The sequence below is a fragment of the Paraglaciecola hydrolytica genome (genome assembly GCF_001565895.1).
Taxonomy (GTDB): domain Bacteria; phylum Pseudomonadota; class Gammaproteobacteria; order Enterobacterales; family Alteromonadaceae; genus Paraglaciecola; species Paraglaciecola hydrolytica.
Genome location: NZ_LSNE01000005.1, coordinates 1 through 41,625 on the forward strand (window position 1 = coordinate 1; position 41,625 = coordinate 41,625).

Annotated in this window: 35 protein-coding genes and 2 pseudogenes; 24 read left to right on the top strand and 13 right to left on the bottom strand. The window is 42.5% G+C overall.

The genetic code is table 11. The features are described from left to right. The 5 genes and pseudogenes from AX660_RS23740 to AX660_RS08080 all read right to left on the bottom strand — a co-directional run. A pseudogene (locus AX660_RS23740) lies at positions 1 to 104 on the bottom strand (DUF3718 domain-containing protein); the annotation flags it as partial. A 261-nt stretch (positions 105 to 365) separates the two neighbouring features. After that, the gene (locus AX660_RS08065; protein ID WP_068375375.1) at positions 366 to 2,939 is read right to left on the bottom strand and encodes a M1 family metallopeptidase; all 2,574 of its coding nucleotides are present in this window, start codon (positions 2,937 to 2,939) and stop codon (positions 366 to 368) included. 156 nt (positions 2,940 to 3,095) lie between these two features. Beyond that, positions 3,096 to 4,742 (bottom strand): long-chain-fatty-acid--CoA ligase, encoded by a 1,647-nt coding sequence (locus AX660_RS08070; protein WP_068375378.1) that lies wholly within the window; start codon positions 4,740 to 4,742, stop codon positions 3,096 to 3,098. Positions 4,743 to 4,846: 104 nt separating this feature from the next. Next, the gene (locus AX660_RS08075) at positions 4,847 to 5,608 is read right to left on the bottom strand and encodes an SDR family NAD(P)-dependent oxidoreductase (protein ID WP_068375381.1); all 762 of its coding nucleotides are present in this window, start codon (positions 5,606 to 5,608) and stop codon (positions 4,847 to 4,849) included. Between the two features lie 29 nt (positions 5,609 to 5,637). Beyond that, positions 5,638 to 6,558, bottom strand: coding sequence for a haloalkane dehalogenase (locus tag AX660_RS08080; RefSeq protein ID WP_068375384.1), 921 nt, complete (start codon positions 6,556 to 6,558; stop codon positions 5,638 to 5,640). A gap of 243 nt (positions 6,559 to 6,801) precedes the next feature. Here AX660_RS08080 and AX660_RS08085 point away from each other — a divergent pair, with 243 nt between their 5' ends. The 3 genes from AX660_RS08085 to AX660_RS08095 all read left to right on the top strand — a co-directional run bounded on the left by AX660_RS08085 (position 6,802) and on the right by AX660_RS08095 (position 12,143). Beyond that, positions 6,802 to 8,931 carry a 3-hydroxyacyl-CoA dehydrogenase NAD-binding domain-containing protein gene (locus AX660_RS08085; protein ID WP_068375387.1) on the top strand — a complete coding sequence of 710 codons (2,130 nt, stop codon included), beginning with the start codon at positions 6,802 to 6,804 and terminating at the stop codon, positions 8,929 to 8,931. Between the two features lie 89 nt (positions 8,932 to 9,020). Next, positions 9,021 to 10,202 carry an acetyl-CoA C-acyltransferase gene (locus tag AX660_RS08090; RefSeq protein WP_068375390.1) on the top strand — a complete coding sequence of 394 codons (1,182 nt, stop codon included), beginning with the start codon at positions 9,021 to 9,023 and terminating at the stop codon, positions 10,200 to 10,202. 123 nt (positions 10,203 to 10,325) lie between these two features. Beyond that, complete coding sequence (locus tag AX660_RS08095; RefSeq protein WP_068375394.1) at positions 10,326 to 12,143, top strand: acyl-CoA dehydrogenase C-terminal domain-containing protein; 1,818 nt, start codon at positions 10,326 to 10,328, stop codon at positions 12,141 to 12,143. A gap of 355 nt (positions 12,144 to 12,498) precedes the next feature. Here AX660_RS08095 and AX660_RS23690 read toward each other — a convergent pair whose 3' ends face one another. Next, positions 12,499 to 13,140 carry a methyl-accepting chemotaxis protein gene (locus AX660_RS23690; RefSeq protein WP_407669384.1) on the bottom strand — a complete coding sequence of 214 codons (642 nt, stop codon included), beginning with the start codon at positions 13,138 to 13,140 and terminating at the stop codon, positions 12,499 to 12,501. A gap of 12 nt (positions 13,141 to 13,152) precedes the next feature. Continuing rightward, positions 13,153 to 14,253, bottom strand: a pseudogene (locus tag AX660_RS23695) (PAS domain-containing protein); the annotation flags it as partial. A gap of 184 nt (positions 14,254 to 14,437) precedes the next feature. Between AX660_RS23695 and AX660_RS08105 the strand changes: the two are divergent. Next, positions 14,438 to 14,866 (top strand): FKBP-type peptidyl-prolyl cis-trans isomerase, encoded by a 429-nt coding sequence (locus AX660_RS08105; protein WP_068375400.1) that lies wholly within the window; start codon positions 14,438 to 14,440, stop codon positions 14,864 to 14,866. Positions 14,867 to 14,920: 54 nt separating this feature from the next. Here AX660_RS08105 and AX660_RS08110 read toward each other — a convergent pair whose 3' ends face one another. Beyond that, positions 14,921 to 15,481, bottom strand: coding sequence for a hypothetical protein (locus tag AX660_RS08110; RefSeq protein WP_201027428.1), 561 nt, complete (start codon positions 15,479 to 15,481; stop codon positions 14,921 to 14,923). 238 nt (positions 15,482 to 15,719) lie between these two features. Next, positions 15,720 to 16,409 (bottom strand): tRNA-uridine aminocarboxypropyltransferase, encoded by a 690-nt coding sequence (locus AX660_RS08115; protein ID WP_068375403.1) that lies wholly within the window; start codon positions 16,407 to 16,409, stop codon positions 15,720 to 15,722. Between the two features lie 197 nt (positions 16,410 to 16,606). On the opposite strand from AX660_RS08115, the gene AX660_RS08120 reads away from it, so the two are divergent. The 5 genes from AX660_RS08120 (at position 16,607) to AX660_RS08140 (ending at position 21,893) form a co-directional block, all read left to right on the top strand. Continuing rightward, a complete protein-coding gene (locus tag AX660_RS08120; RefSeq protein ID WP_068375406.1) occupies positions 16,607 to 17,740 on the top strand; it encodes a patatin-like phospholipase family protein in 1,134 nt (377 codons plus the stop codon). A gap of 341 nt (positions 17,741 to 18,081) precedes the next feature. Then, positions 18,082 to 18,483 (top strand): DUF2750 domain-containing protein, encoded by a 402-nt coding sequence (locus AX660_RS08125; protein WP_068375409.1) that lies wholly within the window; start codon positions 18,082 to 18,084, stop codon positions 18,481 to 18,483. A 7-nt stretch (positions 18,484 to 18,490) separates the two neighbouring features. Continuing rightward, positions 18,491 to 19,039 carry a DUF6942 family protein gene (locus tag AX660_RS08130; RefSeq protein ID WP_068375412.1) on the top strand — a complete coding sequence of 183 codons (549 nt, stop codon included), beginning with the start codon at positions 18,491 to 18,493 and terminating at the stop codon, positions 19,037 to 19,039. A gap of 82 nt (positions 19,040 to 19,121) precedes the next feature. Then, the gene (locus AX660_RS08135; protein WP_068375413.1) at positions 19,122 to 20,783 is read left to right on the top strand and encodes a SufS family cysteine desulfurase; all 1,662 of its coding nucleotides are present in this window, start codon (positions 19,122 to 19,124) and stop codon (positions 20,781 to 20,783) included. 96 nt (positions 20,784 to 20,879) lie between these two features. Continuing rightward, entirely contained in the window at positions 20,880 to 21,893 is a 1,014-nt protein-coding gene (locus AX660_RS08140; protein WP_068375416.1) for a purine-nucleoside phosphorylase, read from the top strand. Between the two features lie 33 nt (positions 21,894 to 21,926). On the opposite strand, the gene AX660_RS08145 is transcribed toward AX660_RS08140, so the two are convergent. Together AX660_RS08145 and rne are read right to left on the bottom strand one after the other, a co-directional pair. Then, positions 21,927 to 23,228, bottom strand: coding sequence for a DEAD/DEAH box helicase (locus AX660_RS08145; protein WP_068375420.1), 1,302 nt, complete (start codon positions 23,226 to 23,228; stop codon positions 21,927 to 21,929). Positions 23,229 to 23,400: 172 nt separating this feature from the next. Next, positions 23,401 to 26,394, bottom strand: coding sequence for a ribonuclease E (gene rne, locus AX660_RS08150; protein ID WP_068376928.1), 2,994 nt, complete (start codon positions 26,392 to 26,394; stop codon positions 23,401 to 23,403). Between the two features lie 587 nt (positions 26,395 to 26,981). On the opposite strand from rne, the gene rluC reads away from it, so the two are divergent. Further along, entirely contained in the window at positions 26,982 to 27,938 is a 957-nt protein-coding gene (gene rluC, locus AX660_RS08155; protein ID WP_068375423.1) for a 23S rRNA pseudouridine(955/2504/2580) synthase RluC, read from the top strand. Between the two features lie 49 nt (positions 27,939 to 27,987). On the opposite strand, the gene AX660_RS08160 is transcribed toward rluC, so the two are convergent. Further along, positions 27,988 to 28,584 carry a Maf family protein gene (locus AX660_RS08160; protein ID WP_068375426.1) on the bottom strand — a complete coding sequence of 199 codons (597 nt, stop codon included), beginning with the start codon at positions 28,582 to 28,584 and terminating at the stop codon, positions 27,988 to 27,990. Positions 28,585 to 28,757: 173 nt separating this feature from the next. Here AX660_RS08160 and yceD point away from each other — a divergent pair, with 173 nt between their 5' ends. From yceD to AX660_RS08230, 14 genes are all read left to right on the top strand, one after another. Then, complete coding sequence (gene yceD / locus AX660_RS08165; RefSeq protein ID WP_068375429.1) at positions 28,758 to 29,285, top strand: 23S rRNA accumulation protein YceD; 528 nt, start codon at positions 28,758 to 28,760, stop codon at positions 29,283 to 29,285. 9 nt (positions 29,286 to 29,294) lie between these two features. Further along, positions 29,295 to 29,465, top strand: a complete 171-nt coding sequence (gene rpmF, locus AX660_RS08170; RefSeq protein WP_068375432.1) for a 50S ribosomal protein L32 — start codon at positions 29,295 to 29,297, stop codon at positions 29,463 to 29,465. A gap of 18 nt (positions 29,466 to 29,483) precedes the next feature. Then, positions 29,484 to 30,509, top strand: coding sequence for a phosphate acyltransferase PlsX (plsX, locus tag AX660_RS08175; RefSeq protein WP_068375435.1), 1,026 nt, complete (start codon positions 29,484 to 29,486; stop codon positions 30,507 to 30,509). Between the two features lie 3 nt (positions 30,510 to 30,512). Beyond that, positions 30,513 to 31,472 (top strand): beta-ketoacyl-ACP synthase III, encoded by a 960-nt coding sequence (locus AX660_RS08180; RefSeq protein ID WP_068375438.1) that lies wholly within the window; start codon positions 30,513 to 30,515, stop codon positions 31,470 to 31,472. Between the two features lie 25 nt (positions 31,473 to 31,497). After that, positions 31,498 to 32,424: an ACP S-malonyltransferase gene (fabD, locus tag AX660_RS08185; RefSeq protein ID WP_068375441.1), complete on the top strand. Its 927-nt coding sequence runs from the start codon at positions 31,498 to 31,500 to the stop codon at positions 32,422 to 32,424. Positions 32,425 to 32,456: 32 nt separating this feature from the next. Continuing rightward, positions 32,457 to 33,194: a 3-oxoacyl-ACP reductase FabG gene (fabG, locus tag AX660_RS08190; RefSeq protein ID WP_068376931.1), complete on the top strand. Its 738-nt coding sequence runs from the start codon at positions 32,457 to 32,459 to the stop codon at positions 33,192 to 33,194. 185 nt (positions 33,195 to 33,379) lie between these two features. Further along, complete coding sequence (gene acpP / locus AX660_RS08195; RefSeq protein ID WP_068375444.1) at positions 33,380 to 33,619, top strand: acyl carrier protein; 240 nt, start codon at positions 33,380 to 33,382, stop codon at positions 33,617 to 33,619. 74 nt (positions 33,620 to 33,693) lie between these two features. After that, a complete protein-coding gene (gene fabF / locus AX660_RS08200; protein ID WP_068375447.1) occupies positions 33,694 to 34,932 on the top strand; it encodes a beta-ketoacyl-ACP synthase II in 1,239 nt (412 codons plus the stop codon). A gap of 94 nt (positions 34,933 to 35,026) precedes the next feature. Continuing rightward, complete coding sequence (pabC, locus tag AX660_RS08205) at positions 35,027 to 35,872, top strand: aminodeoxychorismate lyase (protein WP_082768807.1); 846 nt, start codon at positions 35,027 to 35,029, stop codon at positions 35,870 to 35,872. Continuing rightward, positions 35,869 to 36,873 carry an endolytic transglycosylase MltG gene (gene mltG, locus AX660_RS08210; protein ID WP_068375450.1) on the top strand — a complete coding sequence of 335 codons (1,005 nt, stop codon included), beginning with the start codon at positions 35,869 to 35,871 and terminating at the stop codon, positions 36,871 to 36,873. Before pabC ends, mltG begins: the two co-directional genes overlap by 4 nt. 11 nt (positions 36,874 to 36,884) lie before the next feature. Next, positions 36,885 to 37,514 (top strand): dTMP kinase, encoded by a 630-nt coding sequence (gene tmk / locus AX660_RS08215; RefSeq protein ID WP_068375453.1) that lies wholly within the window; start codon positions 36,885 to 36,887, stop codon positions 37,512 to 37,514. Then, positions 37,515 to 38,411, top strand: coding sequence for a DNA polymerase III subunit delta' (holB, locus tag AX660_RS08220; protein WP_068375457.1), 897 nt, complete (start codon positions 37,515 to 37,517; stop codon positions 38,409 to 38,411). Positions 38,412 to 38,443: 32 nt separating this feature from the next. Then, on the top strand, positions 38,444 to 39,223 hold the full coding sequence (locus tag AX660_RS08225) for a TatD family hydrolase (protein ID WP_068375461.1): 780 nt from the start codon (positions 38,444 to 38,446) through the stop codon (positions 39,221 to 39,223). 28 nt (positions 39,224 to 39,251) lie between these two features. Next, positions 39,252 to 39,860, top strand: coding sequence for a DJ-1/PfpI family protein (locus tag AX660_RS08230; RefSeq protein WP_407669352.1), 609 nt, complete (start codon positions 39,252 to 39,254; stop codon positions 39,858 to 39,860). A gap of 119 nt (positions 39,861 to 39,979) precedes the next feature. On the opposite strand, the gene AX660_RS08235 is transcribed toward AX660_RS08230, so the two are convergent. Then, positions 39,980 to 41,308, bottom strand: coding sequence for an NCS2 family permease (locus tag AX660_RS08235; RefSeq protein WP_082768808.1), 1,329 nt, complete (start codon positions 41,306 to 41,308; stop codon positions 39,980 to 39,982). Between the last annotated feature and the right edge of the window lie 317 nt (positions 41,309 to 41,625).

Below are 41,625 nucleotides of genomic sequence, written 5' to 3' on the forward strand. Positions count from 1 at the left end.
GTACAGATATTTTGCAAAGCTTCGTTGACATCAGCGTGAGCATTGCCAGCAACGATGAAAGAAGCGGCGGCTAAAGCGATAGAAGTTTTAACGATTTTCAACATGGTCAAATTCCTCAGGGATTAAAATTAAGTAGGTTTAGTTTGGAAGCGAAGCTGGTTTAGGTTTGCCGCGTTTCGATGGGATTATTAAACAACAGAGGAAGTGATTTGAAAATCTACCAACTAATACTTAGGTATGGTTTGTAATAATTAATCATGAGATTAGTGTGGCTGAGTCCCCTAATATTAAAGGGTTGTGATTGTTTTTAAGACTAAAAAAAAGAGGCTCAAATGAGCCTCTTTCCACTTAAAAAATTTAATTTATTACTTAAGTGCTTGGCTTAAATAGGCATTAAAGGCTTTTTGATTTGCTTGTTTAAGGGCTAAACATTGCTCTGATTTTTGTAGTGAAATATCAAAACTGCGGGCCATGCCTTCAACCTTATCTTTACGCTGTGCATAAAAATCACGACTTAGGGCGATATCATGCACACTACAGGAGTTAGATGCATACTCTGGTAAGCGGGTAGCATGGTAAGCCGGTATTTTAGCGATTAAAGCCTCAAAATTGAGTTTTAACCATACATATAAGTCGTCATCGTTATCCTGCATGTTGGCCGCTCTGGCAATAAAACTAATGACGTGGGCGGGACCGACTGCGTCAGACATGGCAAAATCCAGAGTGTTATGCACGTTTTCACTTTGTGGAAACATCATCGCTGCACCTAAAGTGCCTTGCACGTTGGCATCGGTATTGTTGATATACGTCTTTTTGAGGGTTTCAAACCACAGTTTATCACCGTTACGTACTGCGTTTCGCAAAGCCACTACTGCAATACCCTTGGGTACACTAGTAGGATCAGCTAAATATTGTTTGGCTAATACTAAACTTGCTTCTTTGACTTTAGGGTCATTTGAGTAACGACCTAACACGCCATAAACTGCATTTCGTAGGCGACTGATATCAGCACTGTCTGATTCTTGTTCTTGTAAACCTAAACGGGTGAACCAACTTAATAACTTACTGTTGGCAAACTGACCAAAGATGGCCTCATTACTTTTGTCTACTAGATAGTTTAGTTCAGTCAATGAAGCAACCACTGAACTGCCAACGATAGGATCTTGGTCGGCAGACAAAACATCTAATACTTGCATATATTCTATTAGTTCTATTTCACCTGCGGCAAATAGCGCATCGGTGTTGTACAGCAGGTTTTTACGCTCACGCACGTTTAACGCAGTAATGTCCTCAAGTAGGGCTGTCAATTGTGCTGCCGGTATCTTCCAACGCAGATATCCCATAGCGTTATCATTAGGGTAAATCCAATCCGCTTCAGCTAACTCAGCTACTGAGGTGGTGGCATCTTTAAGAAATAATTGTGTACGTTTTATCTGGCCATTTTTTTTGTAGCTAATGGCTAAGGGGATGGTCCACGTTTGCGCTGTTACTTCTGCACCTAACAAATGATAACGGCGTTGTTTGATCTCGCCACTTTGAGCAAACTCAACTAAGGGATAAGCCGGTTGCTCTAAATAAGTCTTCATCATCCCTGGCACATCAAAATCAGCCACACTTGAGAGTACTTGCCATAAATCATCGGCTTGTGCATTGCCCCAAGCATTATTTTTCATATAGTTTTGAATGGCTTGTTGAAAGGCTTTTTCACCCACTAAAGACTCAATCAGTTTTAACACCGACTCACCTTTACTGTAGTTTAGGCCCAAACCATCCATTACATCGCTTGAGTTTCTTACCACTTTTTTGACGGGTTTAACGGTTGGGCTGGCATCAGCGCTAAACGCTGATTCTTGCACTAATCTGGCTTGATAGTTTTGTTCAGGATATAAGTCCATCATGACTTTTGAAGCCATCCATGAAGCAAAAGCTTCATTCAACCATAAGTCATCCCACCAGGCCATCGTCACTAGGTTGCCGTACCACATATGGGCAAGCTCATGGGCAATAACGTTTAAGGTGCTGGATTGTTCATTTAAACGCGGTTCATCATCTAACAACAATAAACTGCTACGGTAGGTCACTAAACCGGCATTTTCCATGGCGCCATGGGTAAAGTTAGGCACTGCAATAAAATCGAGCTTTTCAAAAGGGTAGGCGCTACCAAAATAGCTTTCTAGTTTGGCTAGAATGCCGGCGGTGTTTTTAGCGGCAAATTTAGTGCGGCTTGCTTGACCTTTAGGTGTATAGATTTTTGCTGGCATCTTAAGATTAGGAATATCAGCGAAATCAAATTCACCTACTGCGTAAGCCACAATATAAGTGGGCATAGCTGGAGTGCGGTTAAATGCGACAGTCTGCCAACCATCTTTAACACTGCGTGTTTTAACTAAGGTATTAGACAGTACAGTGTGTTTTTCTGGCGCTTTGATAGTTAACTGAAAAGGGATTTTAAACGAAGGCTCATCAAAACTTGGAAATGCCCGTCTGGCGTGCATATCTTCAAACTGGGTAAAGATATAGTTGTTATCTTCAAATTTAGATAAATACATACCATCTGAAGTGGTATTTACCTTGCCCTTAAATTTGATATGTAATTGATATTGCTTAGCTTTGATCGATGTTGGCGCATTAGCACGTTGAATATCATAAGCATGAGAGCTGACAGTTAAGGGAATAGACTTATCCCCATCAATTAATGTTACTTTTTCGATATCTAGCTCTAATTGATAGAACTCAATATGGTCGGTGGTTTCCGTCACCGTGATATCAATAGTGGTATCACCACTAAACTCATCTTTATCAGGATCGATAGTTAAATTTATTTGTTGAAAACTCGGCTTTATTTTGTCTGAAAGTCGGTAGTTTATATCTTGTGCTATAGCGGTAGCTGAATAGAGTAGAAACAGCGTTAGCCAAATGCAGGCACGTTTAAACAGCATAGGGTGTCCTTTAGTGGATTTACAAAAGAGCCGAACAGTAATTTAATCGAATTTAAATGCAAGTTTAAAAGCGTTAATAAGTATGTCGACTTTGGCAAGAAAGGCTGACATACCAGTGATATGGAAAAAGCAAAACTGGTATGTCAAAAGTAGAGATTAAGAAACGTTAGGGAATTGATAATCTTCAAAAGTCTTGCGTAGGGCAAGTTTGTTTAGTTTACCGGTAGCGGTATGGGGTAACTCAGTAACAAATACTACATCATCAGGTAAAGACCATTTGTGTAAAGTGGGCGTGAGATAAGCAATGACTTCTTGGCTGCTTAGGCTTGCTCCTGGTTTGAGTACCACCACTAATAAAGGTCGTTCTGTCCATTTAGGATGATAACGGCCAATGGCTGCTGCTTCGGCAATCATGGGATGACTGACAGCGGCATTTTCGATTTCAATGGAACTGACCCATTCACCACCGGATTTAATTACATCTTTGGTTCGATCGGTAATCTGCATAAAACCATTTGCATCAATGGTGGCCACATCACCTGTATCAAACCAACCATGTTCGTCTACTGGGCAACCTTCAGATCCCGGCTCTTGTGACAGACCATAATAGCCACTGGCTACCCATGGGCCTCGCACTTTTAGGGCACCAAAAGCCACTCCATCCCAAGGTAATTCTTGATTATTGTCATCGACAATGCGCATTTGAATGCCAAACACACCACGGCCTTGTTTGCATTGCAAATCAACCATCTCAGTATCTGATAAGTCAGTCATATCCCGTTTTAAACAAAATACTGTACCTAGTGGGCTAGTTTCTGTCATGCCCCAGCCTTGAACCACTTTAGTACCATAAGTAAGAAAACGTTCAATGATAGTACGAGGACATGCGGCACCCCCTACGGTTACGCGAGTCAGTTTACTCAGAGTGGTTTTAGATTGGTCGAGATAATTTAACAATGCTAACCAAATGGTAGGAACACCAGAACTATACGTCACACCTTCACTTTCAATAAGGGTTTGTAACGTTGCCCCGTCAGCCATCTTGGGTCCGGGCATCACCATTTTAGAGCCCGCCATGATAGAGCCATAGGGAATGCCCCAAGCATTAACATGAAACATAGGTACGACTGGCATACAGGTTTCTTTGGTTGATGCATTGGTTACATCGGGTAATGAGCCAGCCAGTGCGTGTAATAAGGTAGATCGGTGGCTATAAACTACGCCTTTGGGATTACCCGTGGTACCCGAGGTATAACACATGCCACTGGCGGTGTTTTCATCAAATTGTGGCCAGTCAAATTGATCACTTTGGGTGGCTAATAATTCTTCGTAACACTTAACATTAGTGAGTGTGGTTTGCGGCATATGGGCTTTGTCGGTTAATACGACGATATGCTCGACTTCACTCAGGTGAGCCTTTAACGCTTCAATGAGTGGCATGACTAACAAATCCACAAACAATACTTTGTCTTGGGCATGTTTAATAATGTATACAATCTGCTCAGGGAACAGTTTTGGATTGATGGTATGGCATACCATGCCACTGCCAGACACCCCATAATACAGCTCTAAATGACGATAATCATTCCAGGCTAAAGTACCGATACGATCACCAAATTTTGCACCAAGCAGAGGTAATACATTGGCAAGTTGCCGTGAACGGCTAGCAAAATCTTTATAGGTGTAGCGATGTAAAGGATTGTCTGCGGTGACAGATACAATTTCACTTTCAGGAAAGTTGCGTTCAGCGTGAACGAGTATGGAAGAAATCATTAATTGCGAATTCATCATCAAGGCTTGCATGGTAATAGTCCTTTGTTATTAGTTATGTACTGTTTTCTAGTTGTTTAAGATATTTGGCTCAGCATTTACTGAGCCTAAAGATAGTCGACTTAAAAATTTATGCCTTACCACGCAGACACACCTCCATCTACGGCAATAGTTTGACCATTCATATAAGAATTACCGGGGGATAACATCAGTAGCATGGTATTAACGATTTCTTGTGGTTGAGCCAAACGTTTCATCGGCGTTCCGCGCGCCAACTGGGCCTGACTTTCAGGTGTATCAAAATCCTTTAAAATGGCAGTAGGACTAAAAAAAGGACAGATAGCGTTACAGCGAATGCCTTTTTTGGCATATTCCACCGCAGCGGTTTTGGTTAAACCAGCGACTGCATGTTTGGCCGCGGCATAGGCGCCAACTTTGGGAGCTCCACCAATACCCGCCATAGAACTGACATTTAAGATATGCCCTGAACCCTGACTCAACATGGCGGCTATTTGATATTTCATACCAAACAGCACACCTTTAACATTAATGTCCCACTGTTTGTCCAAGATTTCTTCGCTTAACAAATGCAACGGGGTCATATCATGTGCCACCCCTGCATTATTAACCGCTATATCGACCCGACCAAAATGTTGTATGGCACTATCTACCATGGCTTTACAGTCGTTTTCATTCGCCACATCACAGCGTTGACTGATAATTTGCGCTGCTTTGTCGCCAGCCATCTCAAGGGTGTGAGCCAAATTATTTTCATCTATATCGCTGATAACCAAACGACATCCACGTTTCACTAAACCCAGTGTCAATAAACGGCCAAAACCACTGCCTGCACCGGTTATCAGGGCTACTTGGCCGCTAAAATCGAGTAATTCATCCATTTTTTCGTCCTGTTATTAAGATCTGTTATTTATTGTGTGCAGATGGGATTGGCTTGCATAAAATCCAGCAGCACTTTAGTTAAAGCTTGTGGCTGATCTTCTTGTAAAAAATGCCCACCATTAATAATGGTTGTATGGTGCTGTCCCTGACAGCCCGGGATTAACTTTTGCATAATGTCATCACCTCCGGCGGTAACGGGGTCGCTATCACTAAAAGCGGTAATAAAGGGTTTATTAAAACGTTGCAGTACTTGCCATGCCTTTCTATTGGCCGCAGTGGCGGGATCGTTTGGAGTTGCAGGCACTAATAAAGGGAACTGCCGAACACCGGCTTTATAACTTTCATCAGGAAAAGGAGCGTTATAGGCGGCTAAGGTACTTTCACTCAAGCTCGTCGTGGTCGCACCTTTAATGATGCCTGCAACTGGAAATATCTCTACCTGTTGAGAAAAATCCTTCCATTTATGAAACGCCTCAGGGAGAGCATGATCACCAGTAGGTAACATAGTATTGGCGGCCAATACTCTGGCAAACAAATCAGGATGCTCTGCGACTAAACGTAAACCAATTAATCCGCCCCAATCCTGACAAACTAAGGTTATTTCACTTAATTTAAGCGTTAACAACAAGGCTCTGATCCAATCAACATGAGTTTGATAAGTGTAGGCACCTTGCTCGGTCGGTTTGTCAGATTTACCAAAACCGATCAAATCTGGCGCAATTACTCTATAGCCTGCATCTACTACCGGCGTAATCATATGGCGATAAAGATAACTCCAGCTCGGTTCGCCATGCAGCATTAAGACTACTTCACCGTCTTTTGGGCCTTCATCTACATAATGTAAGTTAAGTTCGCCACCGGCATTATCGCTGACCTGTATAAAGTGCTCAGCAAAAGGATAATCAACAAGATTGGCGAAACAGTTTTGAGGTGTGCTTAAAAATTCCAAAATAGCCCTTAATGTGAATTACTTGTAAATAATATGTTGATTGCCTAGAACATCAAAAGCTCTAACTAAAGTCAACTTGTGTAGATTGATAAAACAATATGAATTTAATGAATAGATTGGCCAGATTGGAAGACTGAGCCTTATAACTCAGCATTATAGGTCAACATAAAACCAATAAATTTGGATGATTGGGTTCACTGACCTAGTATCTAATCACTAAAATTGTTTGGTATAGAGAGCGTGATGAAACAAAATTCAATGGAAGCAGTGGATTACGAGTTGCAAAAACAAAGTGATGGTAGTCAATTAGCATTAGTTTTTATGCAAAATCCGCCGGTAAATGCCTTATCTAAAGCGGTACGTATCGGTTTAATTGCCAACATCAAGCAAGCGCTGGCTGATGAATCTGTTAAAGCTATCGTGATCTCGTCTAAACAATCTTTGTTTTCAGGTGGCGCTGATATAAGCGAATTTGCCAGCGGTGACTTTGAACCACCATTGCCAGCAGTGTTAGATCTAATCGAAAATGCAGCTAAACCTATTATCGCTGTACTTAACGGCCCCGCCTTTGGTGGCGGTTTAGAAGTCGCATTGGCTTGCCACTATCGAGTGACCTTTGCAGCTAACAAAGTAGGTTTGCCTGAAGTGAATCTTGGCATATTACCTGGTGCCGGTGGCACCCAACGTTTACCTCGTTTAGCTGGTGTGGCTCAGGCCTTGGATATGATAGTCAGTGGGCGGCCAGTTGCTGCCAGTAAACTAAGCGGTGTTTTTGATTTAGTGGTCGCTGATCCCGCGCAATTGTTCAGTGAATCATTGACCTTTTGTCAAAAAGTAGTAGCTGAAGGAGCTGTCGTTCGTCGCACTTGTGATATCACCATCGATGCGTCTACGGCACACGCTGAATTATTTGCTCAATTCCGCCTAAGCATTGCCAAACAAGCGCGAGGTTTTTTTGCCCCTGAGCGCTGTATTCAAGCGGTAGAAGCGTCGGTTGCCTTACCTTTTGTACAAGGTTTACAACGTGAAGGTGAATTGTTTCTAGAATGTATGCAATCTAAAGAGGCTCGCGCTCAGCAGCATTTCTTTTTTGCCGAGCGCGCGGCATCCCACGTCAAAGATTACGATAAAACTACCCCCGTCAGAGACATTCAAAAAGTCGGCATTATCGGTGCCGGCACCATGGGCGGTGGCATTGCCATGAACTTTGCCAACGCAGGTCTTCCTGTCACCGTGCTGGAATTAAAACAAGAAGCACTGGACAAAGGTTTGGCGCTGATCAGGCGCAATTATGAAAGCTCAGCTAAAAAAGGCAAATTAACAGCCGCGCAAGTTGAACAGCGCATGGCCTTATTACAAGGTACTACCGATTACGCCAATTTGGCTGATGTGGATTTGGTCATCGAAGCTGTATTTGAAAAAATGGAAGTTAAACACGAGGTGTTTAAAACACTGGATAAGGTGTGTAAGCCTGGTGCTATTCTCGCGTCTAATACCTCTACTTTGGATCTTAATGAAATCGCCTCAGCCACTAAACGGCCGCAAGATGTAATAGGCATGCACTTTTTCAGTCCTGCCAATGTGATGAAATTGCTCGAAGTTGTAAAAGGCGAACACTCATCACCTGAAGTGATCAAAACCGTGATGCAGTTGGCTAAAAAAATCAATAAAGTTGCGGTATTGGTAGGGGTATGTTTTGGTTTTGTCGGTAACCGTATGATTGAGTCTTATGGCCGCGAAGCCAACCGTTTGATGCTCGAAGGCGTTAAACCCGAACAACTTGATCAGGTGATTTACGATTTTGGACTACCCATGGGGCCTTTTACTATGGGTGATATGGCTGGGCAAGACATTGGTTATTTTGTGCGTCAGTCACGCCAAGAATTTATTCAGCATGATCCAAGTTACTGCATCTTGGCCGACAAGTTGGTTGAACAAGGTCGGGTTGGACTTAAAGCCGGCAAGGGGGTTTATCTGTATGCACAAGGCAGTCGCACTCCAATTCCTGACCCAGAGGTGCTGGAACTCGCCAAACAAGAGGCACAACGCCTTGGCATCAAACAACGTGAAATCAGCGATCAAGAGATGTTAGAACGCATTATATTCCCTTTGATCAATGAAGGAGCTTTGATCCTAGAAGAGGGTATTGCTGCCAAATCCAGCGATATCGATGTGATCTACGTTTATGGTTATGGCTTTCCGGTTTATCGCGGTGGCCCCATGCAGTACGCCGATGAAATTGGTTTAAAAACCATATACGACGCTATGTGTAAATATCGTGATGAATTGGGCGAATATGGCCAGCATTGGTTCCAGCCAGCGCCTTTACTGAAAAAACTCGCCGCACAAGGTAAACGTTTTGCAGACTTGTAAAAACTGCTAGCAAAGCCAGTTTACTAAATTAGATTAGATTAATTTTTGCCCCCTAAGCTAGTGGGCGTGAAGCATAGAGAGTAAATAGTATGAAAAAAGCCGTTATTGTATCTACCGCCAGAACACCCGTAGGCCGCGCTTATAAAGGCGCCTTTAATAATTTAGAAATGCCTAGTTTAGGCGGTCACGCTATTCGTGAAGCGGTAAGACGTTCTGGTGTTGATCCTGCCAGTATTGATGATGTCATCATGGGCAGCGCCTTAACGCAGGGCAGTGGAAGTATGAATATTGCCCGTTTAGCCGCCTTAGCAGCTGACTTGCCAGTAACTGTTGGCGGTATGACTTTGGATAGGCAATGTAGCTCAGGCATGTATGCTATTGCGACAGCAGCAAAACATATCATTACCGATAACGTGCCGATTATGGTGGCGGGTGGGTTGGACTCTATCAGCCTAGTGCAAAACAAAAATATGAATATGCATAAAGTGGTTGATCCAGCCTTAGTCAAAAAACACAAAGACATCTATATGCCCATGTTACAAACCGCTGAAATTGTGGCTAAGCGCTACGGTATTAGCCGCGATGCGCAAGATGAATATGCACTGCAAAGTCAAATGCGTACCGCCGCAGGCCAAGCTACAGGTAAATTTGACGACGAAATTATTCCAGTTACTGCCACTCAGGTGGTATTTAACAAAGAAACCAAAGAAGAAAGTTTTCAGCAAATTACTTTAAGCAAAGACGAAGGTAACCGTGCCGATACAACGCTAGCAGGCTTACAGGGACTTAAACCGGTAATCGAAGGTGGTTGTATTACCGCTGGTAATGCCAGTCAGTTATCTGATGGTGCTTCAGCCAGCGTTTTGATGGATAGCAAACTAGCAGAAAAAATGAATTTATCACCTTTAGGTGCCTACCGTGGTATCGCAGTTGCCGGTTGTGAGCCCGATGAGATGGGCATAGGTCCCGTGTTTGCCATTCCTAAACTACTCAAACAGCACGGCCTGAAAATGAGCGATATCGGTTTGTGGGAGCTCAACGAAGCCTTTGCCGTGCAAGTATTGTATTGCCGCGACAAACTGGGTATCCCAGATGAATTGCTTAACGTCAACGGTGGTGCTATTTCTATCGGTCATCCTTATGGCATGAGTGGCGCGCGTATGGTTGGTCATGCATTAATTGAAGGCAAACGTCGCGGAGCCAAATATGTTGTCTGTACCATGTGTATTGGCGGAGGCATGGGCGCTGCGGGTTTATTTGAAGTTTTCTAAAAACAGCGATGGACATCGTTTGTAGGAGCTGCTTTAGCTGCGAACCTTTTCTCGTAGCTCGTAGCTCGAAACTCGCCGCTAAGACTGCGAGTAAATATAAAAAATTTAAGAGGTAGGTAAAGTATGCAAGGTTATAAAGCGCCACAAAAAGACGCATTGTTTGTCATGAACGAATTGCTTGGATTTGACAAGCATTATGCTGACCTGGGATTTGAAGATGCTTCACCTGATATGGTCGAGGCCATTTTTTCAGAAGCCGCCAAATTTACTGAAAATGTGCTAGCACCAATAAATGCTAGCGGAGATGAGGAAGGCTGCGTATGGAAGGATGGTGTGGTCACTACTCCAACTGGGTTTAAAGAAGCTTATCAACAATACGTCGATGGTGGTTGGCCGTCAATGACTCATCCAGAAGAGTTTGGTGGTCAGGCTCTACCTTATTCACTCGGTACTATTATGGCTGAATGGTTTTCTGGCGCCAACCACAGCTGGGCCATGTATCCTGGTTTGAGCCATGGTTGTATGGAAACTATCAAAGCTCATGGTACAGCAGAGCTTAAAACTCAGTTTTTACCTAATCTAGTCTCGGGACTATGGACAGGTACTATGTGTTTAACTGAGGCTCACTGCGGTTCTGACTTAGGTATGCTTAAAACTAAAGCCGTGCCTAATGCCGATGGCTCTTACAACTTAACCGGCACCAAGATTTTTATCTCAGCGGGTGAACACGACTTATCAGACAACATTGTACATATAGTGATAGCTCGTTTACCTGATGCACCGGCTGGTACTAAAGGTATTTCGCTGTTTGTAGTACCTAAGTTTCATGCAGGTCCCAACGGGGAAAAACTCGAGCGCAATGCAGTAAGCTGTGGCTCCATTGAACATAAGATGGGTATTAAGGCCAGTGCTACCTGCGTGATCAATTTTGATGGTGCCAAAGGCTATTTAATTGGCACTGAAAACCGCGGTTTGAACTGCATGTTCACCTTTATGAATATGGCACGAGTAGGCACTTCACTTGAAGGTTTAGCCGCAACCGAAGCAGCTTTTCAAGGTGCCTTGGTCTATGCCAAAGATCGCCTGCAATTCCGCTCAGTATCTGGGGTTAAAAACCCCAGTGGTCCAGCCGATCCGATTATTAATCACCCTGATGTACGTCGCATGTTACTTACGCAAAAAGCCTTTCGCGAAGGTAAACGTGCCATGGCCATGTACTGTATGCAGTTGGTTGACTATGGTTTGTATGCCCAAAATGAGCAAAATAAAAAAATAACGGAAGGTAAACTGGCCTTATTAACCCCCATTTTAAAAGCCTTTTTGACTGAAACTGCCCAAGAAACCACTAGTTACGGTATGCAAGTATTTGGTGGTCATGGTTACATTAAAGAGTGGGGCATGGAGCAACTCGCCCGTGATACCCGTATCTGTACTATGTACGAAGGCACCACAGGTATTCAGGCTATCGATTTATTAGCCCGTAAAGTAGCGGGCTCTAACGGCGAGTTACTCAAGTTGTTTATCCAAGAAATCAAAGAGTACTGTCTGAGCATTCGTGATAAAAGTCAGTTTAACGCTTGGTCAAATACCATCAATAAACATTGTGACGAATGGGCGCAAATTACGGGTGACATCCTGCAACGTGCCGCCACTAATCCCGAAGAGCTAGGCGCCGCCTCCGTGGATTATTTGATGTACTCAGGTTATGTCACAGTGGGTTATTTCTGGCTGAAAATGGCGGTTGTCGCCCAAGAAAAACTGGATGCCGGTGACTTTTCTCAAACCGTAGGCGGTGACAAAGACTTCTACCAAGCTAAATTACTTACCGCCAAATTTTATTTTGATCGTTTATTAACTCGTACTCGTTCATTGGTATCCGCCATGGAATCGGGCGCAGAAAACTTAATGGATATGCCAGAAGAGCTGTTTTATTTGGGATAGATTTACCATTGTAAGTTGCGGATTTAGGCTGTCATATCGCGCGTTTGACGGCTTATTTCCCAATCTACCTAATGTATCTGAATTCAGAATAGACTTAGCAATAAATCGCAGGCATTAAAAAACCGCAAGTACTCAGAAAGCATTGCGGTCCAGGGATAAAAACGACAGTTCACTACGCTGTCATTTTATAGGACGCATTCTATCGCTAAAAAGTTTAATTTTTATGTCAAAAATGTTGATTAGTTGTTTATATCTCATTCCTAAAAGAAATTAAGCCTGAGCAATCGCTAATAAAAATGGCTGCAAATAAGGCCGTTTTTAACTAATGGTAATCAAACTATGCGAGTAAAATCGATTAAGCCTGAGACGCATTCAGTTTGTTAAGTGTGTCTGAAAGGCTTTTTAATAAAGCCTGATTTTTACTCACCACCGTATTGATTTCACTAGCAGAGCTACCAGCTTTAGAGGCCAGATTACGTACTTCATCGGCTACTACTGAAAAGCCTCGACCAGCTTCACCTGCGCGAGCAGCTTCTATGGCGGCATTAAGCGCCAGTAAGTTGGTTTGTTCAGCGATAGCGTTAATACTCGATACCATATTGTTGATATTTTTACCCGATGATTGGAGTTCTTGCATCACTTGTTCACTGGTTTGCACTACGGCTAAGCGTTCCGTTATGTTAGTGCCATACATAATAATTTTTGCGATTTCGCCATAAGGTTTTTTTACTGAGCTAAAAGTTGCCGCGATGGCGATAGTGCGATTGGCACATTTAATGTGTATCGTTGCACTGATACTTTTGCTTTGGAGCAACTCTTCTTTTTGCGAAGGACTTAGATAACTTTCCCAGTTTTTAATGCCCGTGCGAAACTGCTCAACTTTAATGCCAAGGGCGGTATTACAATAATCATTAAGCTCTAATAGTTTGCCACCTTTATCCCATTCCATCATTAAGTTGGATTGGCTAATGGCGTTAAAGCGGGTTTCAAATTCCATTGCAGTAGATTTAACCTTGCTGATATCAGCCAAAATAGCGATAAATCCTTTGATTTGGCCTTTGTCATCCAAAACTGGGTTACTGGTGATGGATATCCACAACGACGAGTTATCGTTACGGTATATTTCTATTTCGTCGTAAAAGGCGCGTGGCGCATCGAGTTCAGCCTCAATACGCTGCTTGGTTTGTTGATCAGTTTTTGGTCCGACTAAAAAATCTTTAGGTCGATTTCCCATAACAATATCGGCACTGAAGCCTGTCATGCGAACAAACCCTTGATTAACGTATTGAATTTCACGTTGGGCATTGGTAATGATTACCGAGTTGTCGGTTTCATTGGCAACCATAGAGAGTAGTTCAAATTGAGCTCGTTGGTTGACATCATCAGTGATGTCATTAGCAAATTTAACGATTTTCATCACTTGGCCATCCGGCGCTTTAATCGGATTGTAAGTGGCATGGATCCATACAATCTTATTACCTTTGGCGATGCGTTTGAACTCTGCGGTCTGATATTCACCATTGCGTAATTTGCGCCAAAAGGCTTGATAGGCATCACTAGCAGCTTCCTGAGGCTCAATAAATATTTTGTGATGCTGACCTACCACCTCATTGCGCTGATAACCCATTAATTTTAGAAAGTTACTATTGGCTTCGAGGATTTTACCTTGCACATCAAATTCAATGACTGCCTGCGAGCGGTTAATGGCTTGTAGCTGGGACTTAAAATTGGCTTTTTCCAATACTTGTTGGGTAACATCAGAAGCAAATTTAATAATGCGATGTACCTTGCCACGACGATATATTGGGGTATATGAAGCTTGGATCCAAACTGGTTTGCCATTTTTAGTTAAACGTTTAAATTCAGCGGTTTGAGGGCGTCCGTCACGCAGTTGCCGCCAGAAAGATTGATAGTCAGCATCAGAAATAGTACTACTATCAACAAACATTCGGTGATGTTTACCCACCACCTCATTGAGCTTATAACCCATTAAATCAAGGAAGTTGTCGTTGGCACTTTCAATGTAGCCATCTAATGTAAATTGGATCACCGCTTGGGTGTCATTGATCGCTTTGACGATATTATCTGCGTTAGAATGTATGCCGAACATACTGATACTTCTCCTTTTTAAGTGTCTATCAACTGTAGTTAGAGCCTTGTAAAATGCAAAGTAATAAGCCTATTAAAGTGCTTTTAGTGGGCTGCTTTTTTGCTATTTATAGTAATGAATACAAGCTGTTATAGTTCTAAGCTAGTGAACGGCAAGTCAGTGTTGGAATTAAAATGAGGAATACATGGCCAAAGGACAAATAAAATTAAATAAGGGGTCAAAGGGGCAAAACCGTAAAGGCAGTGAGGCTTTTATCGATAAATACCGCAATAAAACCGATGTACTGCAATGTGCCAGTGGTTTGTTGTACCGAGTGATTGACTTAGGCGAAGGCGCTTCACCCAATCTTCAAAGTGAAGTATTAGTACATCAACGTATTCTGAATTTTGATGGCAGTGTCATCGCCGATACTTACAAAACGGGCATTGCTGACCGTTTTAGTGTCAAAGAAGCAATAGCCGGTTTGCAAGAGGGCTTATTGTTAATGTCATTAGGCGCACGGTACGAATTTGTCGTACCACCAGAATTAGCGTGGGGGAAACGTGGAGTAGGTAACAAGATAGGGCCTAATGCCGTATTGCAGTTTGATGTGCGTTTAGTCGACATAGTTTAATGTTTGCTGCTAAAAATAGGGTTTGGTTTGGACTTTAACCTAACCCAAACACTTTTATTTAGTCTTTGCTTCTATAGGTACCATGATGTGCACCAGAGGTGTGTTGTCCCACATCACGTATGGTCCTCCTGCATATGGATCGCGAGGTAATCCAACCAGCATGTCTACGGATGGCATTAACATCATCAAATGTGGACCTTCTTGTATCCATACACCACCGTCGTTAGGATCGGTCGCTGCTGGGTTATCGTTATTCACCAAAGCATCGCCCTGCATCATATAAGAAACACCAATAACATCGGTTGAAAATTCACTACCATTCTTGGCTGCATGCATCCATTTCATCCAAACCTTGTCATTGCACATTGGATGTTTATCACCAGGAATAAGCCCTATACCAGGCAAGCATGTCCAGGCATTACTACCTTTACGTAATATAGTTCCATCTACGTCCATAATAGTTGCCGCTGCTGAAATATCCTCAGGGGCAGCGGACATTGCTCGCTTAATTTTACTGTTGGCTGATTCTTTTTCTGCGGCATAAATGTTGGAGCTTAGACAAATGTTGATTACAAAAAGCGTCCACAATAGGGGAGGACTTTGTTTTATTTTCATATAAATTACCTTTTCATTTTTGATTGAGCGTCAATGCCATAGTCCTCCTCATCCTTTAATACTTGTGGGGTTTAACATTTAAACGACGATTTTAAATTAATATGCAAGTGCAGCTGCCTTGATGACGAATTGAAATGTCAATTCGAACCTAAAGCCTAGTCCTTGATAGACAATTGTGCTAATTAAAATGCTTAATTGCTCATTGCATCTAATCGGCATGACAATTAAATAGTGGTATTTATTTTATGAGTTTTAAATGGGGTTTGTGCACAATATAGGCTTGTCGAAAAAGACTGAAATATTCCTCAAGTGCAGTAGCGGCAATATTGTCGTCAACCATTTTTAATATTTCAATCGCGACTTCAGCGGTGCACAGCTGATGTAAGTGCGCAGCTTCCCTTAATTGATAATTTGAACCACTAATTGGCTGAATACCAAGAACTGGAAATTGCGCTAGATAGGCACTTTTAAACATTTTTTTAGCTTCGCGCCAAGTGCCGTCTAACATCACAAATAAAGGTTTTTTACCTTGAGTTAGGGTATTTAACGCAGTTTGTGTCGTAATACAACGTGATTCTTCGGCATATTGCTGAGGAAAAACCACTATAGGTGCGTATTGGGGATCGTTTAGTAAGGCCAGTAATTGAGGATCAAACTCGGTACGTTGCCATAAAAAGGCATGATTATCTTTAACGACATCGGCAATGATTCGCCCAGTATTGCTTGGCTTAAAGCATTCCCCTTGATACATAATAAAACACATCGCACTGTGACTGCTAATGTGGGGGCGGTGTTGGCAGATGCATTCGCTTTTGGGTACTAAACAATGTTCACAACGAACGACTTTCGTTCCTCGAGCATTAAAAGATCGGGTTGATTTAGCGAGCTCTGTTGCCCTTAAAATAAGGACAGAATTAGGATGTGGCAAGTTTAACTACTCTGAATTAAGGGGCGTTAGATTACCTTAAAATGACGCTTTTGGCTTTAAGCTAATTAAGGATATGATGGTAATCAGTCAGCTAATTTTATATTGTTATATAACAAAAGCTTAAAGTGTCATTTCGGTTCGAAGTACATCGATTTTGCTGAAGTCTATTTTGCTGAAGAGCATAAAAAGAGGGAACCATGAAAACAGCTCTAATATTATCTGGTGGTGGCGCACGTGGTGCGTATCAGGTAGGAGTGTTAAAAGCCATTGCTCAACTGTTACCACGTTCTGATGTTAATCCTTTTCAAATTATATGTGGCACTTCATCTGGCGCCATTAATGCGGCAAAAGTGGCGACCGAGGCCGACGATTTTCACTCTGCCATAAAAGGTTTGGAAGATATTTGGTCGAACTTAAGCTCGGACCAAATCCATAAGGTGGGTTATTTTGACATCATAAAAAGTATCTTAAAGATAGTGATGTCGTTTTTTCATAGTGGTATTGCTAAAGGCGAATCACTTTCTCTGTTTAACAACCAGCCTTTATATAATTTGCTCAAACGCAGCATCGATATTGCCAGGCTCGATAAAATGATCCATCAAGAACATCTGCATGCCTTGTCGATCAGTGCTTTAGGATATTCGTCTGGGCAAAACATCAGTTTTTTTCAGGGCCACGAGAGCCTAAAGTTTTGGCGGCGTAGTCGGCGTATTGGCGCTAAAACCATACTAGAACACAAACATTTAATGGCATCTTTAGCCTTGCCCGCTTTATTTCCGGCGGTACCGATCAATCGGGAGTATTTTGGTGACGGTGCGTTACGCCAATCTGCGCCCATGAGTTCTGCCTTGCATTTGGGCGCTGACAAACTATTAGTGATCGGTGTGAGTGGGACATCTGAAACGGTGGATGAACGCACAGTTACCGAACATTCGCCCACTATTGCTCAGGTGTTAGGTAATTTACTCAACAGTGCGTTTATTGATGCCTTAGAAGAAGATGTGCAGATGTTAGAGCGGTTTAATAAGTTGGCTAGTTACCTTAGTGTTGAACAGCAAGTAGAGATGCAAATTCGTCCTGTTGAGTTGCTGGTCATTAAACCTAAAGTTAAATTTGATCAGCTAGCAACAGATTATGCTCGTGATTTGCCCAGATCTATGCGCTTTTTACTGTCAATGATTGGTGCTAATAAAAAGGGTGGTGGTTCCAGTTTGGCCAGTTACATTCTGTTTGAAAAACATTATTGTCAGGCTTTGATTAATAGTGGCTATGAAGATGCCATGGCTCAAGCAGAGGAAATACGCCAGTTTGTAGGAGTATGTGAATTGTAGTTTTGATAGACTTTGACTTTACAATTGCTCTGGCTATGTATGTGATATTGCAGAAGTCCATAAAACAGCCGATAAAAATCTACCGATGACTGTTATCGAACAATAACAATCGGATTTGATACCTTAGCGAATTTGGTGTAATTTGCGCCGCCTTTTGTCAAACATGCTGCATATTGCTGAAATAAACCGCAAAAGTGCGCCGTTTTAATCGAAATGTATGTTTAACCTAGTACCTTGAGTTGACTTATATTAACACGTGACAATGCTACTGCTTCAGTGAGTTCACAGGATGCGAAGTGCCTTAAACAGGCACTATTAGGAAATAGAAATAGGAATTAGCTATGAATGAAGTATCAGCCGAAGAGTTTTTAGCTTTAAATAAAATGCTGCCAGAACAACGTTTTGATTATGCCTTGGCACAAATGATTGAAAAACAATATTTGTGGGGCCTGTATGGCAAAGATGGTTGGGTCATGCTTAAGGCGGATGATGACAGTTGTATCCCCATTTGGCCTCATCATGAATTTGCTACTGCTTGGGTTAAAAATGATTTTCCTGATTGTCAGCCTAAACAAATTGAGTTTAGCGAATGGTTTAATACTTGGTTACCTGGCATGAAAAATAACAATACGCTGATATTAGTCTTTCCTTTGGGAGATGACGAAGAAGGGATCATGTTAGAAGCAGAAGAAATGCTGACGTGTATAGAAGAAGATTTAGCCGAGCATAAACCAGAAGAATAAGCCCTGTATGTCGGGATTTATTGGTTTAGGCGATAAACAAGCTCAAATACGCGTTTATATGGCTAATCGTCCGTCTTTTGTTTTTGTCCAAGCTCAAGATGCTGTTAGTGCCTTGCAGTTAGGGGAGATTGCCGCGGTAGGGCAGGCTTGTGGTAACGGCTGGCGTAAGGTCTTTAACGTTTATGCCAAGCTGCTGTTTGCCCTTAACGACGAACTGCCAACTAGCTTGTATTGTCGTGAATTTGCAAGTTGGCAGGTGTATCGAGATAAGCGTTTGCTGCAAGCTGATTCTAATACTGCCTTGGTTTTTAGTGGCTATCAGCCGACACCAGCCAAGCATAATAATATTCATATTGTGATGGGGCGAACTTACGCTAGTAGTTTAAAACTACCTACCAGTATGCAATGGTTGGATAAGGAGTTTGCTATTGATGTTGATCATCAATTGATTGTCTGCCCCTATTTTGATTATCGGCAGTTGTCTAATATAAAAATTATCCGTTTAGTGGATTTACTTAAACAGATATACCCAAGCAAGCTGAATCCTACATCTTAAGGTTGTTTGGGTATAAACCCTTGCCTATCTGCCGCAGTTTGACAACAATTGCCTTTATTAAAAATAAGATCAATTTGAATTTATGATTGAAAATCCCCTGAGGGCTTTGTTTCCGCAATTCACTCAAGCAAACCCTGTTGTGTATCTCGATAGTGCGGCAACAAGCCACAAACCTCAGTCGGTGATTGATAGAACGACAGAATTCTATACTGCTGAAAATAGCAACGTACATCGCTCCAGCCATCAAATGGCGGCACACACCACTGCGCAGTTTGAAGCGGTTCGTAAACAAGTGCAGCAGTTTATCGGTGCTGCGAACAGCAAAGAAATTATTTGGACCAAAGGTACAACCGAAAGTATCAACTTAGTGGCTGCCTGTTTAACGGCCCAGCAGCTTAAGCCTGGCAGTGAATTATTGGTATCAGGCTTAGAACATCATGCTAATTTGGTGCCTTGGCAGCAGGTGGCTCAACGTTTTTCTCTTAGTTTAAAAATCATGCCTGTCGATAAACAGGGCAGATTAGAACTTAATCAGGCTTTACGTTTGATCAATACAAACACTGCGCTGGTGGCGATTGCCCAGGTATCTAATGCCTTGGGTAATATAAATCCAATAGCAGCCATTATTGCTAAAGCCAAAACCGTTGGAGCCTTAACCTTGGTTGATGGCGCTCAGGCTGTGGCGCATCTAAAAGTTAATGTACAGGACTTAGGCTGTGATTTTTATGTCTTTAGTGGCCATAAAATGTATGGTCCGACTGGCATTGGCGTGTTGTATGGCAAACAAACTTTATTAGAAAGTCTGCCGCCTTATCAGTTTGGCGGTGAAATGATCGAACACGTCAGTTATCAGCACAGTTCATTTCAAACCTTACCCTATAAATATGAGGCTGGCACACCCAATATTGCCGGTGTGATGGGCTTAGGTGCTGCGCTGAATTTTATGCATGAGCATCGAGATGTAATTGATGACATAGAAAATCAACTCTATCGCTACTTAATTAATGGTCTGTCACAGATCTCTGGGCTGCGTTTATGGGGAGAAGTTGACAACAGTGTGGCTGTGCAGTCTTTTACTGTTGAAGGATTAAGCCAGCAGGATCTGGTGATTTTGTTAAACCAGCAAAATATTGCGATTCGCGCTGGGCATCATTGTGCCATGCCACTGATGCAAACACTCGGCATTGAGGGTACTTTAAGAGTGTCGCTGGCCTGTTATAACACCTTTGACGAAATTGATTATTTTCTGCAGGCCTTAAAATCAGCGATTACACAGTTAAGCACTACGCCAATGCAAGTAAAAAGTGGGGCGTTCGAACCAATCAATGTCAGTGAAACTACTACAGTTAAGCCACTGGCTAGCCAGATAAAAGCCGCACGAGGCTGGGATCAAGTGTATCGTCAGATCATGTTGGCTGGCAGAGATTTGGGTCGTTTGCCAGATACGTTAAAAAGCGCTGAGTATCAGGTTTTTGGCTGTGAAAGTCAGGTTTGGCTTAAGTGTGAGTTACACAATAACCAGCTCAGTTTACAAGGTGATTCACCGAGTAAAATAGTGAGGGGGTTGCTGGCGATTATTTTCGAAGTCTTAGTAGAGCAAACACCTGAGCAAATAATGCAGTTTAAGCTTAATGAGTATTTGGCAGACTTGGGATTAGCTCACCATTTAAGTCAATCACGGGGTAATGGTTTAATGGCTGTGGTGGAAAAAATCAATCATTTTTGCGAAACTCATCTTATCTAACAGACTTACCTTGGTACATACCTTGCAGTTTTAACCTTAATGGTCTGGCATAGCGCTTTTGGTGTTTAGCTCAATCACAAATTTTGGAGAATTGAAATGTACCGAATAACCTTGAGTGCTTATCTGGCCTTGCTCTGCTTAAGTTTTCCCTTAGTAAGTCAGGCGCAAGAGTCGCCCATTAAAGTCAAAGTATTTATCGCCGCGATGTTTGAAATTGGTGCAAACGCGGGTGATAAGGCGGGGGAGTTTCAATTTTGGTATGAGCGTTATTTCAGTAATAGCCAGGCGATTGCGGTAAAAGGCGCTTTAAATCCAGTCTATTGCAATAAAAACGGTATTTGTGGCTCCGTGTTAGGCATGGGCAAAGTGGGCTCTGCTGCGTCCATGCAGGCTATTGTGTTAAACGCTCAGTTTGATATGAGCCAAAGCTATTTTATTATCAGTGGGGTAGGAGGCACACCTCCTGCTAAAGGAACTATTGGAGATGTGAACTGGGCAACTTGGGTGCTGGACTATGATCTAGGACATCGCTGGAAACCAGAAGAAGGGCTGCAAGGTAAACCTACTTTTATGCCACGCAAAGGCTATGAAAGCATCCGCCGTTATCAGCTCAATCCCGCTTTAGTCAAATGGGCCATGGCCTTGAGTCAAGGGCAAAGCCTAAAAGATTCTCCTGCAGCACAAACCTATCGGCAGCGTTATCCTCAAGCGGCGGCACGGCGTTTACCTAAAGTAACCAGCGGCACTCATATGACGGGAGATACCTTTTTTCATGGCCCTGGCTTATCACAAGAAGCGCAATATATTGCTCAGTCGTATCAAGCTGATGATTATATGATCACTGAAATGGAAGCTGCCGCAATCGCTCAAGTACTGAACAGGACTGTGGGCGTGCAACGTATGGTAAGTTTACGTGGGGCGGTAAATTTTGATCAGGGTAATCCTAATGAAACAACCTTAGAACATCTTGATCCAGCTCCTGGCCAAACGGCGGGTGGATTTGCTGAAACGGTGGAAAACATAGTGATTGTTGGGGGAGCATTGGTGGATCATATCGTCAAACATTGGGATCTCTGGCAACAGAACATCCCCGCTTTAACTCAAAGATAAGGTCGTCATCCCATTTAGGATGACGATTATTACTTAAGATTGTGATGTTTTATGTGGTTGACGGGCAGGGCGTTGTGGCCGTTTGGCTTGATGACCCGCGCGATTTTCGCCAGAACGTTGGCCATCTCTATGATCGGGTTTTGGTCTTTTCGGTTTATTGGGTTTGATTGGGCGTGTGTCTAAACGTGATTCAGGTAGCGCATTAACTGGCTCAAATCCCGCTAACGTTTGACGTTTTATCACTTGTTTCGTGAATCTTTCAATATCTGCCAATAAACCAAATTCATCACTCGCCACAAAAGAAATGGCTTGGCCACTGGCGCCTGCACGACCTGTGCGACCAATGCGATGCACATAATCTTCCGACACATTAGGTAAATCATAGTTCACAACTTGCGGTAGTTGGTCAATATCCAAACCACGAGCGGCAATATCAGTAGCAACTAAAGCCACAACCTTACCTTGTTTAAAGTCAGCTAATGCTTTAGTACGAGCACCTTGGCTTTTATTACCATGGATTGCCGCAGCAGAGATGTTTTTGCCTTCGAGCTGTTTAACAATGCGGTTAGCGCCATGTTTAGTGCGACTGAAGACTAAGACTTGTTGCCAGTTTTGCTCTTTAATGAGTTTAACTAACATGTTGGTTTTTTGGGTTTTATCTACTGGATAGACCCACTGTTCCACTGATTCAACTGTAGTATTGGCAGGTGATACCGATATTTGGGTTGGGTTTTGCACTAAACCTTGGGCTAACTTACGAATATCGTCAGAAAATGTTGCCGAAAACATCAGGGTTTGACGTTTAGTAGGCAGTAATTTTATGATTTTTTTGATGTCGTGAATAAAACCCATATCCAACATACGATCCGCTTCATCTAATACCAGGATTTCAAGCTGATTAAATTTCACCGCATTTTGATTATACAGATCCAACAAACGGCCGGGGGTCGCAATTAATACATCCACGCCTTTGCGTAGTTTTAACATTTGTGGATTGATACCCACTCCGCCAAAAACTATCGCAGAGCGCAAGGGTAAGTCTTTGCCATAGGCAGCCACACTTTCGCCTACCTGGGCAGCAAGTTCACGAGTGGGCGTTAAAATTAGGGCTCTGGCTTGATTGGGAGACGCTGGTTTACCTTTACTTAATAATTGCAGAATAGGTAAGGTAAATCCGGCCGTTTTGCCGGTTCCTGTTTGTGCCGCCGCCATCACATCTTTACCTTGCAATACGGCAGGTATGGCTTGTAGTTGTATGGGCGAGGGGGTGTCATAGCCTTTGGCTAGTACGGCAGAAAGTATTTCAGGTGAAAGGCCTAATTCGGCAAAACTCATAGAATTATCTCAGTATAAATAGGGTAAATATCAAACAAGCAGCGCTGCTGCGCTAAGTGCTAAAAAGTGAGTTGGATATTGTCGTGTGGCAATACCTGCAACGGTATATAGGACAATAGTCATAAAAAACCGCAAATGCCTGAACATTTGCGGTTTTATTTAAGGTCAATTATTAATTGTCAGAAGTAGGGCGGGTTGCTGGCGCAGCAACAGCTTGAGCTGCACTGCTAAAAGTAGCGGTTTTACCCGATATTTTTATAGCGGCTCTGGCCGTATTGGCAACTGAAGAAATGTTAACTTCAGTAAACTCTTCTTCAATCGCGACAGGTCTTGCCATTGGTGCAGAAGCTACTACACGTTTTGCTGCAGGTGTTGCAGCAACGGGTGCAGGTTTTGCCGCCGCTTTAGCTTTAGGCTCTGGCACTATTTTATTAACAGCTTCAACAATAACGTCAGCTACTACTTCAGCTTGTGGTTGAGTTGCTGCCACTACAGGTGCTTCGACAGCTACATCTGCTACAACGGCAGGCTCTACTGCTTTAGGTGCTGCTTCAGTGACTACTTCTGCGGATTGTTTTGCTGCTACTGGCTCTGCGGCTAGTTCAAGTGAAACTTGCGCTGGTTCAGCAGCTGATGACGATTCTGCGACAACCGCTGGCTGTGCTGATTCGCTTGTAGTTTGTGCCGCTGGTGCATCAAACTGTAACTCGTCTTGTTTCACAACAGGCTCCGCGCTTGTTGCTTCTACCGCATTTTTATCTTCGTTGTCTTTACGACGTTTCTGTCCGGCTGCACGAATATGGCGCGGAGAACGACGACTACGGGCACGGGTATTACCATCTTCTGCATCTGTTGCTGAATTTTCAGTTTCAGTTGTTGCAGCTAAGTTGTCATTGCTGATTTCTGCGCTGGCGTCAGCAACTGTCGCAGTTGTCGATTTTTCACTGTTTTCAACAACTACTGCCTGAGTGGCTACCGCTGCCGTCTCAATAACCGCTGTTTGTTCAACAACACTGTTCGTCGATTCGGCATTAACCCTTACCGCTTTTTCAGTATCTGGCTTTTTATCGGCCTGAGCGACTTTAGTTGCGGTTGTATCCTGCGGTTTATCTGCTTCAACACGCACACTTCGACGATTATCACGACGTTTACGTCTTTCAGCTACATGCTCTTTTTTCACCGGCTGACTTGGCTTGTTGTCAGCTTGCGGCTCTACTACCTTATCAACGGCTGAAACGTTAGAGGTTTCTTCGCGACGTGGCTTATTACGCTTATCATCACGTCTAGGCTTACGTTCATTACGATTAGGCTGAGTATTAGTATCTCTTTCAGGCTTGTCTGCTTGCTCACCGCGTTCGTTACGATCTTTGCGATCAAACTGTTTACCGCGACCACGCTCATTACGGTTGTTGCGGTTATTGCGCTGACCTTGATTGCGACTATGAGTATTTTTAGCAGGAACTTCAGTCTGCTCAGTAGTTTTGAATAAACCACTCAACCACTTAGATACTTTAGCTAATAATGATTCACTGCTGGCTTCGGTTTTATCCGCCGTGACGGCAGGGGTATTGCTCGGTTTGTCAGGCGAAACTAGGCTTTGTAAAGCCGGTTGTTCGCGGGTAATTGGTGCTACAACTGTACGATCAGCTACTGTTTCTTCGACTTCAACCAAGGGTAGGTTATAGCTCATTTCATGTTGTATATCATCTGGACGACGACGGACTAAATTGAAGTGAGGCGTTTCTAACTTAGGATTAGGAATAATGATTAACTGTACACCGTGGCGTTTCTCAATAGCGGCCACAGAGCGACGTTTTTCGTTTAACAAATAAGTAGCAACGTTAACCGGCAACTGGGCTTCAATTTGACCAGTATTATCTTTAATGCTCTCTTCTTCCATGATACGTAACACAGAAAGCGCAAGTGATTCAGTGCCACGTACTGTGCCATGGCCAGAACAACGAGGACATACGTTATGGGCAGAATCACCCAAAGACGGACGTAAACGCTGACGTGACATTTCCATCAAACCAAAACGTGAGATACGTCCAAGTTGAACGCGAGCTCTGTCATGTTTTACGGCATCTTTAAGACGGTTTTCTACTTCACGTTGGTGACGTACTGGAGTCATATCGATAAAGTCGATAACTACTAAACCACCTAAGTCGCGTAAACGTAGTTGTCTGGCAACTTCATCCGCGGCTTCAAGGTTGGTATTAAAAGCGGTTTCTTCGATGTCACTACCTTTAGTTGCACGGGCAGAGTTGATATCGATAGAGGTTAATGCTTCAGTCGGATCAATAACAATTGAGCCACCTGATGGCAAACGCACTTCGCGTTGGAAGGCTGATTCTATCTGGCTTTCAATCTGGTAATGGCTGAACAATGGCACTTCACCACGATACAGTTTTACACGATTAGCGAAGTCAGGACGCATCTGTTGTACGTGTTTAAGCGCGCGCTCATGTACGTCTGCTTGGTCAATTAAAATTTCACCAATATCACGACGTAAGTAGTCACGCAAAGCACGTACTACTACATCACTTTCTTGATGGATAAGAAAAGGAGCAGGACGTGAGTCAGCGATTTCTTTAATACGTGCCCAACCAGAAACTAAATAGTCAAGGTCGTAAGACAGTTCTTCAGGAGACTTACCTACTCCTGCAGTACGGACGATTAAGCCCATACCATCAGGTAATTCTAAACCATTTAAAGCGTCTTTTAGATCAGTACGTTCATCGCCTTCGATCCGACGAGAAATGCCGCCAGCACGCGGATTGTTTGGCATCAGTACTAAATAACTACCCGCTAAACTGATAAAAGTAGTCAGGGCTGCGCCTTTTTGACCACGTTCTTCTTTATCAATTTGGATGATGACCTGATGGCCTTCTTTGATGACGTCTTTGATATTAGGACGGCCATCAAATTTATAACCTTGAGGGAAATATTCACGGGCAATTTCTTTTAGCGGTAAAAAACCATGACGGTCTGCGCCATAATCAACAAAAGCAGCTTCTAGGCTGGGTTCTACGCGGGTAATAGTACCTTTATATATGTTGGATTTTTTTTGCTCGTGTCCGGGACTTTCGATATCTAGGTCATAAAGTTTTTGACCATCTACAAGTGCAACGCGCAGCTCTTCTTGCTGGGTTGCATTGATTAACATTCTTTTCATTGTTTATTAGCTCGGTAAAGTACCGACCGCAATAGATAAAAGACGTGCAGGGTGATGTGACAATTTTGTTATGCAGCCTCACGACTGTATGCGTATTTTAAGTTTATTAATCGCTTAAGTGTTTTAGTCATTATTTATTAATGCTTTGTTTTTAAACACTTTTACCCAAATTATTGGTGTGGGCATCAGAGGCAGCGAGTTATCCAAGTTGTTTTTAGCTACTCTTAAAACATTCTAACATTCGAACCAGCTTACTTGTGTTATTCGGCGAGATTCAAATGGGTTGTCAATTCATTTACATTCTTTACATCTTTATGGCGATCGCTAGTTAAATTAAATCGCTGATGTTTGGGTTCTGTTTAATCACACTGATGGAAAGTGACACACTTTACAGTTGGTATGGATTGCTAAATCACGACTATTGGTCGTTTGGCGTACAGAACAGGTTAATACATCTGTTTGTTTCTAATATTACGACATACTTAAAAACGGGCGCATTATCACACTAAAGACTACTTACTAGCAAGTGAATAAAATCATGAGCATAACAATAGTAAGTTCATGTACAATAGTAGCTTATGAACGACGAAACATTTCTCAAAGTACAATTTATCACTGTTGATCCTGAGCTCGAAGGGCAAAGGATCGATAACTTTTTGCGCACTTTATTAAAAGGAGTGCCTAAAAGCCTTATTTATCGCATTTTGCGTAAAGGTGAGATTCGCGTTAACAAAAAACGCGTTAAACCTGAATACAAATTATTAGCCAACGATGAGCTGCGCATTCCACCTATTAGAGTGTCTGAAGCTAGCGAATTGCCATCCACTAAACTGGATAAGGTGGCAAGTTTAGAACATCACATTTTGTTTGAAGACGAATGGTTGATTGTTCTCAATAAACCATCGGGTACAGCAGTGCATGGTGGCAGTGGTTTAAGTTTTGGTGTTATCGAAGCGCTAAGAGCCTTGCGACCTGACCAAAAAAATCTCGAATTGGTTCACCGTCTGGACAGAGACACTTCAGGCTGTTTGTTAATTGCTAAAAAACGTTCAGCATTAAAAAGTTTGCATGAACAATTACGCGACAAACAAGTGGATAAACGTTATCAGGCCTTGGTGAGTGGCGTATGGCCAGAAAACCGCTTTAAAGTAAAAGCGCCGCTGATAAAAAACATTTTGAAATCCGGTGAACGCATGGTGTCGGTAAACGAAGTAGAGGGTAAACCTTCAGAAACTCGTTTTCGCATTTTAAATCAATATCAAGATGCAACTTTGGTTGAAGCTTCACCTATTACTGGGCGTACCCATCAAATTCGAGTTCACTGTTTACATGCCGGCCATCCTATCGCCTGTGATGATAAATATGGCGACAATAATTTTGATAGTCGTATGCAACGTTTGGGTTTAAGCCGTTTATTCTTACATGCCCATTCATTATCTTTTATTCACCCCAATAGTAATGAAAGAGTGAGTTTCCAAGCTCCTTTAGATAATGCACTTAAACATGCCTTAACGAAGTTAGCTGCAGAAAAGTAAAACCTTTGAACACCTTCAACTATTTTAAGACGTTGAAGGTCTTTTATCATTAAGTGTTATTTTGCATATAATCAAACAGATCAATCTGCCAGTTGGCAAACAGCTCAGTTAAAGCAATTAAAGGCAGGCCTACTAAGGTATTAGGATCCCTACCGTTTAAGCGCTTAAATAATGCAATGCCCAACCCTTCACATTTAAAACTACCCGCACAATCAAAAGGTTGTTCAAGTTCTAGATAACGTTGAATTTGTTTGTTGCTGAGTTGTTTAAATTCAACCTCAAAACATTCCACCATGCTTTGTTGTTGACCATTTGCTGCATTAATAAGGCAAAGGCCGGTATAAAAGACAATACTTTGTCCTGACAGCTGGCTTAGTTGAGAAAAAGCGTTTTGATAATTACCCGGTTTACCTAATATAAGGTTGCCGTAACTTGCTAATTGATCAGAGCCAATGACATAACCTTCGGTTAAGGATAGCGCTACTGCTTGGGCTTTAAGCTCGGCCAAGCGTTTGACTTGTTGATGAATACTTTCGCCATCAACAGCGCTTTCATCCACGTGGGGTGCTTGGCAAGTAAAAGGCACAGATAGCTTATGTAACAACGCGGCGCGATAAACGGATGTTGATGCAAGAATGATTTTCATGATTAAAATAGCTTAATGAGGCTGTATCGTGACTTTTTATATAAAGGCATAATAATCTTAAGGTCTATGCTCCAACAACCTGAAACTCGCATTTCCAGGTTGTTTAGGTATATAGCCTTTTTATACACATTTTCTTTGACTAAAGCCCTTTCAATCTATAAGATGCGCGCGCTATGCAAAAAGTGAAACTGCCCAAGCAGGTAGACCCTATCAAAAGTGCCACTAAACGTTCCGTATATCGGGGCGTTATGTTAACTTGTGATATGTCTAGACTGCGTGACGTAGTTGCTGATATTGCTGATGAAGTGGATATTGATGTTGAGTTTAAAAAAGACGAGCAGGGTCTTACTTACTTTGATGGCCACATGTCATGTTCAGCATCACTTTTATGTCAAAGATGTTATGACGTCTTTGCTCATCAAATAAACGTATCTTTTTGTTTCAGCCCTGTGCAGGGTGCTGATAAAGAAGATCGGGATGAGTTACCGGACGCTTACGAACCGGTTGAGGTCGATGACCATGGAGAAATCAACTTACTTCAGACGTTTGAAGACGAGCTGATATTATCTTTGCCTATTGTAGCCCTTCATGCAGAGGAGGATTGCAAAGTTAAAGCGGATAATATGAGTTTTGGAGTAATTGAACCGGCCGATGAGCGCCCAAACCCGTTCGCGGTTTTGAAAGAACTTAAGCGAGACTAGGAGCAAGCAATGGCTGTACAGAAAAGTAAAAAATCCCGTTCAAAGCGTGGTATGCGTCGTTCACATGATGCGTTAGGTACTACTACTTTGTCAGTAGATTCAACGTCAGGTGAGACGCATGTTCGTCATCACGTGACCGCTGATGGTTACTATAAAGGCAAAAAAGTTATTTCTCTTTAATTTTAAAGAGCATTGACTTTGCGTCATCTAACCTTAGCGTTAGATATTATGGGGGGCGATTTCGGCCCCCATATTATTTTGCCTGCAGCCTTAAGCGCGCTGACAGAAAATCCCGATCTTTATGTTGTGCTATGTGGCGCTAATACAGTGCTCGAACCATGGCTCGCCCAACAAGATAAGCATATCCAAAACAGAATTATTTTGTCCGATTGTCAACAAACAGTGACAATGGATGAATCACCGATCACAGCATTACGTTCCAAAAAAGACTCGTCTATGCGTCGCATGCTTGATTTAGTTGAGCAAGGTCAGGCTGATGCCTGTGTAAGCGCCGGTAATACTGGTGCCTTATTGGCGATGGCTTATCACGTACTTAAAACCTTGCCGGGTATCGATCGTCCAGCATTAATATCCCAGATGCCCACTGTTGATGGTGGTAAAGTGTATCTATTGGACCTAGGCGCTAATGTTGATTGTGATTCGGAGGTATTGTTTCAATATGCCGTTATGGGCTCAGTACTTGCTGAGTTAGTAGGCAATATAGACAGACCTAAAGTGGCCTTGCTAAATGTAGGTTCCGAGCAAAATAAAGGTAATGATCGAGTCAAAACCACCAACAGAATTTTGTCAGAAACCGCGAGTCTTAATTACATTGGTTATGTTGAAGGCAATGATATTTTTAGTCAGAAAGCTGACGTAATTGTAACCGATGGTTTTGCTGGTAATATCGCTCTTAAATCCTGTGAAGGCCTCACTAAGCTGGTGATTAACGAGGTTAAAAAAGCCTCTAATCAAAATTGGTTGAATAAAATTCTGGCTAAAATCGCTTTACCTTTACTGCGCAACATTTATTTGCGCATGAACCCCGACCAGTATAATGGGGCGAGTCTGATAGGATTGCGCGGAATTGTGGTAAAAAGCCACGGTAATGCCTCGTCAGAGGCTTTTTTGTATGCCATTAGAGAAGCAGTCAAAGAAGTCAACATGCAGGTACCAACAAAAATAAAAGATAAGATAGAAGCTGTTTTAATGGAGCGTCACTAATACATGAATTCAAGAATAATTGGCACGGGTAGTTATTATCCAAGTGAAATACGTACCAATGCTCATTTGGCCACTATGGTTGATACTTCAGATGAATGGATCACTGACCGCACAGGAATAAAAGAAAGACGTATCATTGGTGCTGATGAAACTGCTGCAACTATGGGAGTGGAAGCCAGTAAAAAAGCCATCGAAGCGGCCAATATCGATCCTAAATCTATCGATATGATTGTTTGTGCCACTACAAGTGGCCGTTATGCCTTGCCAAGCACAGCCTGTGAAATACAAAAAGCCCTAGGTTTGGATGGAATACCCGCTTTTGATATCGCCGCTGCTTGTGCTGGTTATTGTTACGCCTTGAGTGTGGCGGATCAATATATCAAAACTGGTATGGTTAAAAGGATCTTGGTTATCGGCACGGACTGTTTAAGCCGCTTAATTAATCCAGAAGATCGCACTATGGTAATACTGTTTGGTGATGCCGCCGGTGCAACCATTATAGAAGCCAGTGAAGAGCCAGGCATTCTATCCACCCATATTAATGCGGCTGGTTCCTATGGCGATTTGTTGCAAGTGGGTAATCCAACTCGTGGTGATGAAAAGTCAGTGCATGAAAACTGGGGTTCGATGAAGGGCAACGAAGTATTTAAAGTTGCCGTAAACAAATTAAGCGAAGTGGTTGAGCAAACCTTAGCTGCTAACAATATGCAGAAATCTGATTTGGATTGGTTAGTGCCTCATCAAGCTAATTTCAGGATCATTAAGGCAACAGCTAAAAAATTAGATATGTCACTTGATCAAGTTGTTATGACTTTAGAAAGTTATGGTAATACTTCAGCTGCAACGGTTCCTACTGCCCTTGATACCGCTATTCGGGATGGCAGAATTAAGCGTGGCCAAACCTTATTATTAGAAGCTTTTGGTGGTGGTTTTGCCTGGGCATCTGCATTAGTTAGATATTAATTCTTTTTTAATCTGAGATAATACTATGAGTAAACAAGCTTGGGTTTTCCCAGGCCAAGGTTCACAGTCCTTAGGGATGTTGGGTGAGCTAGCGGCAGAATTTCCGTCGATATTAGAAACATTTCAACAAGCCAGTGACGTATTGGGTTACGACTTGTGGCATGTAGTGCAACAAGATGAAGTTAAATTAAATCAAACCCATATTACTCAACCTGCATTGTTAGCGGCCAGTTACGCCTTGTATAAGGTACTAGTTGCCCAAGGTCGAGAGCTTCCTGCTTATATGGCGGGTCACTCTTTAGGAGAATACTCTGCCTTGGTTTGTGCTGGTGTGATCAAATTTGCTGATGCCATCAAACTAGTAGAAGCTCGTGGTCAGTTTATGCAACAAGCTGTACCTGCAGGCACCGGCGCAATGTACGCCATCATTGGTTTGGATGACGATAAAATTATCGCCTGCTGTGCACAAGCGCAACAAGAAACATCTGAAGTCGTCGCTGCGGTTAACTTTAATTCTCCCGGCCAGGTAGTCATTGCGGGTACCACTAAAGCAGCTCAAGTAGCAGCAGACTATTGTAAAGAACAAGGTGCAAAACGCGCTTTGCCTTTGGCAGTGAGTGTGCCTTCGCACTGTGCATTAATGCAGCCAGCTGCTGATAAACTGGCTGTTATGCTTGAATCTATTGAGTTTTCAGCACCAATGATCGCGGTTGTTAATAATGTGGATGTGGCTACTCCATCTGATCCTCTAGCCATCAAATTGGCTTTAGTGAAACAGCTTTATAGTCCAGTACGCTGGACTGAAACTGTGTTGGAGCTGGCAAAAAATGATGTCAGTTCATTATATGAGGTAGGTCCGGGTAAAGTATTAACGGGTTTGGTCAAACGTATTGATAAAAATATCAACTGCGAGGCATTGAATTCATTAGCTACTCTGACAGCAGAAGCTTAAACAACTTTGTTTTAAAAAATGATGAGATGGTTATGTCAAATTTAAATGGAAAAATCGCTCTGGTAACCGGAGCGAGTCGTGGTATTGGTAGAGCCATTGCTGAAAAATTAGCGGCAAATGGCGCAACTGTTATAGGTACTGCGACTTCTGAGGCTGGTGCTCAAGCTATTAGCGAATATTTAGCTGATAATGGTGTGGGTAAAGTGCTAAATGTAGCTGAAGTAGGGGCAATCCAAACGTTAGTGGATAGCATTACCGAGCAACATGGTGGTATTGATATTCTAATCAATAATGCCGGCATTACTCGTGATAATTTATTGCTGCGTATGAAAGACGACGAATGGCAAGATATTATGGATACTAACCTAACTGCTATATTTAAACTGTCTAAAGCAGTGTTGCGTGGCATGATGAAAAAACGCAATGGACGCATAGTTAATGTCGGTTCAGTTGTTGGCAGTACAGGTAATGCTGGACAAGCAAACTATGCAGCAGCAAAAGCAGGGGTGATAGGTTTTAGTAAATCCATGGCCCGTGAAGTTGCATCTCGAGGCATTACCGTTAACGTGGTTGCCCCAGGTTTTATTGATACTGATATGACTAAGTCATTAACAGACGAGCAAAAAGCTGCAATTTTTAGCGATATCCCGGCAAACCGCCTAGGTTTACCCGAAGAAATCGCCTCAGCTGTGGTATTTCTTGCTAGTAATGAAGCGGCTTATATCACCGGCGAAACCTTGCATGTCAATGGTGGTATGCATATGTGTTAATAAATAAGCAAACAGACATTATTTATATTGTCTAAGCTTGCTTGTTAAAATTTTGTTTAATAGACTGCGCATCGTGGTGGTTTGACCAGACAGAAAAGTGTGTGACTTGCTTGCAAGCCACAGACTTGGTGAATACACTACACGCAAATTTATATCTAGATACTTTATAAGGGATAACTAGAATTATGAGTACAATCGAAGAACGCGTTAAAAAAATCATTATTGAGCAACTGGGCGTTAAAGAAGAAGAAGTTAAACCAGAAGCATCTTTTGTTGATGATTTAGGGGCGGATTCATTAGATACAGTTGAATTGGTTATGGCTCTTGAAGAAGAATTCGATACTGAAATCCCTGACGAAGAAGCTGAGAAAATCACGACTGTTCAATCTGCTATTGATTACGTCAACGCTCATAAAGACGCGTAAAAGTTCCAAAAAACGGCTCTTTCTGAGCCGTTTCTCTTTCTATCCAATTATTATCTTATCGTTCGGAGGCCAATGTGTCTAAACGTCGCGTAGTTGTGACTGGTCTTGGCATGCTCTCTCCTTTGGGAAATGACGTCAGCACCACCTGGACTAATATTCTGGCAGGTAAAAGTGGCATTGGCCCAATTACTTCTTTTGATGCCAGTGAATTCACCACGCAATTTGCAGGTGAAGTTAAAGATTTTGATGTTGAAATGTATATTCCTAAAAAAGAAACCAAAAAAATGGATAAATTTATCCAGTTTGGTATCGCTGCAGGAAAACAAGCACTAGCTCATTCAGGTTTAGTCATTACCCTTGAAAATGCCAGTCGGGTAGGAGTTGCTATTGGCTCTGGGATTGGCGGTTTAGGTTTAATTGAAGAAAACCATAATAAGTTGTTAGAAGGCGGTCCACGTAAAATTTCACCATTTTTTGTGCCGGCAACCATAACCAATATGATCTCTGGTTTTTTATCGATCATGGAAGGCCTCAAAGGTCCTAATCTTAATATCGTTACTGCCTGTACCACTGGTGTGCATAACATTGGTGTGGCTGCCAGAACCATTGCTTACGGTGATGCCGATGCGATGTTAGCTGGCGGTGCAGAATCCACTGTGTGTGCATTGGGTGTAGGTGGCTTTGCTGCGGCTCGTGCCTTATCGACTCGCAATGATGCTCCTGAATTAGCCAGTCGGCCTTGGGATAAAGATCGTGATGGTTTTGTCATGGGCGAAGGCGCTGGCGTGGTGATGCTGGAAGAATATGAGTTTGCTAAACAGCGCGGCGCTACTATTTATGCTGAGCTTGTTGGTTTTGGCATGAGTGGTGATGCTTATCATATGACTTCACCTCCTGAAAACGGTGAAGGTGCTGCCGCTGCTATGGTTAATGCAATCAATGATGCTAAGGTTCAGCCTGCTGACATTACCTATGTAAATGCGCATGGAACTTCTACACCAGCGGGTGATATTGCCGAAGTATCTGCAGTAAAAAGTGTGTTTGGCACTCATGCCAGCAAGTTATTAGTTAGTTCGACTAAGTCCATGACAGGTCATTTACTTGGTGCAGCTGGTGCTATTGAGGCAATTTTTACCATACTTGCACTTAAAGATCAGATAGCTCCTCCCACTATCAATTTAGATAATCCGGGTGAAGGCTGTGATTTGGATTTTGTTGCCCATACTGCTAGAAAGGTAGAAATGGACTACGCCCTATGTAATTCATTTGGCTTTGGTGGTACTAACGGATCACTATTATTCAAAAAAGCCTAAAAGATTGCATTTTTTAGCGTAAACAGTGCATTATTCAAAGCCCAATTTATCCTGGGCTTTTTTTTGTGTGAACTAATGCGAGGCAGTCAATAAATTGATAATAATCAATGGTCAATTTCAAGATAAGATCGATGTCGCTGAACGCGCACTGCAATACGGTGATGGTTGTTTTACTACTATGGCATTCAGTCAGAATAAGCTGCTATTGTGGCCTCTGCATCTAGCTCGGCTGCAAAATAACTGTCAACGTTTAGCGATTAATTTTCTTCAATGGCAAGCCCTTCATGAATCGGCTCTTAACTTAATTGCACAGTCTGAGCATAAAAATGGTGTGATAAAAATTATTATCAGCCGGGGCAAAGGTGGGCGAGGTTATAGTCCGCTTAATGTTAGCGAGTCGAGTTATATTGTATCTTTGCATACTTTGCCTGTTCATTATGCAGGCTGGCAACAGCAGGGTATCAAGCTAGGTTTGAGCCCAGTAAAGCTAGCAATACAGCCTTTGTTAGCAGGCCTTAAACACCTGAATCGCTTAGAACAAGTCCTCATTAAACAAGCCTTAGACTTAACTGAATTTGATGATGTTTTAGTATGTGACAGCAATGACAATATAATTGAAGCCAGCGCCGCTAATGTATTTTGGCTACATAAGGGCCAGTGGTTTACGCCAATGCTGGATGGTTGTGGGGTTGCAGGGGTGATGCGTCGTACGATTTGCCAAATGTTGGCCGCACAATCTCAACCAGTGAAGGAAATTCATCAAATCTTTACCCTTGATTTTGCCGCCGAAGAAATGTTTATCTGTAATGCACTGATGGCTATAGTACCTGTGACGACTTTGAGCGTACCAATGTTAAATCAACAATGGACCTTCAGTCATTCTAAGGTCGCCCAATTACAGACTGAATTAAATATTTTTCTACAAACATCCTTATCATGAAAATAAAATTTATCCTGAAGTTTTTACTGTTGATTTTATTGCTTGGTTGCCTAGGTGCTGGCGCACTTTATTATTATCTCAACCAGCAAGTTCAGCAAACTCTGTTAATTAGCAAACCACAATTGTTAACTCTGGGAAAAGGTCAGTCAGCTCGCAAGATCTTAGTCGAGCTTGAGCAACAAAAAATTATCGGCGACATAATCGCTTTAAAAATCCTCCTGAAATTAAAACCGCAACTTGCGAAATTTAAAGCAGGAACTTATGAATTATTGCCCGGCATGCAAACACAACAATTGTTGGACTTACTGGTGAGTGGTAAAGAAAAACTCTTTAGTATTAGTCTGGTAGAAGGTTTGCAGTGGCGGGAGTGGGAACTGCAACTTAAATCCCAAGAACATTTAGTTTTTGATGCGACAACAGACGCTGGCATCGCTGCTTTGATTAGCGATTTGCCCGGTCAGTCTATCGAAGGTTGGTTATTACCTGATACCTATCATTTTGCCACAGGCACCAATGCTTTTACTGTCATCAGTATCGCCCACCAGAAAATGCGTCAATATCTTGAAGAGCAGTGGCATGTACGTGCCTTGGATGTGCCTTATGCAAATTCCTATGAGGGTTTGATCATGGCCTCGATTATTGAAAAAGAAACCGCTGTGCCCTCAGAGCGCCCCCGTATCGCTGGGGTTTTTGTGAATCGTTTGAATCTTAATATGCGCCTACAAACCGATCCTACAGTGATATATGGCCTCGGGCCTGATTTTGATGGTGACATAAAGCGTAAGGACTTAAAGACGCCAACCCCTTATAATACCTATGTGATAAAAGGTTTGCCGCCAACCCCTATTGCCATGCCAGGAAAGTTGTCTATAGCAGCGGCGTTTAATCCACTGGCAACCAATGATTTGTATTTTGTGGCCAGAGGTGATGGTAGTCATCAATTCTCTGAGACTTTGCAACAACATAATCAAGCAGTAAAACAGTACATATTAAAAAAATAAGCGAGTTCAGTTTGCAAACAGCAGGAAAATTCATTGTTATTGAAGGTCTTGAAGGCGCTGGTAAAAGCAGCGCAGTGGCCTTGGTTAAACAACATATCGAAAGCGCAGGTCATAGCTTAGTGACTACCCGCGAGCCGGGCGGTACGCCAATGGCCGAAGCCATTAGAGCCTGTGTTAAACAACAGTGGCAAGATGAAACTGTCACAGTAGAAGCTGAGTTATTATTAATGTATGCGGCTCGTGCACAACTGATGCATAACGTTATAATTCCTGCCTTAAAACAAGGCCAATGGGTACTAGGAGATCGCCATGATATGTCATCACAGGCCTATCAAGGGGGAGGGCGCATGATAGATAGCAGCATGTTAGATGCATTGCGTCAGATCACGCTCAAAGACTTCAGACCTGATTTTACTCTGTATTTAGATGTTGAGCCTGCCGAAGGTTTAAAACGTGCCAGAGGGCGGGGGGAACTGGATAGAATCGAAGTTGAACATCTCGATTTTTTTGTGCGCACTCGCGAGCGTTATTTATCATTAGCCAAGGCTGACTTGAAGTGTGTGATTATTAATACCATGCAAAGTATTGAGCTGGTCCAGCAGGACATTAGTGCGGCTTTAACTCAGTATTTAGAGGCTTAAATGTATCCTTGGTTAAGTGCCACCTTTACCCAGCTCGCTCAGCGTAAGCAAGACAATAAGTTGCATCATGCTTTATTGCTGCAAGGCTCTCAAGGCATAGGTAAAAGCGATTTTGCCAAACAGTTTGCGGCATTGTTGCTTTGTTCTAAAAACGTGCAGGGGCAGCGCTGCGGTGTTTGTCATGCCTGTTTGTTACAAGATGCAGGTAATCATCCCGATTTTCATGAAGTCATATCCGAAAAACAGATTGGTGTGGATCAAATACGTGAGGCGATTAAAAAACTCAGCGGCTCCGCTCAGTTGTCTGGCACTAAGGTACTGGTCATTTACGCCGCCCATACCATGACAGAATCAAGTAGCAATGCTCTGTTAAAAACCCTCGAAGAGCCCACTGCCAATACTTTTTTAATGTTGTTAACTCACAAAAGCGAGCGTTTGTTACCCACAATTCTCAGCCGCTGCGAACGTATTATTATGCCAGTGCCTGATACAACACAGACCCAAGTGTGGCTCAGTACTCAGTGGGATAAACCGGTGGATGCTGAATTTGTGAATTTATACGCCAGTTCACCCTTAATTTTATTAGATGAGTTGCAGCAAGAACACAAAGTGAGTTACGAGGTGTTTAAAGCTGGTTTGCAAGACATCATTCAGCAACGAGTTAATCCTTCACAACTGGCTGCCGATTGGCAAGAACAGGTCGAGAAGATCCTAAAATGGTTGCAGTTCTGGTTGCATTTACAGGTAAAACGTCAATCTGAACTACCAGAGGCTTTATGGCAACTACATCAACAAGCTATTAAAGCAGTCAAACGGGTGCGCAATCCTGGGGTGAATAAAGTATTAGTGTTGAACCAATTATTGACTGACATCTCGATGTTAAAAAGTAAACCGTAAAAAGCCTGAATGAATAGATTAAGGAATAGTAAGTGTTTGTAGATTCACACTGTCATTTAGACAGATTAGACAAAACCACAGAAGAACTTAGCGAGTTGCTGACTTTTGCTCAGCGTCGTGGTGTAGAGCATTTTTTATGTGTGTGTGTGTCGGTGGGCGAATTTCCGAATATGTTGGAAAAGGTTCAAGGTTTAGCTAATGTTTCAGTATCTTGCGGTGTACATCCACTGCATCAAGATGAAGCCTGTGATTACGATACTTTATTGAATATGGCGCGCCATCCGGATGTAGTAGCCATTGGTGAAACCGGTTTGGATTATTTTTACAGCGCTGATACCAAAGCCGTGCAACTTACGTCTTTTGTTGATCACATCAAAGTGGCCAATGAGCTTAATAAACCTCTGATTATCCATACTCGTGATGCCCGTGAAGACACCATCGACTTGCTAAAACAATATAAAAATCCCGAAACTAAAGGGGTACTACATTGTTTTACTGAAAGCTGGGACATGGCACAAGAAGCCATAGAGCTGGGTTTTTATATTTCGATTTCTGGCATAGTCACTTTTAAAACCGCCACAGAGTTACAAGAAGTAGTGAAAAAGATCCCACTGGATAAACTACTGATTGAAACTGATTCACCTTGGTTAGCGCCGGTGCCTTATCGCGGTAAACAAAACCAGCCAGGTTATGTACGAGAAGTAGGGGAGTTTATCGCCCAGCTTAAAGGTATTAGCGTAGAGGAATTAGCTGCAGTTACCACACAGAATTTTTATAAGTTGTTTGCGATAACACCCACTTCACTTCGTTAATTTTTTTAGCACTCAGGTATTACTGAATATGGCAATAAAGATTGGTATATATATTTATGAAGATGCCGAGGTGCTGGACTTTTCAGGACCTTTTGAGGTTTTTACAACCGCATCTCGTGTGAGTAAAAATGGGTTGTTTGAGGTGTTTTTAATCGCCGAAACCACAGAGATAGTAAAGGCCAGAGCAGGTTACAAAGTTGTGCCAGATTATGGCTTTAGTGACCATCCTGTTGTTGATGTATTGATTGTGGTGGGGGGGGATCATAGCCGCGAAATCCATAAAACTCAGGTGATCGAGTGGATAGCCTTGCAAGCCCAACAATGTAGTTTGGTGGCCTCGGTATGTACAGGCGCATTTTTGTTGGCACAAGCTCAGGTTATTACCGACCAGCAAGTGACGACCCATTGGGAAGACCTTGCCGACTTAAAACAGAGCTTTCCGGCCTTAGATGTGGTCTCGGATGTACGTTGGGTAGATCAAGGCAATATTGTCACTTCAGGTGGAATATCGGCAGGCATAGATATGAGTTTGCACTTAGTCAGTAAATTACACAGTGAAGCTTTGGCACAAAGAACAGCTAAACAAATGGAATTTTTGTGGTTAAAAAACGATCAGGAAAAAGTACAAAGTAAGTGAAGAATTCTGTGACAGCACCAGGCTGTCACTTTAATTTTTTCTAGTTTCTAGTTTCTAGTTTCTAGTTTCTAGTTTCTAGTTTCTAGTTTCTAGTTTCTAGTTTCTAGTTTCTAGTTTCTTTATTTCAAATCCAATAAATACCTGAGTACAAATACCGCCGCCATAACGTAAGTGATGACAGTGACCTGCTTATAACGGCCTGTGCCCAGCATAATGCCAACATAAGTAATAAATCCCAATGCGATACCTTCGCTGATGCTAAAAGTCAGTGGCATGGCTAACAGGGCGATAGATGCGGTGGCTAAGGCTGTTATATCGTCAAAATCCAATTGTCTGAACGAATCCATCATTAATATACCGACCATAATCAGGGCGGGCGTTGTGGCCATCAATGGGATTACTTTCATTAAAGGTGTAAAAAACAGTGCGAGTAAAAAACACAATGCCACTACCATCGAGGTTAAGCCTGTGCGTCCCCCAGCTGATACACCAGCTGCGGATTCTACATAAGAGGTAACAGGTGAGGTCCCAATCGCAGCACCAATTACACTGGCGGCGGCATCGGCATTCATGGCTTTGCCAAGTTTTGGTAGTTTGCCTTCTTTATCCAGTAAATTAGCGCGGCGAGATACACCGATTAAGGTGCCGATAGTGTCGAACATATTGACAAACAACAGGGCAAATATCAGATCCCACGTTTCAGCTAGATGTTCGATGGGATACATAATATCCATGGCCATAAAAGTAGTGCTAATGCCTTCGGGCATGCCAATAAAACTGTCGGTGTGCTGGGTTAAATAACCATCACCCACTGGGATAAAAGCGCCAATTAAAGTTAATACCAATACTGAAATTAATATCGCACCAGTCACTTTTTTAATCACAAGTACAATAGTTAGCAGTATGCCGATTAGGGCAAGTAGGGCTGCAGGTTCGGATAAGTCCCCTATAGTCACAAAAGTTGCAGGGTTAGCCACCACAATCCCGGCATTTTTTAAGCCGATAAAAGCGATGAATAAACCGATACCACACTGGACCCCAATTTTTAAGGCTGCAGGAATGGCCTCAGCAATTTTGGTGCGTACACCACTGAGAGACAGCATTAAAAACAATATGCCGTTCCAAAATACGATGCCAAGAGCTGCATCCCAAGGGATTTCGCGGGTTAAACAAATAGTAAAAGCAAAAAAGGCGTTGAGACCCATACCTGGCGCCATGGCAATGGGATAATTAGTCATTAGCGCCATTAACAAGGTACCTAAACAAGCGGCCAATGCAGTAACGGTAATTAATCCCTCAATCGGCATGCCTCCGGCTGATAAGATCCCTGGGTTAACCACCAATACGTAAGACATGGCCGCAAAAGTGGTTAAACCGGCGACAAACTCAGTTTTTAAGTTAGTGCCTTTTTCTTTTAATTTAAAAAAGCTTTCGAAAAAATTAGACATCAATGTTGCTCACATATTGACTATTAATTAGTCGTTGTTATTAGAATAAGGTTGGCATTTTACTAGCTTGTGCAAAAAGCTGACCAAAGAGTCTGGTTTTGCTGTAATTTATACTGAAGTTGCTGAATAAATATGATGAACTTAGCAAAATAACCAAAAAGCCCGAATTAATAGCTAAATCCCATGGTATTTACATCGTGTTTAAGCGATTAGATTAGCTGCAACATCGTTTTTTTTTACTTAATATATTTTAATTTACAATAACTTGCACTGCTTTGATGCTAAGAGCAATGTGGTGGTGCAAAGATCAGTATCAC

What these genes read in the sequence shown, in the direction of transcription:
- AX660_RS08065 (WP_068375375.1), bottom strand. Translation starts at nt 2,939, where the DNA reads ATGCTGTTTAAACGTGCCTGCATTTGGCTAACGCTGTTTCTACTCTAT.
- AX660_RS08070 (WP_068375378.1), bottom strand. Translation starts at nt 4,742, where the DNA reads ATGCAAGCCTTGATGATGAATTCGCAATTAATGATTTCTTCCATACTC.
- AX660_RS08075 (WP_068375381.1), bottom strand. Translation starts at nt 5,608, where the DNA reads ATGGATGAATTACTCGATTTTAGCGGCCAAGTAGCCCTGATAACCGGT.
- AX660_RS08085 (WP_068375387.1), top strand. Translation starts at nt 6,802, where the DNA reads ATGAAACAAAATTCAATGGAAGCAGTGGATTACGAGTTGCAAAAACAA.
- AX660_RS08090 (WP_068375390.1), top strand. Translation starts at nt 9,021, where the DNA reads ATGAAAAAAGCCGTTATTGTATCTACCGCCAGAACACCCGTAGGCCGC.
- AX660_RS08095 (WP_068375394.1), top strand. Translation starts at nt 10,326, where the DNA reads ATGCAAGGTTATAAAGCGCCACAAAAAGACGCATTGTTTGTCATGAAC.
- AX660_RS23690 (WP_407669384.1), bottom strand. Translation starts at nt 13,140, where the DNA reads ATGGAATTTGAAACCCGCTTTAACGCCATTAGCCAATCCAACTTAATG.
- AX660_RS08105 (WP_068375400.1), top strand. Translation starts at nt 14,438, where the DNA reads ATGGCCAAAGGACAAATAAAATTAAATAAGGGGTCAAAGGGGCAAAAC.
- AX660_RS08110 (WP_201027428.1), bottom strand. Translation starts at nt 15,481, where the DNA reads ATGAAAATAAAACAAAGTCCTCCCCTATTGTGGACGCTTTTTGTAATC.
- AX660_RS08120 (WP_068375406.1), top strand. Translation starts at nt 16,607, where the DNA reads ATGAAAACAGCTCTAATATTATCTGGTGGTGGCGCACGTGGTGCGTAT.
- AX660_RS08125 (WP_068375409.1), top strand. Translation starts at nt 18,082, where the DNA reads ATGAATGAAGTATCAGCCGAAGAGTTTTTAGCTTTAAATAAAATGCTG.
- AX660_RS08130 (WP_068375412.1), top strand. Translation starts at nt 18,491, where the DNA reads ATGTCGGGATTTATTGGTTTAGGCGATAAACAAGCTCAAATACGCGTT.
- AX660_RS08135 (WP_068375413.1), top strand. Translation starts at nt 19,122, where the DNA reads ATGATTGAAAATCCCCTGAGGGCTTTGTTTCCGCAATTCACTCAAGCA.
- AX660_RS08140 (WP_068375416.1), top strand. Translation starts at nt 20,880, where the DNA reads ATGTACCGAATAACCTTGAGTGCTTATCTGGCCTTGCTCTGCTTAAGT.
- AX660_RS08145 (WP_068375420.1), bottom strand. Translation starts at nt 23,228, where the DNA reads ATGAGTTTTGCCGAATTAGGCCTTTCACCTGAAATACTTTCTGCCGTA.
- rne (WP_068376928.1), bottom strand. Translation starts at nt 26,394, where the DNA reads ATGTTAATCAATGCAACCCAGCAAGAAGAGCTGCGCGTTGCACTTGTA.
- rluC (WP_068375423.1), top strand. Translation starts at nt 26,982, where the DNA reads ATGAACGACGAAACATTTCTCAAAGTACAATTTATCACTGTTGATCCT.
- AX660_RS08160 (WP_068375426.1), bottom strand. Translation starts at nt 28,584, where the DNA reads ATGAAAATCATTCTTGCATCAACATCCGTTTATCGCGCCGCGTTGTTA.
- yceD (WP_068375429.1), top strand. Translation starts at nt 28,758, where the DNA reads ATGCAAAAAGTGAAACTGCCCAAGCAGGTAGACCCTATCAAAAGTGCC.
- rpmF (WP_068375432.1), top strand. Translation starts at nt 29,295, where the DNA reads ATGGCTGTACAGAAAAGTAAAAAATCCCGTTCAAAGCGTGGTATGCGT.
- AX660_RS08180 (WP_068375438.1), top strand. Translation starts at nt 30,513, where the DNA reads ATGAATTCAAGAATAATTGGCACGGGTAGTTATTATCCAAGTGAAATA.
- fabD (WP_068375441.1), top strand. Translation starts at nt 31,498, where the DNA reads ATGAGTAAACAAGCTTGGGTTTTCCCAGGCCAAGGTTCACAGTCCTTA.
- fabG (WP_068376931.1), top strand. Translation starts at nt 32,457, where the DNA reads ATGTCAAATTTAAATGGAAAAATCGCTCTGGTAACCGGAGCGAGTCGT.
- acpP (WP_068375444.1), top strand. Translation starts at nt 33,380, where the DNA reads ATGAGTACAATCGAAGAACGCGTTAAAAAAATCATTATTGAGCAACTG.
- mltG (WP_068375450.1), top strand. Translation starts at nt 35,869, where the DNA reads ATGAAAATAAAATTTATCCTGAAGTTTTTACTGTTGATTTTATTGCTT.
- holB (WP_068375457.1), top strand. Translation starts at nt 37,515, where the DNA reads ATGTATCCTTGGTTAAGTGCCACCTTTACCCAGCTCGCTCAGCGTAAG.
- AX660_RS08230 (WP_407669352.1), top strand. Translation starts at nt 39,252, where the DNA reads ATGGCAATAAAGATTGGTATATATATTTATGAAGATGCCGAGGTGCTG.
- AX660_RS08235 (WP_082768808.1), bottom strand. Translation starts at nt 41,308, where the DNA reads ATGTCTAATTTTTTCGAAAGCTTTTTTAAATTAAAAGAAAAAGGCACT.